Source organism: Mesorhizobium mediterraneum (assembly GCF_002284565.1).
Lineage (GTDB): Bacteria > Pseudomonadota > Alphaproteobacteria > Rhizobiales > Rhizobiaceae > Mesorhizobium > Mesorhizobium mediterraneum.
The window spans coordinates 283,961-339,115 of record NZ_NPKI01000015.1; the positions used below are offsets into that span (position 1 = coordinate 283,961).

Consider the following 55,155-nt stretch of genomic DNA (forward strand, 5'->3'; position numbering starts at 1 on the left):
GAGACGCTCTCGTCGATCTCCCCGCACTACGGCGCATTCCAGCATCTCTTGGAGCTGATGGAGGCGCGCAAGATCGACCGCTCGGTCGTCAACGCTTACGATGCGATCTTCCAACGGGCGATTGCAGCTGGCCACTTACATGATGATTTTGCCGCGTTATCGCAGTTTCTGGGAAAGTCCAGATAGGAGACCTCTCCGACCTGGATTGCGAGAAGGCCCTTTCTGACTGGCTGAGCGGATTTTCATTATGCAGCTTTCGGCCTTACTGAGGCGGATCATGCTTTACCGTCAGCCAGCGGGCCGTTTAACGATGAGCTGCGTTCGGGCTTTGTTGTCCAAGCATGGGCCGAGTCAGGCCAGTGATCTGCATTAGGGGAATAGGATGCCTTTGACGCTTCTCATCGATTCGTATTGTGCTGCCTGGTCTGATGAGAACGCCCAGCAGCGGCGGGCGTTGCTGTCATCGGTCTGGAGCGATGGCGCAACATACACCGACCCTACAGTCCATGCGACTGGCGCGGAAGAACTGCTCGCGCACATCGCAGGAGTTCTGGCCAAGCATCCCGGTGCCCGCATCTTACGGACAAGTGACGTGGATGTTCATCATGGGATCGCACGCTTCGCGTGGAAGTTTGTGATGCCTGATGGATCGTCCTTCCCCGAGGGTTTGGACATAGCCTTCCTCGACTCCAGCCAGAAGCGAATAACGCGTATCGTCGGCTTTTTCGGGCCGTTGATAAGGTCTTCAGTGTCATAGGCCACGCACCAAATTATTCAGCCAGATCCGGTCGCAAGATCGTCGCTTCAGTTGGGGATATTCCGACAAGCTCTCGCCATCAAGCAGATCGACCAGCGCGTGCCAGCCCGTGCGCCACCAGCCGATCGATGATTTCGGAATAGCTGACGCCGCTTGCCGCCATCGCCTTGGAATACATGCTGATATCGGTGAAACCGGGAATGGTGTTGAGCTCGTTGATGAGGACGCGCATGTCAGGCGTCACGAAGAAATCAACGCGGGCCATGCCGTCGCAGCCGACCGCACGGAAGGCCTTTGCTGCCATCGCGCGGATCTTGCCCTCAATCTCCTGCGGCAGTTCAGCCGGGACTTTCAGCGCGGCGCCGTGCTCGTCGATATATTTGGCGTCGTAGCTGTAGAAACCGTGGCTCTGTGCTGGCATGATTTCGCCAGGACGGGAAACGAAGAGGCCGCCTTGCGTATCCTCCAGCACGCTGCACTCGATCTCGCGGCCTCGAATAAATTCTTCGGCCAGCAGCTTGCGGTCGTGACCAAAACCTTCTGTCAGCGCTGCCTCATAGTCTTTTTCAGCCGAAACCTTACTGACGCCGACAGAGGAGCCCTGCCGGGCCGGTTTGATGAAAAGCGGAAGACCAAGCACGCTCTCCAGTTCCGCAAAGGCCGGTGCGGCGCCGTGGTGGATTGTGACGGAACGCGCGGTGGGCAAGCCCGCCTCGTTCAGCAGCCGCTTGGCAATGTCCTTGTCGAGGGCGGCGGCCGAACCGAGTATGCCGCAGCCGGCGAGCGGCACACGCGCCACCTCCGCGAGCCCCTGCACCGAGCCGTCCTCGCCATGGAGGCCGTGCAGGGCGGGAAACAGGATGTCGATGGCAGGCAGTTCGTGAGGCGTGCCATTCGTCGGGATCGCCAACACCCGTCCTTGTCCACCCGGCACCAGACAGACTTCTGTACCGGTCGAAGGTTTCGCCAGCGTGCCATCCTCGAAGCTGCTCAGCAGCCATTGTCCTTCGCGGGTGACGAAGACGGGAACGGCATCGTACTTCGCGGGTTCCAGCGCACGCATGATATTGGTTGCCGACAGCACCGAAACGTCATGCTCGGCGGAGCGTCCGCCAAAGAGCACGGCAATGCGCAGTCTTTTCGAGGTGTCGGCCATGAGCGTCTCCAAAATGGTCTAGGGATGCCGGCAGTGGGCACGTTGGGTCTCGGCGCGCAGCCCGAACGGTTCCCGACGAAGGTCATGAAGTTATGTAGATGATCGGCTCGTATACTCGTATACGAGTCGAGAGGTGGCCATTCAAGTCCGTGTCTGAGGTGCTTGGGTTCGGTCTCCTCCCCAGTGCTCCTCTCATTGAAGGAAGCGCAGCATGAGACCTGAATGAGGAGAGAATACGCTGCCCTCTGCCCTGCTTCGCAAGCAACTGGGGTTGCCTTGATCATAAACCTGTGCTTATCATAAACCGTGATTTATGATTATGCAGGTATGGTCGCGCTGGCCGACCCCACGCGCAGAAAGGTATTCGAGCTTGTGGCCGAAGAGCCGCGTTCGGTAGCGAACCTCGCTCGAACCGTGCCGGTGTCTCAGCCCGCGATCTCTCATCATCTGAAGGTGCTGAGGGAGGCGCGGCTGGTCCGCGCCGAGCCTCGCGGCGCCAGCAACATCTACCATGTCGACCCTCATGGTCTTGGCGAGATGCGAGCCTGGCTCGACCAGATGTGGGGGAACGCGCTCGACGCCTTCCGAAACGAGATCAACAAAGCCAAGGAGCGAAATAATGACGGCGATCATTAAACCAGCGCCTGTGCGCAAGTCGGTCACCGTGGACGTGCCGGTTGCCACGGCGTTTGAAGTGTTCACGAGCGGGTTCGGACGTTGGTGGCCGGCGTCCCACTCGATAGGCAAGTCCGCGCTCAGGAGCGCGACTATCGAGCCAAAGGCAGGAGGCCGCTGGTTTGAGACCGGCGAGGATGGGACGGAATGCGACTGGGGCGAAGTGCTGGCGTGGGAACCGCCAAACCGCATCGTCCTGGCATGGCGGATTCGCGCCGACTGGCAATATGATCCGTCGCTGCTGACCGAAGTCGAGATCAACTTCTCCGAGGCCGGCGAGAACGCGACTCGCGTCGAGCTCGAGCATCGTCGGCTTGAGAACATGGGCGCGGCCGGCGAAGCGGTGCGTGAGATCTTCGAATCCGATCGCGGCTGGAGCGGTATCCTGAAAAACTATGTCCAGTTGATCGAGAAGCGGTAGGCCGCCAACCGATCGGCCAACACACTTACCCTTGAGTGCGTGAAAGGTGCGCTTCAATTCGCAATCCAAGTACTATAGTTAAGGACCAGGAGGGCGGCTTGCCGCTTGCTGAGACAACGACGGCGAAAGCATATTTTGCCGCAGTGTATGACGAGCCGTGCCGGTGAGATGAGACGAAACGGTCGAAGACAGGCTAGCATAAGGCCCGGCACTCTGCTCAGCATGGGTGCTGGTCTGCGGCTGCTCGCTTCATTGCTCTTCTTGATCTGGACCATTCCCGCGGCAACAGCCGAGCACGTCGCACAGGATCTTGCCAAGGGGCAAATGAGGCTCGGCGCGACCGAGCCCGTCACACACCCGACTTTCCTTGTCCGCGACATTGCACGCCGTGTTGCTGCTGAGACTTCCCGTTTCAAGACGGGAACGCCTGTCACTGCGGGAAACGGCAAGCCCTTTTGCATCATCCCGGATTTGCGCCTGCCGCTCGAAACAGCGTCAGCCGCACCGTTTGGTATAGGGTCCGAAGACCGGCCGAAACTGTCGCCGAACCGCGCCTTCGATGCGCGCGCGCCTCCGCTTCTCACGGCATGATCTTGGCCGCGCGACCGCGGCCCTCGGCTCCCAAAACTTTCACATCGCGTTCCCGGGCTCTCGTCGAGTTGCTCGCCGATCGGAACGCCAAAGCACTTGTCGGAGGCGGTTTCCGCCCGATATGGGCTGAACGGATAAGAATATGCTGCATTTTTCGCGCTGGAAGACCATTCTCATCTGGCTGACGGTCCTGGCCGGTGTCCTGTACGCAGCGCCCAATTTGGTTCCCGCCTCCACTCTGGCATCGCTGCCCAATTGGCTGCCAAAGCAGCAGCTGACGCTGGGGCTCGACCTGCAGGGCGGCTCGCACATCCTGCTCCAGATCGATCGGCAGGACCTCGCCAACGAACGCCTCGAAGCGGCCCGCGACGAGGTTCGCACATCGCTGCGCGATGCCCAGATCGGTTATACCGGACTTACCGGCACCGCCAATTCGATCCAGGTCCGCATTCGCGACCAAGGTCAGGTCGAAGCTGCGAAGAGCGCGCTCGAAAGATTGACGCAGCCGATCTCGACCGGACTTTTCATGAGCGGCTCCGTGACCGAGATGGAGATGGCCGAGCCGGAACCGGGGCTGCTGCGTTTTACGCTGACCGAAGCCGGGATCGACTACCGGATCGCCGCGGCGCTGACCCAATCGATCGAGGTGGTGGGCCGGCGCGTGAACGAGCTCGGCACGACCGAGCCGATCATCCAGCGCCAGGGTTCGGACCGTATCATGGTCCAGGTGCCGGGCCTGCAGGATCCGCAGCGGCTGAAGGATATTCTCGGACAGACCGCGAAGCTGACCTTTCAGATGGTCGACCAGTCGATTCCGGTCGAGGAGGCTATCTCCGGCCGCCCGCCGGCGGGCTCGACGGTGTTGTATTCGACGGACGAACCGCGGGTTCCGCATCTGATCGAGAATCGGATCATCGTCTCCGGCGAAAACCTCGTCGATGCGCAGGCAACCTTCGACCAGCGCACCAACGAGCCGGTGGTCTCGTTTCGCTTCGACAGCCGCGGCGCCGGCCGCTTCGGTCAGGCTACTCAGACCAATGTCGGGCGCCTGTTCGCGATCATCCTCGACAACGAGGTGATCTCCGCGCCGCAGATCCGCGAACCAATCCTGGGCGGCACCGGGCAGATATCCGGCAGTTTCACGGTGGAGAGCGCGAACGACCTTGCGGTCCTGCTGCGCGCCGGCGCACTGCCTGCCGACCTCACCATCGTCGAGGAACGCACCGTCGGCCCGAGCCTCGGCAGCGATTCGATCGACGCCGGCCAGTTCGCGTCAATCGTCGCCGGGTTCCTCGTCGTCGGCTTCATGCTGTTCGCCTATGGGCGACTGGGGCTGATCGCGAATATCGCGCTCCTGGCCAACGTCGCATTGATCATCGCCGTCCTGTCGGTTCTCGGCGCGACGCTGACGCTGCCCGGCATCGCCGGCATCGTGCTGACGATGGGGATGGCGGTCGATTCCAACGTCATCATCTTCGAGCGCGTCCGCGAAGAGAGCCGCCAAGGGCGCTCGATCGTGCAGTCGATGGATTCCGGGTTCAAACAGGCGCTGGCGACAGTCGTCGACGCCAATGTGACGACGCTGATTGCCGCCGTCATCCTGTTCTTTCTCGGCTCAGGGCCGATCAAGGGATTTGCCGTCACCCTCGCCATCGGCATCGTCACCACCGTGTTCACGGCGTTCACGCTGACGCGCTGGCTGGTCGCGTTCTGGCTTCGCCGGCAACGCCCGAAAACCATGCCCAGCGGTGTCATGCGACTGGTGCCCGACGACACGCGCGTGCCGTTCATGGCGTTCCGAAAGTACGCCTTCACGCTGTCCCTGCTATTGTCGATCGCTTCGGCCGCGGCGTTCTTCACTGTCGGCATGAACTACGGCATCGACTTCCGCGGCGGTTCGAGCATCGAGGTGCAGGCGAAGGGTCAGCAGGCCGACATCGGCAACATCCGCGAGCGCCTGACAGGTCTCGAACTGGGCGAGGTGCAGGTGCAGGAGTTCGGGTCGACCCGGGATGTGCTGATACGCATCGGCACCCAGGGGGGCGGCGACGTTGCCGAACAGTCCGCCGTCCAGAAAGTGAGAAGCGCGCTCGAATCTGACTACGAGTTCCGCCGCATCGAGGTCGTCGGCCCGACTGTGTCCTCGGAACTAGCCTTCAACGGCACGATGGGCGTGCTCGCCTCGCTGCTGGCGATGCTCGTCTACATCTGGGTCAGGTTCGAGTGGCAGTTCGGGCTCGGCGCCATCATTTCGACCTTCCACGACGTGATCCTGATGATCGGCTTCTACGTCGTCGCGGGCATAGAGTTCAATTTGACCTCGATAGCCGCGATCCTGACTATCGTCGGCTATTCGATCAACGATACCGTTGTTGTCTATGACCGGGTCCGCGAGAACCTGCGCCGCTATAAAAAGATGCCGATCGCCGAGCTGCTCGACCTGTCAATGAACCAGACTCTGGCGCGAACGGTCCTCACCGGCGTGACGACGCTGTTCGCGCTGGCGGCGCTTTCGATCTGGGGCGGCGAGGTCATCCAGTCCTTCACGGTCGCGATGATCTTCGGCATCCTCGCCGGGACCTATTCCTCCATCTTCGTCGCCGGGCCGCTGCTGATCCTGTTCAGGCTCCGGCCGGGCGCCCTCAGTCCAGAGGAACCCACAGGGGCGAAAGAGCCGCCGGCGCGACCGGCTTTATGACGCAACGATGGGTGGTGCCGTCTCTTTGGGTCCTATCGTCTAGCGGATGGCGGATCGGACCGTGACGGCTCGAAGCTGATCCACGACGGCGTCGATTTCGGTGCTGGTCGTGGCTCGACCAAGACTGAAGCGAACGGCGCCCATGCCGATCTTCTCGGGCACGCCCATGGCCGTGAGCACTGGGGAGAGCTCGACCCGGCCGGCATGACAGGCCGAACCGGTCGATGCCGCGACGCCGTCGAGATGCGAAAGCACCTCGGCGCCGATCATGCCTACGAATGAAACGTTGAGCGTGTTGGGAAGGCGATGCTGAGGGTGCCCGTTGAGCACGATACGGTCGCCGAAACTCTCCTGCAGCGCGTCCCAAAAACGATCCCGCAGCACGCGGACGCGCGCCATCGGCTCCAGATCGCTGGCGAGCGCACAGGCCGTACCGAGGCCAACCGCGAGCAAGGCGCTTTCAGTGCCGGCGCGCCGGCCATGTTCATGCCCGGCGCCATGGATCAGCGGCTCGAGCCTGACCCCGCCTCGGACATAGAGCGCCCCGACACCCTTTGGTGCATAGAGTTTGTGGCCGGCGATGGTCAGCAAATCGACGCCAAGCGTGTCGACCTTGCTTGCAATCTTGCCGACCGACTGCGCTGCGTCGGTGTGAAACCGGACCCCACGTTCCCGCGCAACAGCACCGATCTCCTCGATCGGCTGGATCGTGCCAACCTCATTGTTGGCGTGCATGACGCTGATCAGGATGGTGCGCGACGTGATGGCACGACGCACGTCGTCGGGATCGACCCGGCCCGTGCTGTCGACCGGCACATAGGTCACTGCCGCGCCGAGCTGCTCGAGGAAACGGCAAGGCGCGAGAATGGCCGGGTGCTCGACCGTAGTGGTGACGATGTGCTCGCCCTTGTGGCGCAGGGCGAAGAACGTGCCCTTGATCGCCAGGTTGTTGGCCTCACTGCCGCCGCTTGTGAACACGATCTCGTCGGGTGCGCAGTCGAGTAGTGCCGCAACCTGGCCGCGGGCCTTCTCCAGCGCAGCCTTCGCCGGCATGCTCGCCCAATGGCCGCTCGACGGATTGCCGAAAGCCTCATCCAAATATGGCTGCATGGCAGCCGTGACGGCCGGATCGATCGGCGTGCTCGCGTTGTAGTCGAGGTAGATCGACGTCATGTTCGGGAGCCTCCTTCGCGGCTTGTCGCCCGGCGATCAGCTGCGCGCGGCTACTGCCGCATGAATGCCTGCACTTCTTCGGGTGTCACTTTGCCGTCTTTGTTTGCGTCCACCTTGTCGAAGATTCGCTTATGGATGGCGGTGATCTCTTCGAAGGAAAGCGCGCTGTCGCCGTCCGTGTCGGCAACGGCGAACATGATCTTCATCATGTGCCCGCGCATGCGCATCATCGGCATTGCGCCCATCATGCCGGGCTGCTTCATCTCGCACATCATGCCCTGACCCATGCCTTGGCCCATCATGCCTTGACCCATCATTCCGGGAGGCATCATCCCGGGTTGAGCGGGCTGTGCCCCTTGGTCTTGTCCCGCCATATCTCCAGGCTCGGTGGACGGCGCCGCCTGTGCGACCGTCGTATCGGGATGGTGCGGATCGGCTGCGGTCGTTTGCGCGGCGGTTATAGCCGTCATGCCGGCGGCGACAATTGCGGCGAGCGCGGCCACGCGCGTCAATGAAATCAACGTCATAGCATCCTCCTTCCTCTCATGGGCTCGGCAGTTTTGACCCACTGGCGGCTCTGCGGCCGGAAATGCTTTGGGCTCTTTCCGTACTGCCGGCAAGCTGCCGGTCGCGGTCAAATTCCAATATAGGCCCAACGGGCAGCGCGGCGAGCTTGCGCCGGATCAATTGCTTGGGCAGCGATCTGCCGCCGCTGTCATGTTGCCCTCCTCGCGGACGGATGAGCCTCGGTTTCGCTCATCACAACAGCCACGACTACCCCTGAGAGAAACGTCAGCGCGGCGATCGATGTGATCGCCCATGACAGCCCGAAGCTGTCGGCGATGAGGCCGGCGGAGAGCGCGCCGATCGCGTAGCCGAGATCCCGCCAGAAGCGGTAGACGCTGAGTGAGCGGGCGCGCCAGGTCGGATGCGAGGCGTCGGAGACGGCTGCGATCAGGCTTGGGTAGACCATCGCCGTGCCGAGGCCGAGCAGAAGGCTGCCGACGATCCACCACTCGAACTGGCGCGTCGCCGCGGTGAGAAACAGACCCGCGGCCTGTACCCACATGCCGGCGACGATCAGGCCCTTGCGCCCCCAGCGATCGCTCAAGGGGCCTGTGGCGATCTGCAGGACACCCCATGTCGCGGGATAGACCGCCTTGAGGATGCCGATGCGTTCGACGCCGAGACCGAAGGAAGCGAAGAACAACGGGAAAATGCCCCAGCTCATGCCGTCGTTGAGATTGTTGACGAGGCCGGCCTGCGAGGCGGCGAACAGGTTGCGATCCCCGAACGAGGTGAGCGCGAAAACCTGCCGAAAGCTGATGGGCGCGGGCTGCGCGTGGGACGAAGCCTCCAGCCGAACGTGGTCCCGCGTGTCGCGCACGAGCAGGATCGACAGTGCGGCACCGACGACCGCATAACCGATGCCGAGATAGATCGGCACTGGCCGAAGTCCGTATTGTGAGGCGAGATAGCCGGTCAGGAACGCCGTCACCCCGACGGCAAGATAGCCGGCGAACTCGTTGAGACCAACGGCCAGGCCGCGCGACTTCGGCCCCACGAGATCGACTTTCATGATCACGGTCATCGACCAGGCGAGCCCCTGGTTGATGCCGAGCAATGCGTTGGCCGCAATCACCCATTCCCAGGTCGGCGCCCAGATGATCATGAACGGCACCGGCAGGCCGACCAGCCATCCCAAGACGAGCACGCGCTTGCGGCCCCACGCGTCGGCAAGCTGCCCCGAGACCAGATTGGCGAGCGCCTTGACGATGCCGAAGCTGACGATGAAGGAGACGATGAGCGTTGTCGACGTGACGTGGAACTCTTCCGACCCGATCAGCGGCACCACCGTTCGTTCTATCCCGACCATACCGCCGACAAAGGCGTTGATCACGACGAGCAGCGCGAATTGCGGCCAGTTCTCTCTGAGGCCTAGCCTGACGGGTGAACCCGCCTTGCCTGGCACCGATGCCGCTTCGTCCATGGGTCAGGCTGCCGCCGCAGCCAAGGCGGAATTGGCGGCCCGGAGCGCCGCGGCCTCGGGCGGAGCCGGGGGAATCTCGGCGAGCATGAAGCGGATGAACGCGGCTTCGTCCTCGATTCGCAAGGCCTCGTTGTGGCGTTTCTCGAAACCGATGGTCGACCAGGGCTTGCCGCTCAGGCGCCGGCCGCAGACCGAGCCAGCATAGGCGCCGGGGAGCACCTCGACATGATCTGGGAGAGCCTTGAGCCGACCGGCGCTGCGAAAGAGATCCTTTGCGCCTTGCTCGGCGCTGACGGCGAGTTCGGTGCGACCGAGATCGCCGACCATCAGCGTGTGGCCGGTCAGCACGAACCATGGCTCGTCGGCACGCGTGCGGTCGCTGACGAGAATGCAGATATGCTCCGGGGTGTGACCGGGCGTGTGCAGGACGGTTGCGGCGACGTTGCCGAGCGAGAGGGCCTCTCCGTCGCGCATTCCTTTGAACGGGAACGCGACATACGCCTCCGCCCCGAGCACGTATGCGGCGCCCGCCGCTTCGGCGAGCGCGCGGCCGACGGAGAGATGGTCGGCATGAACATGCGTGTCGACGACGAAGTGGATGCGCATGCCGGCGTCTTCGGCGGCGCGCAGGTAAAACTCGATGTCGCCGGCCGGATCGACGACGGCCGCGGCTGCCTTGCCGCCGCAGCCGAACAGGTATGAGACGCCGACTGGATCGGTATGAAGGAATTGGCGAAGGATCATGGTCTTGCGCGCCTCGCGACGACGGGCTAGAGACATTCAATCATTCCGCTGAATGTTCCACTGAGGAGAAGCCGTGTCAAGCACCGGACCGAAACAGGCGATCTACGCGAGCCTTGCCGAAGTGGCTCAGGCGCTCGGCCATCCGCATCGGCTCGAGCTTCTGGAGCACCTCGCGCAAGGGGTGCGCAGCGTCGAGGACCTCTCCGCGCGAGCCCATCTGAGCTTCGCCAACACGTCGCGCCACCTGCAGATCCTGCGGCGGGCGCGCCTCGTCGAGACGGAGCGCCGCGGCAAGCACATGCTCTATAGCCTCGCCGGCGACGCCGAGGTGGTGGCGCTGATCAAGGCGCTCGGCCGCGTCGGCGAGCGAAATGTTGCCGAAATCGGCCGCGTCATGGCCGACTATTTCCGGGCTCGCGATGCGATGGAGCCGGTGTCACGAGACGAACTCGTCTCAAGGCTGCATGACGGCATGGTCACGGTTCTCGACGTGCGGCCAGAGGATGAGTTCGCGGCCGGACATCTTCCAGGCGCCCTCAACATCCCGCTGGCCGAGTTGGAGCGTCGCTTAGGCGAGCTAGAGGCAGATCGGGAAGTGATCGCCTATTGCCGCGGCCCCTATTGCGTTCTCTCGTTCGAAGCGGTCGCCGCCTTGCGAGAGCAGGGCTATCTCGCGCGTCGGCTCGAAGACGGCTATCCCGAATGGAAGACCGCCGGCCTGCCGGTCGAAACGGCCGCCTGAAACAGAACACGCGGGCGCTCACGCAGGTGATGAGGGCAGGCAGATCAGTGCTGCGGATCCATTCGACGACCTTTCTTTTCATGGCCCGTGCCTTGCGCGACATGGGCGATGGCTTCGTGGCCGTTCTGCTGCCGGTCTATCTCCTCGCATTAGGCTTCACTCCCCTTCAGGTCGGCGTGATCGCAACGGCGTCACTACTTGGTTCCGCGCTCTTAACCATCGTTGTCGGGTTCCTCGGCGTCCGTTACGATCACCGCCAACTCCTGTTTGCCGCCGCCAGCCTGATGGTCGCCACGGGCGTGGCCTTTGCTTTGGTCCATGACTACGCGCTGCTGTTGGTGGTCGCGTTCGCAGGCACCATCAACCCCTCGGCCGGCAGCGTCAGCGTATTCGTGCCATTGGAGCATGCGGTGCTGACAAGCGAAGTCACCGATGCCGCGCGGACCAGGATGTTCGCGCGTTACAGCCTTGTGGGTGCGCTGGCAGGCGCGGTTGGCGCGCTTGTTTCGGCGACACCTGATCTTCTGGCTCCGGCCGGCCTCGACCAACTCGCCGGCATCAAGGCGATGTTCGTGCTCTATGCGTTTCTGGGTCTTCTCGGCGGCCTCCTTTACGCGCAGATTCCGCAGCGCCGTCCGGCGACGGACTCCAGCAGCGGGTCCGCGCTCGGCCCCTCGCGCAAGATTGTGTTCAAGCTCGCGGCGCTTTTCAGCCTCGATGCGTTTGCCGGAGGCTTTGTAGTCCAGTCGCTGCTTGCCCTCTGGCTTTTCGAAAAATTCGATCTGTCGCTTTCGGAAGCGGGATTTTTCTTCTTCTGGTCCGGCGTGCTTTCGGCGTTCTCTTTCCCCGTTTCAGCTTGGCTGTCCCGGCGCATCGGACTGATCAACACGATGGTGTTCACCCACATTCCGTCGAGCATCGCCCTGATGCTGGCGGCGTTGGCGCCCACGCTGCCTCTGGCACTCGTCCTGCTGCTGATCCGCGCAGCACTTTCGCAGATGGACGTGCCGACGCGATCATCTTACGTGATGGCCGTCGTCACGGAGGCGGAACGGGCGGCGGCCGCGAGCTTCACATCGGTGCCGCGGAGTCTGGCCGCCGCAGTCAGCCCCGCGCTGGCCGGCGCGCTGTTCGCGTCCTCGTTCCGGGCTTGGCCCCTCCTCATTTGCGGTGCCCTGAAGATCACCTACGATCTGTTGCTGCTGATGCAGTTCCGGCATCTCAAGCCCCCGGAGGAACGGTGATGCAGCGTTGTCGGTTCGGAGCGTTTTACCACGACGGATCAATCACGCAGAAAGAACGTTGGAAGGTTGTCGATCACTTTCGGCTGGCTGCTCTTACTTTCATCGTCATTGCTCGTCCGATTCACCGAGGTGTGATCCACCTAGAATATTCCACGCTCTCGGCGATTTCGATTGGACCCAGGTGCAACTCGTCCCACTAAATTGTATAATGAGTATCGACTTTTCGGTTTGAGCCATAAATGCGGCGTGGAAGACTTGATATGCTTCTGGCCTTTCTGGCCGTCGCACGGGAGGGCAGCTTCACGCGGGCCGCCGCGCAGCTAGGAATTTCGCAGTCCACGCTGAGCCACACGGTCCGTGCACTCGAAGAGCAACTGGGTATTCGGCTGCTGACCCGCACGACCCGCAGCGTTTCACCTACAGAGGCCGGCGCGCGGCTGCTGCGCAACATCGGCCCGCGCTTCGAGGAGATCGACGTCGAGGTCGAGGCGTTGAGCGAATTGAGGGAAAAGCCTGCCGGCACCATTCGCCTCACCGCCAGCGATCACGCATTTAATTCTGTTATCTGGCCGAGGTTGGCGAAGCTCCTTCCCGACTATCCCGACGTCACAGTTGAGGTGTTCCTCGACAACGCACTGACAGACATAGCAGCTGAACGGTTCGACGCAGGCGTGCGAATGGGAGAGAGCGTCGCAAAAGACATGATCGCTGTGCGCGTCGGGCCGGACATCCGCTTCGCCGTCGTTGGGGCGAAGTCATATTTCGCCAAGCGGCCGCCGCCAATGACACCGCAGGAGCTAACTGGTCACATTTGCATCAACCAGCGCTTTTCCTCCAACGGCGGGCTGTGGGTCTGGGATTTCGAGCGAGACGGTCGCGAGCTGAAGGTGCGGGTGGACGGCCAGATCATCCTGAACGGCACCGTCGAGATCCTCGAAGCCGCGTTGGAGGGTTTCGGCCTCGCCTATATGCCGGAGGACGTGGCGCAGGCCCACCTTGACAGCGGTCGCCTTGTACGGGTGCTCGATGAGTGGTCCCCGCCTTGGCCGGGATATCACCTCTACTATCCCAGCCGCCGCCAAACGTCTCCCGCTTTCGCTCTGCTTGTCAATGTGCTCCGCTATTCGGGCTGAGGCCGCCCACGAAACGGGCAGCGTGGCTCCCGCCGGCGCAAGTCCACTTTGGCTTGGCGCCCGCGCGAAGCCGGCCTAGACGGCTTTGCGTGGCAGGAGCGGCCGGGAAAATCCGAAGCCCGCCAAAGCCGCTACGATGGGCGGCGTTCCCGGCGATAGCTCCAGTTTTACGCAGCTGTTATGCTCGCGGCGCACCAGCATACAGATGTTCACAATCCGATCTGTCCACTGGGGGCGTGCCTGCTCGCTATGTCGCTGCTGGAGGGTGGCAAAATGAACCAATGGTTTTCTTCACTGCCGGCGTTGGCTAAGTGGACGATTGGCGTCATAGGTAGTGTCCTGATTGGAATGGTTGTTACTTCTGTTGTTGCCGAAGTCGCCTCGGCAAGGCCTGCTTCCTCAGTCAAGCACAAGTAATCCATTCGGAAGATTACCATGGTCAAAAAATATTCCAAGTAGTTACCTACACAAAGAATTATGGCCGTGGATCCGTTAAGGATGTCAATGTTCGTTATGTCTATACTGTCGAAGAAGGTGGCGAACTAGGCGCGCGATTCGCAGATTTAATTTCTGAAAACCCGCCGGACAGCTCCTCCAGCAGATGCCGGGAGCAAAAAAGAGAGAATTGGAATGGGAGAAATGAGCTGACTGTGGAGTTCGTCGGGTGCGATTTTGAGCCTACTGAAGCCATGGACACATTTACGGGACCGTACATCCAAAAGGCTCGAAAGATCGTAACCACCGTGGAAAATGAGAGCGGGGCTCGTTGGGCGGAGACCATGCGGCTCAGCGACCGCGACTATCTAAAGGCACCATTCGATCAGAGTCTACGGGGACAAGAAGAGTTCAATGGCACAACATCAGGATATCTGTTTTGGTTGAAATGGGCGTTAGCACCCATGATCTGTCTTACGAAAAGTTAAGGGAGATTGAGCGCCAGCGTCGTGCATGCCCTAAGTTCCTAACGCCGAACTACTGCTGAGGAGTTAGCAGCGCACGCGTTGATTGATGGCGTCGGATAGGGTTGCCTTAGCATCGCCTGCCGCTGGGCAGCTTTCGGCTCAATGACATGGGTCTGGCGTGCTCTTCGACATGCCGGGAATAGCGGAGCAGGCCGCGCCGAAGCGCCACAGGGGCTCGCCCGCACGAAAACGTCTCTCATAGGTTGGAGGGCTTTCGCTGGCTACAAGCGCGTCCGGCGTGCTGCAGCGTAGATTTGGCGCGCCCGAAGAGATTCGAACTCCTGACCCCCAGATTCGTAGTCTGGTGCTCTATCCAGCTGAGCTACGGGCGCGCAACAGGCCATGCTTTGCATAGCCCGCGATCCGATCCTTAACGACCGGCCGCGATGTGACGTGTTCCCTAGCGACTGAATTTCCGAAAAGCAAGCCGATCCGGCAAAAGTTTTGCTGTTCGTGCTGGCCGGCTCTTTGTTCTGCGCAATTCCGGACGGAAAACCGCTACACGCTTTTCCTGGAATTGCTCTGAGTTCTGCGCAATTCCGGACGGAAAACCGCCACACACTTTTCCTGGAATTGCCCTGAGTTCTGCGCAATTCCGGACGGAAAACCGTCACACACTTTTCCTGGAATTGCTCTGGATCAGGCCGGGCGGCGCAGGCCGTTGCGGGCCTGGTCGAGCCGGACCGGCTCGTCCGGGATGGTGACCGCGAATGTGGTGCGGCCGCCTCTGCTTTCGACAAGCTCCACCGTGCCGCCGTGAGCGCGGATCAATTCATAGGCGATCGCCAGGCCAAGGCCGGTGCCGCCGCTGCGGGCCGAGCCGCGGAACGCCGCGAACAGGTTCTCGCGCGCCTTCGGCGGCAGGCCGGGGCCGGTGTCGGTGACGGTGATACGGCTGACGCTGCCGACGCGCTCGGCCGACACCGCCAACCGGCGCACCACCGCGCTTTCCGCGTCCGCCGCCATTGCCTGCACGGCGTTGCGGCAAAGATTGGTGAGCACGCGAAAGAGCTGATCGGAATCGGCATCCACCTCGAAAGCCAGATCGACGGCGTTGACGAATTCGATGCCGCCTTCGGTGTCGAGCAGGCCGTGGACGTCGTCGACCAGCTGGCGCAGCCTGAGCCTGCGGCGCGAAGGCGGCGGCTCCTGGGTGCGGCCATAAGAAAGCACACCTTCCGAATAGGATACGGCACGATCGAGCGCGCGCAGCAGTTTCGGCGCGAAGGCCTGCACGGTCGGGTCCTTGACCTGACGCAAGCGGTCCGACATCAGCTGCGCCGACGCCAGGATGTTGCGCATGTCGTGATTGATCTTCGACACGGCGAGGCCGAGATCGGCGAGATGCTTCTGCTCGGAGAGCATCTTCTGGAGCCGCTCCTGCATCTGCGAGAGCTCGCGCTCTGCAACGCCGATCTCGTCGGCGCGGGCGGCAGGGTGGATGATCCGCCCGGGATCGTCGGGCGCCTCGGAGAAGGCCAGCATCGAACGCGTCATCGTCCGGATCGGACCGATCATGATCAGGTCGATGGCGGCATAGACCAGCATGGCGGTGAACAGCGAGATCAGCAGCGAGACGAAGGCGACGTTGCGCGAATAGATGAGCATGGCATTGCGCAGGCTGTAGTCGGGCATGATCAGCTCGAATTCCTTGTCGCTGTCGCCGACCGGCCCGAAAACGCGCAGCATCCGCTCGCCACCGAAAAACAGCGTGTCCAAAGCACTGGTCATGCCCTCGACCAGGCCGACATTGGCGATGTCGATATGCTCGTCGACATGCGGCGGCATTTCAGCCACGACGAGAAGGCGCGAGACGCCGCCGTCGCGCACGGCGATCGCCTTGGCGCCGATCGCCGTCAGCACGTCGTTCTGCGCGGCGCGCGACAGCGAGGCTGGCTCTCCCTGCACCAGCACGATCGAGACTGCCGCGGCGGTGCTCAGCCTTTCCTTCAGCCAACTCATTCGGTAGCTGGCGATCCAGGGTAGAAAGATAAGGACCTCGGCCAGAAGCACGAAGACGATCGTGAGCAGCAGGAGCTTTGTCGACAATCCACGCGACAAGGGCACGGTACGGGGCACCGTCCGAGCGGCGGCCGTCGCCCGGTCGGTCCCTTCGTCCGCGGATGGGAAATCACTCATGCTGCTTTTTCTTCACGATCACTTGATCAGCCAAGATTAGGCCATTGCGGCTTTTTTGCCAATTTCATCCTTCGTCCCAATACGGGATGAGACCGCCCAGAGTTTGGCCATCACCTCAGCCATCGGCCCTGACGGCGTCGGAAGGCGGCGGATTGACTTCCAAAACCCTTCTTTCTATAAGCCCGCTCACGCTCGGGCCATTCGTCCCGGCGCGGTTTCGATCGCGCCAAAACCGACCCGGCAAAGCTCCTGTTACAGAGTGACAGAATCAAGAAGGGCCGCACCCCGCGGTATTAAAACAAATGAAGCGTACCTACCAACCGTCCAAACTCGTCCGCAAACGTCGGCACGGTTTTCGTGCCCGCATGGCCACCAAGGGTGGTCGTGGCGTCGTCGCAGCCCGCCGCAACCGCGGTCGCAAGCGGCTCAGCGCCTGAACGGAAGACGAGATCGTTGCCCGCAACCGGCAAGCCAGTGGGAGCACATCCCAAGCGGCTTCTGAAACGCGCGGAATTCCTGGCTGTCCGGCGTGGCGAGAAGCGCCGCGGGCGGCTTTTTCTCGTCGAGGTTCTGGACCGCAGCGACGCAGAGGCGCCTCGCGTCGGCTACACGGTCACCAAGAAGGTCGGCAACGCAGTCGTGCGCAACCGCATCCGGCGGCGGCTGAGGGAAGCCGTGCGCACCCATGCCGCGGGTGACATGGCGCCTGGCAATGACTATGTCATCGTCGGGCGCGAAGACGTGCTTACCACTCCGTTCGGCCAATTGAAGGCCGAACTCTCCCGCAGATTGCGCGGAACACGATAGGCCAAGGCTTTCGATGGAAAACAACCGGAACTTCTTCATCACCATCGCGCTGTCGGTGCTGATCCTGTCGCTTTGGCAGTATTTTTACGTGCTGCCGCAGAGCGAGGCACAGCGCGAGAAGGCCCGCATCGAAGAACAGCGGGTAGCGGAGCAGAAGAAGGCGGCCCAAGCCACCAGTCCGGGCGGTAGCGAAACGCCGGTGCCGCCGCAAGGCGCCATTCCCAATGCAGCGGGCCCCAACGCACCGGGAACCGACGGCACGACGCCTGCCGGCCGCGAGCAGGCGCTGGCGTCGACCCAGCGCGTCAAGATCGACACGCCGAGCCTGGAGGGCTCGATCAATCTCACCGGCGCCCGTCTCGACGACCTCAGGCTCAAGCACTACACGACGACGGTCGACAAGAACTCGCCCGAGATCGAGTTGCTCAATCCGGCGGCGCTGCCTACCGGCTACTATGCCGAGATCGGCTTTGTCGGCAGCGACAAGACCGGCGCGGTGCCGGGGCCGGAAACGGTGTGGACCGTCGACGGCAATGCGACACTGACCCCGGCGACACCGGTCGCGCTGACCTTCACCAACGACAAGGGCCTGACCTTCAAGCGCACCTTCTCCGTCGACAGCGACTACATGTTCACTGTTTCGGACACGGTGCAGAATTCGAGTTCGACCGCCGTTACCCTGTCGAATTACGGCCGTGTCACCCGCTTCGACAAACCTGCCGTTGCCAGCATCTATGTGCTGCATGAGGGGTTGATCGGCGTCACCGGCACGGAAGGCCTGCAGGAACACAAATACGCGGCCGTCGAGGAGGACAAGCAGTTCACGCCCGGCAAGTCGACCGATGGCTGGCTGGGCATCACCGACAAATACTGGGCGGTGACGCTGGTGCCGACCGAGAAGCAGCCGTTCCAGCCGCGCTACGCCTATTTCGAGGACGGCCGCCCCCGCTACCAGGCCGACTTCCTCACCGACCCGATCAATGTTGATGCCGGCCAATCGGCGACGGTAGAGACCGAGATCTTCGCCGGCGCCAAGGAAGTCGCCAAGGTCAACGCCTATGCGCAAGATCGCCATATCAGGCTGTTCGACCGTTTGATCGACTGGGGATGGTTCATCTGGATCACCAAGCCGATGTTCTACCTGATCGACACGATGTACAAATTCTTCGGCAATTTCGGTCTGGCCATCCTCGCCACCACCGTCGTCGTCAAGGCCGTCTTCTACCCGCTTGCCAACAAATCCTACGCGTCGATGGCGAACATGAAGAAGGTGCAGCCAAAGATGCTTGAGATCCGCGAGAAATACGCGGACGACAAGATGAAGCAGCAACAGGCGATGATGGAGCTCTACAAGACCGAGAAGATCAATCCGCTCGCCGGCTGTTGGCCGGTGGCGCTGCAGATCCCGGTCTTCTTCGCGCTCTACAAGGTGCTCTACATCACCATCGAGATGCGGCACGCACCGTTCTTCGGCTGGATCCAGGATCTGGCGGCGCCCGACCCGACCTCGATCTTCAACCTGTTCGGCCTCATCCCGATCACCTTGCCGCATATGTTGATGGTCGGCGTTTGGCCGCTGATCATGGGCGTGACCATGTTCCTGCAGATGCGCATGAACCCGACGCCGCCGGACCCGACGCAGGCCATGATCTTCACCTGGATGCCTGTCATCTTCACCTTCATGATGGCGGGCTTCCCGGCCGGCCTGGTCATCTACTGGGCCTGGAACAATTTGCTTTCGATCATCCAGCAAGGCGTGATCATGAAGCGGCAGGGCGCCAAGATCGAATTGTGGGACAATCTGGTCGCGCTTTTCCGGAAGAAACCGTCGCCGGCGGAGTAGCCGGCGCCCCCCTTTTTTGCGAATCAAGGAAAGCCCCGGTTCCGGGGCTTTTTCGCACAAGCCGAGCCGCTGCCGAACGCGAAACCAGTCGGCCGGGCGGTAGACGCCGCCGCGACACATCCCTATAAGTCGCTCTCGTTTCAGGAGCGCTCCCTCGATGAACAGGTAAGGATGATCCGCTGCGCACGCGGTTGGTGCTGCCGGGCGGATCGCGCTATTTTGACCTTGCCCGTTTATCTCGCCGATGGAGCCAGACCATGATCGGACCCAACCCCAACATCAAGCACCCGATCCCGATGCATACCCGCGTCGGATTCCTGAAGGGACTGGTCACGGCGCCGAACATCGAGATCGGCGACTTCACTTATTATGACGATCCGGACGGGCCCGACAAATTCGCCGAGCGATGCGTGCTGCATCATTATCCGTTCATCGGCGACCGGCTGATCATCGGCAAGTTCTGCGCCATCGCCGAGGGCGCCCGCTTCATCATGAACGGCGCCAACCATGCCATGTCCGGCTTTTCGACCTATCCGTTCAACATCTTCGGTCATGGCTGGGAAGAGGGTTTCGACCCGGCGACCTGGTCGAAGGAATTGCGCGGCGACACAGTGCTCGGCAATGATGTATGGATCGGCATGGAAGCGGTGATCCTGCCCGGCGTGACGATCGGCCATGGCGCCATCGTCGCGGCAAAATCGGTGGTGACGCATGACGTGCCACCCTATGCGATCGTCGCCGGCAATGCGGCCAAGGTGGTGAAGATGCGCTTCGACGACAGGACCATCTGGCGGCTTTTGGCGGCGGCGTGGTGGGACTGGCCGGTGGAAAAGATCAGCCGCAACCTCAATGCCATTCGTGGCGCCGATATTTCTCTTCTGGAGGCAGCGGTTTGAACGCGTTGAACAAGACCGTGATCGGCATCGAACTGTTCACGCGGCCGTGGATCTTCATCCGCGGCGTGCCGGCAATGAAATTCCTGCCGCCGGAAGGGCCGCCGGAGATCGCCTTTGCCGGCCGCTCGAATGTCGGCAAATCGTCGCTGATCAACGCGCTGGTCAACCAGAAGGGGCTGGCGCGGACATCCAACACGCCGGGGCGGACGCAGGAACTCAACTATTTCGTTCCGGGTGGATTTTCCGGCGAAGGCGCCGATCTGCCGCCGATGGCGCTGGTCGACATGCCGGGCTACGGCTACGCCACCGCGCCCAAGGAAAAAGTCGACGACTGGACGAAACTCGTATTCGACTATCTCAAGGGCCGCGTCACGCTGAAGCGCGTCTACGTGCTGATCGACGCCCGTCACGGCATTAAGGCCAAGGACGATGAAGTGCTGTCGCTGCTCGACAAGGCGGCGGTGTCCTACCAGATCGTGCTGACCAAGACCGACAAGATCAAAGCGGCCGGCGTGCCGCGATTGATCGAAGAGACACTTGCGAAGATCAAGAAGCGGCCGGCCGCGTTTCCGTTCGTTCTCGCCACGTCGTCGGAAAAGAGCGAGGGCCTCGAGGAATTGCGCGCGGCGATCGTGCTGGCAGCCAATGGCGGCTAGGACTTTGCCTCTAGCGCAATCGTCTGGGTGCGTTCTTCCGTGGCAAGCCTTTCGGTGCCGTAAGCCTTCAGGAACATGCCGACGCCCGACTTGACGATGTGGTCGATTTCTTCCTGGCTCGGGGCTTTGGTGCGGTAGGCGAATATGCACTGGCGGAAAAGGCCAGCAAGGCACAGCTCAGTGAACTGATAGGCGGCAAGATCGACATCGTCGATCCGCAGCAGGCCGCGCTCGATGGCGGCATTGAGAAAAGCAACGACCTTGTCGTGGCCGCGTTTCGGGCCGCGTTCATAAAAACGCGCGCCAAGTTCGGGAATCCTGTCGGATGCGCCGATTACCGTGCGCTGCGCCTGGACGACCTTGGCCGAGGTGATCTTGAGGGACAGCACCTTGCCGAATTTCACTAGCGTCTCGCGAAGGTCGTCGGCGCGATCGAGCAGATCGTACATGTTCTTGAAGATCGTGCCGCGTTCTTCTTCGATCAGCGCTTCGAACAGCTCTTCCTTGTTGGCGAAATAGACATAGATCGTGCCCTTGGAAACGCCGGCCTCGCGGGTGATGTCGTTCATCGACGCCGCTTCAAAACCCTTGTCGATGAAGACACGGCGCGCGCCTTCGATGATCTGGCTGCGCTTGACCGGGTCTTGCCCTGCCGCCGGACGGCCGCGACGCAGGCCATCCAGCAGATCGCACTGGTCCTTGTCGGCTTCGGTCATAACGTCACACCTCGAAAAATATTCGAACCGATCGGTTCGATCACTCTTGATATGGGCCTCTCTCCGCGCTAAGTCAATGTTCACATCGAACCGAACGGTTCAGTCTGACTGATTTTCCAGAGAGAATGCCCAGTCTCCAGAGACCCAGAGAGATTCCATGTCCTCGAACGCGACCCCCACCGCCGAAGTCCGTCCTTTCCCCAACGCCAAGATTGCGCCAGCGACCGAAGCGCCGACCGCACCGACCGAGCCCGCAATAAGTCCTCCGGCCGAGACGCCGGCCAAAAAGAAACGTTCGGCACGCTCCTTTCTGTTGCCCATCATCGCGCTTGGATTGCTGGGCGCAGGCGCCTGGTATGGCTACGACTACTGGACCGACGGGCGTTTCATGATCTCAACCGACGATGCCTATGTCCAGGCCGACATGGCATTCATCTCGCCGAAAATTTCCGGCTATGTCGATCAGGTCAAGGTGACCGAGAACCAGCAGGTCAAGGCCGGCGACCCGCTGCTGGTCGTCGACAATGGTGACTACAAAATAGCGGTCGCCCAAGCCGAGGCGCAGATCGCCACCCTGAGCAAGACGCTCGACCGCATCGACGCCCAGACCGAGGCGGCGCGCGCATCGCTCGAGCAGGCGCGGGCGCAGAAGACCGCCGACCAGGCCGCCGCCGACAATGCGGCGCGAGCTCAAGTGCGCGCCGCCCAATTGCTCAAGACACGTGTCGGCACCCAAGCTCAACTCGACGATGCCCAGACCGCGGTCGAGCAGGCCAACGCCGCCCTTGTCGGCGCCGACGCCCAGATCGCGGCGGCTGAGGCCAATATCGGTGTGCTTCAGGCGCAGCGCGCGGAGACGGCAAGCACGCTGGCGTCGCTGCAGCTTGCCCGCGACAAGGCCGCGCGGGACCTGTCCTTCACCGTGCTGCGCGCGCCCTATGACGGTGTAGTCGGCAACCGCTCGGTCGAGCAAGGCGACCTGATCAGCCCCGGACAGAAGCTCGCCGTCATCGTGCCGATGGACAAGCTCTATATCGTCGCCAACTTCAAGGAGACGCAGCTTGCCCGGCTGGTGCCTGGCGAAAAGGTCAGGATTTCGGTCGACGCTATCGACGGTCATGACTTTGAAGGCACGGTCTCGTCGCTGGCACCGGCCTCCGGTGCGGTGTTCTCGCTGCTGCCGCCGGAAAACGCCACCGGCAATTTCACCAAGGTCGTGCAGCGTGTCCCGGTTCGCATCGACGTGCCGGCGGATGTGCTGAAGACAGGCAAGCTGCGCGCCGGCCTAAGTGTCGTCGTCGCCGTCGACAGCCGCACAGCGCCGGCCGCGTCGAACTGAGCGGCCGCTTGGGAGCAATGCCATGGCAACCGCAACCGTGACGGCAGGATCGCCGCCGGCGAGGCCGGCTACGCCTGACACCATTTCCACACGGCGCGTCATCGCTTTCCTGGCCATGGTGTTCGGGATGTTCATGGCGATCCTCGACATCCAGATCGTCTCGGCCTCGCTGGCCGAAATCCAGGCGGGCTTGAGCGCCAGCTCCGACGAAATCCCGTGGGTGCAGACCGCCTATCTGATCGCCGAGGTGGTCATGATCCCGCTGTCCGGCTTCCTCAGCCGGATGCTGTCGACGCGGGTGCTGTTCACGATCTCGGCGGCAGGCTTCACTGCGGCAAGCGCTCTTGCCGCGACCGCAACCAATATCGACCAGATGATCGTCTACCGCGCCGTGCAGGGCTTCATCGGCGGCGGCATGATCCCGAGCGTCTTCGCAGCCGCCTTCACCATCTTTCCGCCGTCGCGCCGCGCCATGGTGTCGCCAATGATCGGTCTGGTGGCGACGCTGGCACCGACCATCGGCCCGACTGTCGGCGGCTATATAAGCCATGCCATGTCCTGGCACTGGCTGTTCCTGATCAATGTCGTGCCCGGCATCCTGGTCACCGCCGCGGCATGGTCGCTGATCGACTTCGACAAGCCCAATCTCAAGCTGTTCAGCAAGTTCGACTGGTGGGGCCTTGCCGGCATGGCGGCCTTCCTGGGCTGCATGGAATATGTGCTGGAGGAAGGTCCGAACAACGACTGGCTGCAGGATCAGGCGGTGTTCATCTGCGCCACCATCATGACCGTCGGCGCGGTGCTGTTCTTCTGGCGCGCTTTCACAGCGGAGGAGCCGATTGTCGACCTGAAGGCCTTCACCAACGTCAACTTCGCCTTCGGCTCGCTGTTCTCCTTCGTCGTCGGCATCGGCCTCTACGGCCTGACCTATCTTTATCCGGTGTTCCTCGGGCGCATCCGCGGCTACGATTCCCTGATGATCGGCGAGGCGCTGTTCGTCAGCGGCCTGGCCATGTTCTTCACCGCCCCGATTTCCGGCATCCTGTCGAACAAGATGGACCCGCGTCTGATGATGATGGTCGGCTTCTTCGGCTTCGCCACGGGGACCTGGTGGATGACGCATCTCACCGCCGACTGGGATTTTTATGAGCTGCTGATCCCGCAGATCCTGCGCGGCTGCTCGATGATGCTGTGCATGGTGCCGATCAACAACATCGCGCTCGGAACCTTGCCGCCCGAGCGGTTGAAGAACGCGTCGGGCCTGTTCAACCTGACCCGCAATCTCGGTGGCGCCGTCGGCCTGGCCGTCATCAACACCGTGCTGATCGACCGCAACGCCTTCCACTACGCAAGGCTCTCAGAGCACGTGCAATGGGGCAGTGCCGCAGCACAGGAAAAGCTGCAGAACATGACGCTCAACTTCGAGCAGACTGCCGGACTTGACGCCTCCAAGGCGGCGATCTCCAAACTATCAGGCATGGTCCAGCAGCAGGCGTCGCTGCTGTCTTTCATGGACGTGTTCTTCATGCTGACCGTGTTGTTCGCCACGCTGGGGCTCTTCACCCTGTTCATCCGCAAACCTGCCGCGGCCGGTGGCGGTGGTGGCGGACACTGAGGAGCGCCGGGACCCCCCGCCCGGCATCCTCGCGCATGACCCCGAAAAGCAATTTCGGGGTCATGCGCAAAATCTTCAAAGGCAGTAGGCTCGTCGCGCGTGATGGGAACCACGCGCCGCGCTTTAAGTCTTTGATCTATGCATGTCGTTCCTCCAAAACCGCTGCACACTTTTGGGCGACATGCATTAGCTGGTTTCGGCTAAAGTTCCGGGATGAACATCCTGATTCTCGGCGCGACCGGTTTCATCGGTTCCGCCGTTGCAAGGAAACTCGCGGACGAAGGCCATCAGGTCACGGGGCTTGGGCGTGATATCGCGCGTGCCTCGTTGAAGATGCCGTGTGTTCGCTGGCTGAAGGCCGATCTCGCCGGCCTGACGCAGAGCGTCAGCTGGCAGCACGTGCTGGATGAGCAGCAGGTTGTCGTCAATTGCGCCGGCGCGCTTCAGGATGGGCTCTCGGACGATCTGAGTGCCACCCAGGAACGGGCGATGCTCGCCCTCTATGAGGCGGCGCGCGACCAGAGGCTGCTGATCATTCAGATATCGGCGGAAACGGAAACCGCTGACCGCGACATTCCTTTTCTCAGCACCAAAAGGCGAGCGGACACGGCTCTCGCCGCAAGTGGCGTACGCCATGTCATCCTGCGTCCGGCGCTTGTGCTCGGCCGCAACGCGCATGGCGGATCCGCATTGCTGAGGGCTCTCGCAGCCTTTCCCATGGTCATTCCGCTGGTTTACGCTGAAAGCTTCGTTACGACGGTCGCACTCGACGATGTCGCCAGCGCCGTCAGCGCGGCCATCCAGGGAACGCTGCCAGCCGGATCCGATGTCGCTCTCGGCAGCGATGAAAGGCTCACGCTCAGAGAACTCGTCCTATTGCATCGCAGCTGGCTCGGCCTTCCTGCCGCGCCGGTGATTTCCATGCCGTCGGCGGTCGCTCGGCCGGTGACATGGTTCGCCGACATGGCCGGCAAGCTTGGTTGGCGTTCGCCGCTCCGCTCTACCGCCATGGCAGTCATGTCAGGTGGCATTGAAAACCGGCGACCACAGGACCACCGCCCGCGCCTGTCGTCGACGGCCGAGACGCTCGCCGCCGTCCCTTCGGGCGTCCAGGATCTCTGGTTCGCCCGCCTCTATCTGCTGAAGTCGCCAATCATTATCATCCTGGCGTTTTTCTGGCTGACTTCCGGCCTCGCGCCGTTCCTCACATTCGAGGCGGCGCAAAGCCATCTCGCCTTTCTGCCCGATCGTCTTGCAGGCATCATGGTGGTCGCGACATGTCTCGCCGACATCATGCTCGGGCTTGCGGTTCTTTTCCGACCCTGGGCAAGACGCGCGCTGATCGGCATGCTTTTCCTGACGTTTGTCTATCTGCTTGCCGCAACATTCATCGAACCTGCGCTTTGGCTCGATCCGCTCGGTCCCCTCGTCAAGGTGGTGCCGTCGATGCTGCTGACGCTCGCAGCCCTCGCCATTCTGGATGAGCGCTGACGGCGGTCGCGCTCGAATTCAAGCGGTCAGGCCGTGGCTGGCTTGAAGGTCAGGGCGACACCGTTGATGCAATGGCGCAAGCCGGTCGGCGGCGGACCATCGTCGAAGACATGACCGAGATGGCCGCCGCAGCGGCGGCAGTGGACCTCGGTGCGGGTCATGCCCAGGGATCTGTCCACGGTCTTGCCGACGGCATTGGGAATCTCCTGCCAGAAGCTTGGCCAGCCGGTGCCGGAATCGAACTTCGTCTCGGAGGAATAGAGCGGCAGGTCGCAGCCGGCGCAGGCGAAGATACCCTTGCGGTGCTCGTTGAGCAGCGGGCTGGTGCCCGGATATTCGGTACCTTCCTTGCGCAGCACATTGAAAGCCGCGTCAGACAGCACGGCGCGCCACTCGGCCTCGGTCTTGGTGACCTCGAAGGTTTCGGCCGCCCCCGCATCCTGCGGTCCGCCCATGCGCAACAGCGCTACGGCACCTGCAGCCACCCCAATGGCAGCCGCACCGCTCAAAAGAAGATCGCGACGGTTCATGATCATTTCTCCTGTTATCCGTCTGCCAAATTCGACCGTCATACGGAAATCAAAAGCCGGTGACGGCTAGCTCCTGAAAACGGATACTCCGCACCAGGCCCCACGCTTGGAGGGGCGGGGACGGTGCGGAGTGTACGCTTGTCGATTGCGCGGGTCACGCAAGCGGAACCCGCGCTATCGGCATGGAGCCTCGCCCATATCTTCGCTGGCGGCAGGCCCTTCGTTACATCTTCGGCAGAAGAACCTTGTCGATGACGTGGATGACGCCGTTCGACTGCTCGACATCGGCGATCGTCACATTGGCGACATTGCCGTTCTCGTCGGTCACCGTGACCTTGCCGCCATCGGCCTTGAGCGTCAGCTCGCAGCCACCGGCCGTCTTGGCCTTGTGCGCACCGCCATCGTCCATGACCATCTTGGTGACGTCGGCGGCCAGCGCCTTGGCAGCGATGACGTGGCAGGTCAGAATCTTGACCAGCTTGTCCTTGTTTTCGGGCTTGAGCAGTGTGTCCACCGTGCCGGCCGGAAGTGCTGCAAAGGCCTCGTTGGTTGGCGCGAACACGGTGAAGGGACCGGCACTCTGCAGCGTCTCGACGAGACCACCGGCCTTGACGGCCGCGACCAGTGTCGTGTGATCTTTCGAATTGACGGCGTTCTCGACGATGTTCTTGGTTGCATACATGGCGGCGCCGCCGACCATCGGATTCTGGGCATAGGCGGCGGTGGCGAGCGCGGAGACGGCGACCGTTCCGGCAAGCAAAAGGGTGGCGAATTTACGCATTATGTCAATCTCCTCAGTTTATCTTTCCCTCTTTGGGGGCGCAAGGAGATACGGGAGATAAATGTGTGAGTTTCGTCGTTCAGAAAAAATTCTATTTTTTATAATTGCGATTCAGAGCCGGGACCCGGCTAGACTGTATGCTCCCGATCTCTCTCCACCATAGGAGATAGATTAAAAATCTTCTCGTAAGAGCGAGAAGACAGGTGCGATCAGATGCTCTTCAAATCGCCCGCAGCGACCACGGGGCCGGTCGGCTGACCGGTCGGCGAACCGCCGGCCGGCTCGAGGCTGACCGCAAGCACGGCGCCCCGCGCAAGCTTTTCCTGAACGGCCGGCGAGATGGTCATATGCGCGGTCTGACCGGCCGGGATGACGCCTATCGAGACCGGCGCATTCTTGCCCTCGATCATCCACAGCTCGAAATCCTTGCCGGCGGCACGCTCGCCCGAGACATGCGACAGGCCGACCTCGCGATGGGCAGCGTCATAGACGGCAAGATATCTGACGTCGCTGCCGTCAGCGGCCAGCGAGGCGACAAGCCGCGGCTGTTCGACCGGCGGGTTGAGGTAAGGCACGGCGATGGTGATCGCCAGCGCCGCGACGGAAGCTGCGGCAAGACCGCGCCAGAAGGCAAGGCTCGACCAGAGACCGGCGCGAGGCTCTGCTACGAACAGCTGGCGATCTATCGCCTCCTTGACCCTGATCGGAGGCTCTGTCTCCGGATAGGCGCCTGCCATCGGCGAAAGATGCGCCTCCCAGGCATCGACGAGGCGCGCGAAAGCGGCGTCCGCGTCGATGCGGCGTGACGCAATCTCGCGCTCGTCCGCGGCCAGCACGCCAAGAACATATTCGGCAGCGAACAGGTCGTCGCCCCCAGGTTCCGGTCCGTTATCCTCTTCCAGCGTCATCTTTCCAGACACTCTCTGAGCTTCAACAGGCTGCGCCGCAGCCAGGTCCGCATCGTGTTCAGCGGCACGTCATGGCGTGCCGCCAGTTCGGCATAGCTTTCGCCGTCCAGATAGGCGCCCCGGACGGCCGCCGCCCGGTCCTTTTCCAATTCGTCGAGACAACGATAGATGCGCTCGGATTCACCGCCCGCAACAGCCGCAGCCTCTGGTCCCGGCGCCGGATCGGCCACCTCGAGCGCAGCATCGATATAGGCGGCAGGCTCTCGCCGCGCCCTGATGCGATCGATCGCATGATTGCGCGCAATGGCCACCAGCCAGGAAATCGGGCTTAGATCCGAGACGGCGAAACGATCCGCCTTCGTCCATATCTTGACGAAGACCTCCTGCAGCGCCTCTTCTGCCTCTCCCCGGTCCTTCAATACACGAAGGCAGACGCCGAAAAGTTTCGCGCTGGTCTGCCGGTAGAGCAGATCGAACGCAGCCCGGTCCTTCATCGAAGTCCGAACGATCAGGTTGCTGATGTCCCGCGGCGTCATCGGCTGCCAAATTAGGCAATTGCAATGTATTTGCAACGGCGGAAGCGTTCTTGTGCACCGGGAGCGTCGTGGACTTCGATTGCCAAGAAAATCCGCAACCGCTAGCCTTCTCATAGCGGGGAGAGCGGCAATGTCGGTTGAACAGGTCTTGTGGGAGCACGACGCAACCGGGCTTGCCAGCCTGGTGCGCAAGGGCGAGATCACACCGCAGGAGCTCGTCGATGCGGCGATTGCGCGGGCCGAGGCCACCCGCCCGGACATCAACGCCATCGCCGAGCCGCTTTACGAGGCGGCGCGGACGCGGACGAAAACCATCGACCGCAAGCTGCCGCTGGCCGGCGTGCCTTTTGCGCTGAAGGATCTCGGCATCGCCATGAAAGGCGTGCCGACGCATGGCGGCAGCCGCATTCCGGCTTTCGTTGCCGATTTCGACTCGGTGATGACTGAACGCCATCTGGCCGCTGGCCTTGTCCCGATCGCCACCAGCACCTCGCCCGAACATGGGCTGAGGCTGATGACCGAATCCGCCGCTTTCGGCATCACCCGCAATCCGTGGAACACGGCGCATACCAGCGGCGGCTCGTCTGGAGGGGCGGCGGCGCTAGTCGCGGCCGGCGTCGTTCCGGTGGCGCATGCTTCGGATGGCGGCGGCTCGATCCGCGTTCCCGCCGCCTGCACCGGGCTGGTCGGGCTGAAAACCTCGCGCGGCCGCGTGCCGCTGTCACCGCTCGTCACCGAAAGCTGGTACGGCCTGGTCGTCGACCACGCGCTTGCCCGCTCGGTCCGGGATTCGGCCTTGCTGCTCGACCTGACTCACGGACCCGATCCGATGGCGCCCTATGCGGCGCCGCCGCCGAAAGGAACTTTCGCTGCCGCAGCAGCGCGTGACCCCGGCAAGCTGAAACTTGCCGTCTACCGGAAATCGCCGCTCGGCCTGCCGATATCGGTCGAGACGCTGACGGCGCTGGACACGGCCGTGGCGTTGGCGCGCGAAGGCGGCCATACGATCGAGGAGATCGACCTGCCCTATATCGATCGTGATTTCATGGCCGATTTCTGCAAGATTGTCGCCGCGGCGGTGGCCGGTACGATGCGCGCTGAAGCGTTGCGTGTCGGACGCTCCGTCTCAGGCGACGTCGAGCGCGCCACGCGTCTGATGAGCCGCTTCGGCGAGATCGTCTCGGCCGGCGAGACCTATGCCGGCCTGCAGCGGCTGCATGCCGTATCGCGCCGCCTGATCACCGAGACCGCGCAATACGATGCCGTGCTGATGCCTGTTATTGCCCATCCGCCACTCGCCTGCGGCGCCATGGACCCGAAAGGCGCAGATGCGTTCATAGAGGACGTGCTCGACAGGCTGCGCCTCGCCCGGCTGCTGATATTCAAGCCGCTGTTTGGGCAGTTGATGGACAAGAGCCTGTGGTTCACCCACTGGCCGGCGATCCAGAACGTCAGCGGTCAGCCGTCGATCACGCTGCCTGTCCATGTCACCGATGCCGGCCTGCCGGTCGGCATCCAGGCCGCCGGCCGGCCCGGCGACGAAGAGACGCTTCTGTCCCTCGCCGCGCAAATGGAAAAGATTTCGGGATGGCAGGCGCGGCGGGCGCCGCTGCGAATGCCAGCATAGAAGCGGGCCGATTTCATCATTGTTAGCGCAAAGGTGTTTCGCATGCTCCATGCGTCTGGTTTAGGGAACCTGTCCTGCACCGGTCGTGTATGACGCGTTCATGGGGTCGGCTATCAGAGAGTTTAGAGGTTAACGATCAGAGGGATCTGCATGGCGATCTTACCCGCTGCGGGCGTCACCTATAGTCAAGAACGCAAGGGCGTGGCGGCCTTGCAGAGCTATGCTGCCGCACAAAACCAGATTTGGCGCGAGACAGATACAGGCGATGTCGGCATCGACGGACAGCTCGAGTACGTGAACGATAATGGTTACGCCACGGGGAAACTGATCGCTGTCCAGGTCAAATCAGGGCCATCGTTCTTCACTCATGCCACGGAGAACGGATGGAAATTCTACCCCGAAAAAAAGCACCTGCTTTATTGGGAACAGTTTCCGCTTCCCGTTATTCTGGTACTCCATGATCCCGTTGCAGGATGCAGCTATTGGGTCGATGTGCGTCAGGCGCTCCGCATTCCGAGGCGGGAGGAAAATGCCTTTATTGAGGTCCCCAAAACGAACCTTCTCCAGGAAACTGCACCCCTGACGCTGTTTGAGACCGCCGGTGTTCAGGAGGGCATTTTCGTTGAAGATCTCGGTGAACTGCTCATGCTTCTGGTGCGGACCCGTTGCGACAACGCCAGTTTCGTTTTGTCGTATTTTGACTTGTTTGTGCATGGCCTGACAAACATTGCGCGTTCACTCTACTACGGAATGGACGTGGTAGACAACGCAGTGACCTATAACCTCGATCGTATTGATTCTGAATTTGGTGTTGGACTGGGCAGTGTAGAACAGGATTTTCTCTTCGGGTTTGTCAAATTTCTGCTTGTGCAGGGTTTGGCAGACATCGACTACTCTGATTGCCTGATCGACTGGGTCGATCGAGAGATGCAACCACACTTCGTCGCGCCGTTGACAAAGCGCGGCCGGAACCTAGTCAGGCTCATTCATGAACGTGAAGCTGAACTGGTTGCCGCGAACCGAATTTCCAACGAAGGCGCCTTGCGGGTTGCTCAGGAAGGCTTCTTCCAGATGGTGCCCGAATCATACGTCCGGCGTCTCCCGAGAATTTGGGATTTTCAGGTTTCAATTGATCGAGACAATTCGTCTCGCCCCAAAGCACCGGCAACACCTTCGGAAAAGAAGTCTTGGATTAGGCAGCTTATTGATATGATGTCATAGGCCTTTTCGGCCGAGCCACCGAAGACATCGTGCCTGATGTTGGCATCGCACTCATTAGTCATCAAAAATTCCGTGTCCGACGGGACGTTAGTCGACAAAGTCAAAATCCTGCGGCTGTCCGTCCCAGGTTTGGAACAAATGCTCGCCATCCCAATAACCAACGCTGCCATCATAGAGCTTACGTTTTGCGCGCCACACCATATCGCCCTGGAGGCGCGAAATTGTCGTTCCGTCGAAAAGCGGTACCTCAGTGCCACGCTGTCCGTAACCGTCGTCGGTAAGCGTCCGACGCGGTAACGCCATCAAGAGCGCCGCGTGTTTTGTTTCCTTTATTACCAAGGCAAAGTTGTTCAGAACCATGTTGTATCCGTAGCTTGCCTGTAGGACCCTCGGGTCTTTTCCCCCGCCGGCTACCTCAGCAATGACGCGGCCAACGGATTCCGGTGAGACTAGCGACGACTTGTCTGCAATAATGCCAGCACTCGCTCGCGCGCACCATTCCACGACATCCGCTCTTTCAGCGAGCTTCAAGAGATCAGAAGTTCGGCTGGCAAATCTACGCGCGACAGGCGCATAACTTGAGGTGGTGACAAATAAGGCTCTGTCAGCACCTTCAACCTCAGCAATCCCGTAGAGGGCCGCGACTTGGGTCAGGTCAATCTTGTTACCGATAGCATGCCGTTTGGCCTGAACGAGCGTGAGGACGTCTCCAATCGGATCGCGCTGCCACAGCCTAAGATCGACGCCGTTGTCCCCGCGTCCCGGCCCAAGCTCGGCCTCAAATCCTTGATTCTGAAAGATTCGAAAAAGCAGCGTCTCGAAATCTTGCCAATGAAGCCGATTGAGATCGTCAGGGCGACGAGAGAAATGATCGAACAATTCCTGGTAGACATCTCCCGTATCCTCTTTGATGAGGCTGCAGACCCATTGCCAATGAAAATATGCGGCGAAGGCTGAGGAGCGTGCGGCATCCTCGGCGTAAATCGCCATCGTGACGCCGTCTCTATTCTCATAAAAGTAACCAAGATCTTTGAGCAGATCATGGAACTCGGGCTCTTGCCCCTCGGCATCTTCGCCACTGAGCAGCGAATAGAGACCGCCTTCACAGATTAGCAAGGTAACGACAGGCGGGTCCTGCGGCTCGCCATCGACATGCTCAAGATAGGATTTAAAGCAGCAGTCGAACCAAACGTCACGACGCTCCGCCCATGTCTGTATGGCCGATTGGACGCGCCTTATCTCTGCATCAAGCGCATTGTCGGACCATTCTGGGACAGTCATAGTTAGACAGTCGCCTTTTGCAGCAGGATTGTATCCCGAGAATTGGTTTGTTTAGTGCTCAGTATCACGCCCTCGCAATCACAGGTTGACATCCGCAGAAGTTCGTTTGTAACGCCCTTGGGCGCTCAAGTGGAAGAAGTATATTTAATGCTACCGTGAGGACACTTTCGACCAATCCGCCGCTGAAGATTAGCCGCGTGCCAGCGTATTCGCGATGTCATTTCATCATTGCTCAGTCGATCTGCTTGGGTAGAGTTCACGCGGCGATGGACAGCACGCCGTTGATCCTAGCAGAGGATCGTGACGGGGAAAGTCGGCCGTGCGAGCATCTCAACCAACGTCAGGATGCTGGGCACGATTTCATCATTGTGACAGCAAAGCCGTTTGCGGCCTGCGCCAATTCCCGCTAAGACGCCGCCGATCATTTCAAGCTGGGAACAATGCCGATGACGGACGTCGCCGCCACCGCCGAAATGCAGGCCGCGCTGCTTTCGAGGGCGCTGCCTTACATGCAGCGCTACGAGAACAAGACGGTGGTGGTGAAATATGGCGGCCATGCCATGGGCGATATTGCGCTCGGCAAGGCCTTCGCCCGCGACATCGCGCTGCTCAAACAATCCGGCGTCAATCCGATCGTCGTCCATGGCGGCGGGCCGCAGATCGGCGCCATGCTGAGCAAGATGGGCATCGAATCGAAGTTCGAGGGCGGATTGCGTGTCACCGACCAGAAGACGGTCGAGATCGTCGAGATGGTGCTGGCCGGCTCGATCAACAAGGAGATCGTCGCGCTGATCAATGCCGAGGGCGAGTGGGCGATCGGCCTGTGCGGCAAGGACGGCAACATGGTTTTCGCCGAAAAGGCGCGCAAGACCATGATCGACCCGGACTCCAACATCGAGCGCGTGCTTGATCTCGGCTTCGTCGGCGAGCCGGTCGAGGTCGACCGCACATTGCTCGACCTTCTGGCACGATCCGAAATGATCCCGGTGCTGGCGCCGGTGGCGCCGGGCCGCGACGGCCACACGTACAACATCAACGCCGACACCTTTGCCGGCGCGATTGCCGGCGCCTGCCAGGCGACACGCCTGTTGTTCCTCACCGACGTGCCCGGCGTGCTCGACAAGAACAAGAAGCTGATCGACGAGCTGACCGTGACCGAGGCAAAGGCCTTGATCAAGGACGGCACGGTGTCGGGCGGCATGATCCCCAAGGTCGAGACCTGCATCGAGGCGATCGAGCGCGGCGTCGAAGGCGTCGTCATCCTCAACGGCAAGACGCCGCATTCGGTGCTGCTCGAGCTGTTCACCGAGCACGGCGCCGGCACGCTGATCGTGCCATAAGCGGCGGCCTTGGTCGCGCCGCCAGTCGATTAGCTGGGCTGAGGAAGGCGCGCGATGACTTTTATTCAAAATCGAAGCCAGCCAGCCAGTTCACGCCCACCGCGGTCCAGTTCGGGTAGGGCGGTTCTCCGATCGCCTTCAGCCGAACGGCGTTGATCGCCTCCCACTGTGTGGCCGGGTCGGTGTGGAATGTGGTGACGTCAACGATATCGTCGAAGGTGCAGCCGGCGGCCTTCAACACTGCCGCGAGATTGTCGAAGGCAAGCTGGACCTGCTTTGCAAAGACCGGCTCGGGCGACCCGTCCTCGCGGCTGCCGACTTGGCCTGAGACGAACAGAAAGTCGCCCGAGCGGATCGCCGCCGAATAGCGGTTGATCTCGTAGAGGGCCTGCCGACCGGCAGGGAAGATCGCATCGCGTTTGGTCATTGTTTCACTCCATCTAGACAAGGCAGGCCAGACCTCCCGACGATCGCGATGTGGCTTCGCCGAGAAGGGCGAGAGCCGCTCGCAAGGCTGCAGGGTTTTGGATCGCTGCGCTCCGGTTTCCGGGCGGTTGTGACATACCCCCGTCTCCCCGAAGTGGGTACATACGCTCCGTATGTCAATACGCATACGTTGCGTATGTTTTTAGGAGATTGCCCAGAGCTGATCAGGCGCTCGGCGAAATCGCGATCCCGGGCGGTGTCAGCTTGCGCGCCGGGTGCCCGAACACCATCGATTCCTCTTCCTCGTCCTGCGGCGCGCCCCAGAATTCGGCCAGTGTCGGACCGTCCTTCAGGCGGCGGTCGCGGGCGAGAAAGCCCCAGACCTCGCGGAACCAGACGCGGCGGCCCATCTGCGTGTACCAGCGCATCGAATGGCGCTGTTCCGGGTCCTTGTGGAACAGGATGCGCGCCAATGCCTTCGGCCGCGACTGCACCGCCAGTTCGATCAGCTTGACGCTGAAGAACAGCATCCAAGGCTTCAGTCGGGTCATCTGCAGCACTTGATGCTTGTAGTCCCACAGGCGGGCGTCCAGCTGGATCACCTTGCGGTCCCTGGCCATCCTGAAGAACGGCGTCCAGCGGTGCGGGGTGACATAGAGCGCCTGGATCTGGTCCGGATCATAGGCGATGAGCTGGCGGAAGCCGCGCCAGAGATCGCGAAAGCGCTCATCCTCGAAACCGGCGACCCAGGTCGCCATCGACAGTATGCCATTGAGGCGCAGCAACCGGATCGCCTCGCGGTCGGACGAGGTGCTGCCTCCCTTGCGGATCAACGCAAGCGTCTTCTCATCGGTGTTTTCCATGCCCAGCAGCCAACGGATGACGCCTGCCTTGCGGTAGAGATGCAGGCTGTCGGCATCACGAACAATGTCATCTGCGCGGGTTGAGCCGACGATCAGGACCGGCACGTTCTCGGCGATCATCGCATCGAGAAAGGCGCGCCAGGCTTTTTTGGACGAGGTCGGATTCTCGTCGGCAAGGTTGATCAGCTCGACGCCATGCTCGCGGTGCAGCCAAGCGATCTCTTGCGCGAACTTCACCGGGTCGCGATGCCGCCATCGCGTCCAGAAACCGCGCTGGCCGCAATAATTGCACAGATGCGGGCAGCCTCGAGAAAACTGCATGACCACCGCGCGCTTGCCGCCCCAATAACTGTAACGACTGATATCGATCAGGTACCAGCCGATGCGGTATTCATCGAGGTCGGCGATCGTGCTTGCCGGCTTGGTGGCAAAGGGACGGCGCAAATCGTCGCGAAAGGCGATGCCCGCCACGCCAGACAGCGGCCGGCGCCTTTCCAGCGCCTCAACCAACGCGACGATGGTCGCCTCGCCTTCGCCGCGCACGATGAAGTCGAAGACGTCCGTTTCGGCAAGTATGTCGCGCCAGTGATAGGTGGGGAACACGCCGCCATAGATCACCATCGTCGCCGGGTCGATGTGCTTGACCATTCGTGCGATCTCCAGGGCTGTCGGATGCGCCGATGTCGAACCGGAATGGCCGATCAAAATGCAATCGGGATGACCGCTCAAGGCGTCTTGCACGGCTGCGGCAAGCAGCATCGGCCCGAACTCGGCATCGACGAGCCGCACCTCATGGCCAGCGTCGATCAGCGGGCCGCCCAATGCGAGCAGGCCGAGCGGCGGCAAATGGTCGTCGGGCACGCGGCTGCCGATGGCGGTATGCGGCGGATTGATCAGGACGATTTTCATGAAGGACCTTTTGCAATGGCGGTCCGGTCATCCTGGTCGTCGATCTGGGCCTGCAGCTGGCCCGGTTCAGCAGTTTCCGTGCAGCTTTTCCGCAGAAATGCATTTGCCGAGATACAGGCTCATCGCCTGAGGTGCCCGAGCGGCACGTGGCCCGGCCCCTTGATGTTCTGCAGCACAAGCTGCGTGTGGACGTCGCGCACGCCGTCGAGCCGCATCAGCCGGTGCATGACGAAGGCGTTGAGCTCGTCGACCGACGGCACCATCACATGCAGCAGGAAATCGTAGTCGCCGGTCATCGTCCAGCACGACGACACCTCGTCCATGCGCTGCACGGCAGCGATAAAGGTTTCGGGCGAACCGTCGCTGTGGGTTACGAGGCGCACCTGAATGAACACCTCGACCAGCAGGCCGACGGCGCGGCGGCTGAGCACAGCAGCAAAGCCCTTGATGATGCCGGCGCTCTGAAGAGCCTCGAAGCGGCGCGCGCATGGCGTCGTCGACAGGCCGATCTCCTGGGCCAGTTCGGACACAGGCTTGCGTCCGTCACGTTGCAAGATATCGAGCATCTTGATCTCAAAATCGTCAAATTGAGGCACTTTCACTCTCCTACAGCTTTGCTGTGGTGGCTTTTACCTCAAATCGCGTATTCGAGCCATCATCAAAGCGGATTTGCCTCACCGGATCCGGCTAGATTTTTACGATGTTAGTCGTGATTTCCAGGGAGAACAGCCATGACGATCAACGTTGCCGACTACGCCCGCGAATGCGCGGCGCAAGGCCTTCGCGGCGACTATTCGGTCTGCCGTTCCGATTTCACCGTCGAGCAGAGCTACAACTACACCGCCGACGAGCAGGCGGTGTGGCGCACACTGTGCGACCGCCAGACGAAGCTGACCAAAAAGCTGGCACACCGGTCCTATCTCGACGGCGTCGCCACGCTGGGCCTGCTAGACAAGATTCCGGATTTCGATGTGGTCAGCGAAAAACTGCGCAAGCTTACCGGTTGGGAAATCGTCGCCGTGCCGGGCCTCATTCCCGCACCAGCCTTCTTCGTCCACCTCGCCAGCCGGCGCTTCCCGGTGACCAACTGGCTGCGGACGAAACAAGAGCTCGACTACATCGTCGAGCCGGACATGTTCCACGACTTCTTCGGCCACGTGCCTGCACTGACGCAGCCGGTCTTTGCCGATTTCATGCAGATGTATGGGGAGAAAGCGGAGGACCTGATCGCGCTTGGCGGCGACGAGATGATCAGCCGCCTTTACTGGTACACCGTCGAATACGGGCTGATACAGGAAGCCGGCCAACCGCTGAAGGCTTTCGGCGCCGGGCTGATGTCGTCCTTTGCGGAACTTCAATTCGCGATTGAAAGCAAGGACGCGCACCATGTCCCCTTCGATCTGGAAACGGTGATGCGCACCAGCTACGAGATCGACAAGTTCCAACGCGCCTATTTCGTGCTGCCATCCTTCGACGTTTTGCGCGATGGATTCCAGGATGTCGCCGAGATGGCAGCGATTGTCGGACGCCACAAGGGCAAACCGGCGCTCGACCCGGCGAAACTTTAAACGCTGGGCAGGCTCGGACGCTCGCAGCCGACCGGCGCGGGCGTTGTTGGCGGTGGACTGCGATGACGATCCCTCGGCCGGCCGGCTGAGCCGGCTTCTATACGCCGATGACTTTGCTGAGGTGATCGCCCAGCCGGCAGGCCAATGCGACGATCGTCGTCGTCGGGTTGCATTCGCCGGACGTGCAGAACACCGAAGAGCCGCCGACATAGAGATTGTCCATGCCATGCACCTTTGAGTTGGCGTCGACCACGCTCTTGATCACATCCGTGCCCATACGGGTGCCGCCCATATGGTGGTGGCCGGCCAGTTCCTCATTCGTCGGATAGTCCCCGCCATTGGTGAGCCAGTCGGCGATGCGCACCCGGCCGAGATCCTTCTGGACGAGCGTCGTCCCAAACAGCCTCAAGCCCTCGAGAAGCGTGCGGCGCTCCAGCTCCGACTTTTTCCAGTGCAGCTCGATGCGCGGCACGCCGGCATGGTCGACATCGGCTTTCGACAACTGAATCCGGTTCGAGGCCAGCGGCGCCTGTTCCCAGGTGACATAGAGCTGGGCGGCGCAGCGCAGGTCCTGGCTGAGCTGATAGGACACCCATTCGGCCATCTCGGGCGCCGTGCAGGCGAGGTCGGCGATGACGCGTTTGACCCCGGGGTACGGCGTCTCGATCAGCCTGATCCCGAAATTCATGATCTCAAGGCGCTCCATGGCGGCAAGCGTCGGCGAGAAGAAGGCCTCGTTGGTGGCGTCGACCTCGAACGCGCTATAGTCGGCGAGGATGGCATTGCCGCCCTCGAAGGTCGGATGCTCCATCCAGTAGCGGCCGAGCGCCGTCGCTTTCGGCACCACGCCGCCATTCGAGCGCTGGTTCGACCACAGCAGCAGCCGCGAGTTTTCCAAGCCGCCGGTGCAGACGATGAAATAGTCGGCGGTGAAGGAACCGGCATCCTGGCCGTTCGACCACAATTTGGCGCCGGTCACTCGTTTGCCATCGCCGGCAAGCTCGGTGGCATAGGTGTTGAGCACCACGGCGACGTTCCTGCTCTTGTCGAGCTCTTCGGCGAATTTTTCGCCGAAGCGCACGGCCGGGCTTTTGATCAGTTGCACCCAGCGAATGTCGTCCGAGATCGGCACATCCGGCCGGAAATCGGGAAGTTCGAGGATATCGTGGACTTCAGGCAGGTAGGGCTCGATGTCGGCACGGCTGATAGGCCAGCCGGTATCCGGCGCCCAGGCCTTGGGCTCGAAATCTTGGCTGTCGAGCACGCGGCACCAGCCGGCCCAGTGATTGGAGCTGCCGCCCATGAAGCGCAGCCGGGTGATGTCGAGATCGAAATAGGGATCGCCGACCGTGGCGCCGCGGTAGAAATCCTGCGAATCATCGCTGAACTCACGGGAGCCGGCCTCCAGCACCACAACCGGAATGCCGGCCGCGCCAAGCTTCCTGGCGATCGTGGTGCCGGCTGGCCCAGAGCCGAGAATGCATACCTTGGCGGTGAAATTCACCGCGGGAAATGCCTCGTAGCTGTCGAAGATCACGCCAGATCGCTCCTTTTGAGGATCCAACCATTGATCTCGACGATTGCGTCCGGATCGGCATCGGGCAGCTTGCGGAACAGCGACAGGGCCGGCAACGCGATCAGCGCCTGCATGATCGTGCGGCGCGACATTTTCTTTGTGAAGAAACTCATGACACGTCTCTCGATGGGGCCTTTATCCACGCATGGCGTTCCCAGAACGTCACATGCTCGCCAAGAGAAGCCAATTCCGTGCCAAACCTAGCCGCACACTTGCTTAAGCCGTGTAAACGGCCCGGCGGGACCGCTCAAGCCGCTTCGGAAATGTCCGTGTCCAGGATGGTCAGATTGCGGCCGCGGTGCTTGGCCTGGTAAAGGCGCCGGTCGGCGGCACGCATCAGATCCGATACGGCGGCGCCCTCGCCGCAGGTGACGCCACCGATGCTGACGGTGAGGGGTATGATCCGCTCATCAACGGGACGGAAGCGGATCAGCTCGACTTCACGGCGAATGCGCTCGGCGACGCGTTTGGCTTCCTGCTCGGTGGCGCCGATCAGGAACGCGCCGAATTCCTCGCCGCCGATGCGGCCGATCACGTCTCCGCTGCGCACGCCGCGCTCGATCGCGCTTGCAATGAGGAGCAGCGCGTCGTCGCCGGTCAGATGGCCGTAGCTGTCGTTGATGATCTTGAAGTGGTCGGCATCGATGATCAGCAACGCACCGCGATCGGATTTCCGCCGGGAGGCGTCGAGCGCCGCAAAGAAGCTCTCGCGGTTGAGCATGCCGGTCATGTCGTCGCGGCTCGCCTTTTCCGACAGGCGCCGATGCGCGGCGGCGAGTTGGGCATGAGCGCGGGCGAGATCGCGATGGGCGCCTTTCAGCCTCTCGCCCTGCCAGAATGTATAAGCGCTGGCAATCCAGGCAAGCGCGAGCGGGCAGACCGTGCACGTCAGCCACATCGTGCGGTTGAACGGAAAGCCCATTGCCGGGACGACGATCAGCGTCAACAAAAGCGAGACCGCGAGGGAGGCGAAAGCGACGGCGGCAGACTTCAGAAATATGCGGCTCATCGCTGGCTCCCCCTCGACCGTCTGTGTGCCAGCAAGCCCTGAATGCCACCTTTCTGCGATGCCTAAAATTTGAATCATGGCGTCATTTTCGCCACCCGCAACCCGCATAAGTTGTGGATAAAGCCTCTGCCAAAAGCAATGTTTCGTGCCATAAGGATTGCATGACCACACTCCCGGATCCCGCCCGCTTTGCCCATGTCACCGACTGGGTGTTCGACCTCGACAACACGCTCTATCCGCACCATTCGAACCTGTTCTCGCAGATCGACGTGAAGATGACCGCCTATGTCGGAGAGCTGCTGACGCTGCCGCGCGACGATGCCCGCAAGCTGCAGAAGGAACTCTATCGGGAATACGGCACGACGCTGAACGGCCTGATGGCGCGCCACGGCATCGATCCCGACGACTTTCTCGAGAAGGTCCACGACATCGACTATTCCTGGCTGGTTCCCGATCCCGTTCTCGGCACCGCCATCCGCCAGCTTCCCGGCCGCAAGTTCATCTTCACCAATGGCGACCGCAGGCATGCCGAACGCACCGCGCGCCAACTCGGCATCCTCGACCATTTCGACGACATCTTCGATATCGTCGCCGCCGGACTGAACCCCAAGCCGGCGCGCCGGACCTACGAGAAGTTTGCGGAACTCCACGCCGTCACCGGCCACAATGCGGTGATGTTCGAGGACTTGGCCCGCAACCTGTCCGTGCCGAAATCGCTGGGCATGACCACGGTGCTGGTCGTGCCGCGCAACTTCGAGCCGACCTTCTCGGAAATCTGGGAACGTGACCCGGCCAACGAGGACGACGTGGATTTCGTCACCGACGATCTTGCCGAATTCCTTACTGCGATCGTCGAAGTCCCAGCCTAGAGCACTTCATCGTTTCACGGAAACGCCGAACCGCTCTAATTATTTGTTTGTACGCAATTCCGAACGGAAAACCGCTCCGCACTTTTCCTGGAATTGCTCTAGTGCATGTCGCCCAAAAGCATGCCCTCGGGCTTGACCCGTGGGTGCGCAGCGGGGTCTCAGAGCTTGTAGAAACGGCTGATAATCCCCCAGGCCTCGTCGGCGGTGTCGACGAAATCGATGATGTCCTGGTCGCCGGGGGTGATCGTGCCTTGCTCGGCGAGGAAATCGAGGTCGATCGCCCTTTTCCAGAAAGCCTTGCCGAACAGGATCACCGGCACGCGCTCCATGCGGCCGGTCTGGATCAGGGTCAGCGTCTCGAAGAATTCGTCCATCGTGCCGAAGCCGCCCGGAAACACCGCGACAGCCTTGGCGCGCATGACGAAATGCATCTTGCGGACCGCGAAATAGTGGAAGTTGAAACAGAGCTCCGGCGTCACATAGGCATTCGGCGCCTGCTCGTGCGGCAACACGATGTTGAGGCCGATCGACGGTGCGCCGACATCGTCGGCGCCGCGGTTGCCGGCTTCCATGACGCCGGGTCCGCCGCCGGTCACCACGACGAATTCGCGATAATACGAGGTGGCCGACTGCTGCGAGCAGAGGCGGGCGAATTTTCGCGCTTCCTCATAATATTTGCTGTTTTTCTCAAGGTTCTTCTTCTGCGTCTCGTTCTTGGCCGCCCAGGCTTCTCCGCCCGGCTCGGGGATGCGCGCGCCACCGAATAGGATGACGGTCGAGCGGATGCCGCGCTCGGCCAGGATCATCTCCGGCTTCAACAGTTCGAGCTGTAGCCTGACCGCGCGCAGTTCGCGCCGTGTCATGAAGTCGGGATCGTTCCAGGCCAACCGGTAGGTTTCGGCGCGCGTCTGCGGCGTATCCGGCACGCTTTTCGAACGCTCCAGATCCTCGTCCGAATGCGGCAGCGGCGTCCACCCCGCCTTTTCCATAGGAGTCATGTTACCTACCGTCCAATTATTCACTTGCGCCGTCCCGTGGCGCAGCCGCGATTGACCCTCACCAAGCCTTCACATAGGGTCCGGCGACTTTCAAAACAGGTTAAGGCGCGGCCCCTTAACAGCTTGGTAATGGAGCGAATTCATGTCGAAGCCCGATCTGGCGAGTCTCGAAAAGATCATCGAAGAAGCCTTCGAGGAACGCGACACGATTTCGACGGCAACCCGTGGCGCGACGCGCGACGCCATCCAGTCGGCGCTCGACCTGCTCGACCGGGGTGTCGCCCGCGTTGCCGAGCGCCAGGCCGACGGCAAATGGCATGTCAACCAGTGGCTGAAGAAAGCGGTGCTGCTGTCCTTCCGGCTCAACCCGATGGAGATCATCAAGGGCGGCCCCGGCCAGGCCGTGTGGTGGGACAAGGTGCCGTCGAAATTCGACGGCTGGAGCGCCATCGATTTCGAGAAGGCAGGTTTTCGCGCCGTGCCGTCATCGATCGTGCGGCGCTCCGCCTATGTCGCGCCAGGTGCCGTGCTGATGCCGTCCTTCGTCAATGTCGGCGCCTATGTCGACAGCGGCACCATGGTCGACACCTGGGCCTCGGTCGGCTCCTGCGCCCAGATCGGCAAGAACGTGCATCTGTCGGGCGGCGTCGGCATCGGCGGCGTGCTGGAGCCGATGCAGGCCGGTCCCACCATCATCGAGGACAATTGCTTTATCGGCGCACGCTCCGAAGTGGTCGAAGGCTGCATCGTGCGCGAGGGCTCGGTGCTCGGCATGGGCGTCTTCATCGGCCAGTCGACCAAGATCGTCGACCGCGCCACCGGTGAGGTCTTCTACGGCGAAGTGCCGGCCAATTCCGTTGTCGTCGCCGGCTCGCTGCCCGGCAAGCCGTTGCCCAGCGGTGAGCCCGCTCCGAGCCTCTACTGCGCCGTCATCGTCAAGCGGGTCGATGCCAGGACCCGGTCCAAAACCTCGATCAATGAACTGCTTCGCGATTGATCCTTCGCAAAAAAACGGACGCACCCGATTGCTCGACAGACCTCGATTTTTCTGGCTTTTCTTCAGCCTTTCCGGGCGAGTGAACCCCAGCGCCTACGTTCTGGCCGGTCTTTTGCCGCTCCTCGTTCAGCTTTTTCTGCTCTACCAGTTCTCGCGAACGCCGCTCGGCACTGCCGCAAGCCAGTACTGGGCGCTCGCCTGGTGGATCGCTGTGGTCGTCTCGACATGGTCGACCTTTGCGCTAACGGCGAAGCGGTTCCATGATTTCGGCAAGCCTACCTACTACGCATTGATCTCTCTCGTCATCGGCGCCATTCTCCTTATCATTCTGGCCTTTTTCAAAAGTGATCCCGGACCCAACCGCTACGGCAAACATACCAATGCACCGGCCGAATCCTGAACGTCGATCGGGTCTCTCGCCATGCGCTACCGCACGCTTGATTCGAAACTGATCATCGAAACCGCCGAGCAACTGGAAAAACGCGTCGCCGACCGTTTTCCCGATGCAGGCTTGCGTGGCGTCGCCATTGAACTTGTGTCGCTGTCGCGTGATCTGGCCAAGGCGGCGAAGGCGCTGGAAGCGCCGATCTGGTGGCTGCGCGGCGTCATCATCGCCGCCATTGCCGCTGGCGCGCTGATGTTCCTGTTCGTCGGCACCATCCTGCCGCTCGGCCGTGTCTCGGCAAACCACGATGCCATCCAGTCGGTGCAGGGCATAGAATCCTCGATCAACGTGATCATCCTGACGGCGCTGGGCTTCCTGGCCTTGATCCGAACCGAGGAGCGTATCAAGCGCAAGCAGGTGTTTCGCAAGCTTCACGGCTTGCGATCGCTGATCCACGTCATCGACATGCATCAGCTGACCAAGGATCCGGCAGTGCTTTCAGCCGATTTCAAGCCGGCATCGCATTCACCGGCACGCATAACCGACCGTGCCGATCTCGCCCGCTATCTCGACTATTGCTCCGAAATGCTGTCGATCACCGGCAAAATCGCCGCGCTGTTCGCCCAGTCGGTCAACGACAATGTCGTCGTCGATGGCGTCAACGACATCGAGACTCTCGCCTCCAACCTGTCGCGGAAGATCTGGCAAAAGATCACGCTGATCGAAGGCCGGCACTGATCGCGGTGTCAGGCCGGGCGATCCATGATTTTCCTGCTCTGCCTTGCGAACCAGTGCCGTGACACGCTTTATCAGCGGCGCCGGCGTGCCCTCTCTGTCAGCCAGGCGCAGGATCGCACCTTGCAGCTCGTCGATCTCGGTCGGCCGGCCGCGCTGCAGATCGTCCCACATCGACGAGCGTGCCTCGGGATCGATCGCAAGCATGCGCCGCGCCAGCTCGGTGGCCCGCAACCCGTCCTTCCGCAAGGCCTCTTCGATGCGCGGCCGCGCCAGCAGAATCACCCGTCGCCCGGCGAGCGCGAGACAGCCGCCGGCATAGCAGCCGATGCTGCCGGCGCCGGCAATGACGATCCTCCTGTCCTCGTTGGCCATCTGATGGTGCTGCCTTGGCCTGCGACTATACGACATGAAAACCATAATGTCGGCGGGATGGCTGGCCCTTATGTCTGGCCGTGACAGGCCTTACGCTTTCGACTATCGCTTTTGCCCATGACGTTGCCTTCCGATCCCGCCAGAAATCTAGCCGCCCTTATCCGCTGTGCCTCGGTGACGCCCGCTGAAGGCGGAGCACTGAGCACGCTCGAAACAATGCTGAAGCCGCTCGGCTTTTCCGTCGAGCGCCCGGTGTTTTCGGAAGGCGGCACGCCCGATATCGAAAATCTCTATGCGCGGTGCTCCGGCAACGGTCCGCATCTGATGTTCGCTGGGCATACCGACGTGGTGCCGGTCGGCGACGAAGCTTCATGGACTCATCCGCCTTTCGCCGCCGAGATTGCCAAGGGCGAGATGTTCGGCCGCGGCGCCGTCGACATGAAGGGCGGCATCGCCTGTTTCATCGCCGCGGTGGCGCGCCATATCGAGTCGAAGGGCGGCTTGAAAGGCTCGGTCTCGCTGCTGATCACCGGCGATGAAGAAGGGCCGGCCATCAACGGCACGACAAAGCTGCTCGAATGGGCGGCCGCCAAGGGCGAGAAATGGGATGCGTCCGTCGTCGGCGAGCCGACCAATCCCGACGCGCTGGGCGACATGATCAAGATCGGCCGGCGCGGTTCGCTGTCCGGCAGCATCATCGTCAATGGCCGGCAGGGCCACGCCGCCTATCCGCAGCTTGCCGACAACCCGGTGCGCGGCCTGATGACGCTGGTCGACGCCTTGCTGCACCCCGTCTTCGACGAGGGCACAAAGGATTTCCAGCCGACCAATCTGGAAGTGACCTCGATCGACGTCGGCAATCCGGCCACCAATGTCATTCCGGCGAAGGCGACCGCCACCTTCAACATCCGCTTCAACGACACATGGACCGCCGAGACCATCCAGGCGGAAATCCACAACCGTCTCGACAAGGCGGCGAAGCGCAAGAAATACCGGACCGGCAAGACGACGCCGGTCGATTACGAGCTCGTCTGGCGCGATCGGCCGAGCCACGTCTTCCTCACTCGCGACGACCGGCTGATCGAGGCGCTCAGCGGCTCGGTCAAGGCGGTGATCGGCAGGAAGCCGGCGCTTTCCACCTCCGGCGGCACCTCCGACGCCCGCTTCATCAAGGACTATTGTCCGGTGGTCGAGTTCGGGCTGGTCGGCAAGACCATGCACATGGTCGATGAACGCGTCGCGCTTGCCGACCTCGAGACGCTGACGCAAATTTATCAGCGCTTCATCGAAGACTGGTTCGAGCGAGGCATGTCGTAACCATGCTTTCGTCGGACGAAACCTATGCTTCCCTGACCGGCGCCTGGCGACTGATGCTCGGCAAGGCCGACGGGCTGCGCCTGCTCGACCTTTCGGCCGACGGTTTCTGGAATTCCTTCTTCGCCATCATCGTCGCGGCACCGGCGCTGATCGTCGGTTGGGTCGGCCTTGCCAACGAGATCGGCGATCCGGATGCATTCGCGGGGCGCTTCAGCATGCTGATCCGTCTGGCGACGGTCGACATTGGCGCCTGGGTACTGCCGCTTGTCGGCCTTGCCTTTATCGCGCCGCGTGCCGGCATTGGCGGGCGCTTCGTCCACTATGTCGTCGCCAGCAACTGGGCGTCGGCGATCATCGCCTGGATGATGCTGCCGTCGGCGTTGATCAGGCTTTTCCTGCCTTCCACCAACGAGTTCGCCCTACTGGCGTCGCTGCTTTTGTTTGCGCTGTCGATGGTCCTGACCTGGCGGATGACAAACATCGCCATCGGCAGGGGCGCAGCTGTCGGCACCGCCGTCTTCGCCGGCATGTTCGTGGCGTCGCTGGTCGTTCTGTTCGGCCTGCAGGCGCTGCTCGGCATCGGTGCGCCCGCTTAATCGACTTTCGGATAATCCACACCGACGAGAAAAAGTCCGTCGGGCGGCGCAACCTGGCCGCAGGCTGCACGGTCGCGCGCATCGAGCGCCGCCTTCAGGTCGGCAATTGTCCAGCCGCCTTCGCCGACGCGCTTCAGCGAGCCGACCATCGAGCGCACCTGATTGTGCAGGAACGAGCGCGCCGAGACTCGCACTTCGATCACGTCAGCCAGCCGACTGACATCCAGCCGATCAAGCGTCCGGATCGGGCTGTCGGCCTGGCATTGGGTCGAGCGGAACGTAGTGAAATCATGCCGCCCCAGCAGCACTTTTGCCGCCTCGTGCATGGCCTCGGCGTCGAGCCGCTTCGGCACCCACCAGATCTTGCCCTTGTCGAGCGCCGCCGGCGCGCGCCGGTTGACGATGCGGTAGAGATAGTGGCGGCCGATCGCCGAGAAACGCGCGTCGAAGCTATCAGGCACGACAGCCGCCTTGAGGACGGCGATGCGCGCCTTGGCCGCTTGCAGATGGGCATTGACCGCATCGCGCACCTTGTCATCAGGCCACGCCTTGACGAGATCGACATGCGCTACCTGGCCGGTCGCATGGACGCCGGCATCGGTGCGGCCTGCGCCGCGCAGCGAGACCTGCTCGCCGCAGAATTTCTCGATCGCCTGCTCGATCGCCTGCTGCACCGAAGGCTGGTCTGCCTGGCGCTGCCAGCCGGCATAGAGGCTGCCGTCATATTCGATGTCCAGGCGAAAACGCGGCATTCCTAAAGCAGGATGAGGTTAGGCGGCGAGCGCGGAGCCGAAGGCCGAAGCGTAGACCAGCTTGCCGGTCTCAGGCGCCTCGCCCCAGGCCAGCGCCTGCAGCGCGTCGCCCTGATATTCGCTCTCGAATTTTTCGGCGCGTGCGTGGCTGTAGCCGAAGCGGCCATAATAGGCGGGATCGCCAAGCACCACCGCCAGCACCTCGCCGGCGTCCTTGAGGCGGATATGCGCCTCGCGGACCAGCGCGCCGCCGATGCCGGTGCCATGGAATGACGGCTCGACGGCCAAAGGCGCCAGCGCCACCGCCGGGAAGCTCTTGCCGCCATTTTGCACGAAAAGCCTGGAAAACAGGATGTGGCCGACCACCTGCCCATCTTCGTCCGCCACCAGCTCGACGACGGCATCGCCGCCGGTGACCAGCGCGTCGACCAGTCCGGCCTCCGCCTGCTGGCCGAATGCGTGTTCCTCGACGAGGCGGATCGCCTCGCGGTCCCGCGGCGTCGCCGCGCGTATCGACATCATGCTCATGAGAATTTCGTTCCTTTTTCGAGCTTGGCCCCGCGCAGAAACTCTTGCGCGGCAATGGGCCTTCCGCCCGCACGTTGAACTTCGACCAGCCTGATGGCGCCTGACCCGCAGGCGACCGTCAGGCGGTCATCGAGAATTCCTCCCGACTCGCCGGCGCCTTGCGAAAGCGTCGAGCGAAGCAGTTTCAGCCGTTCCAGGCGGCCGCCGATTTCGGTCTCGCACCATGCGCCGGGAAAGGGCGACAGGCCGCGAATATGATCGTGGACTTCGCCAGCAGGCCGCGTCCAGTCCACGCGCGTCTCCGCTTTATCGATCTTTTTGGCGTAGGTCACCCCCACCGTCGCCTGCGTGGTAAATGTCAGGGCATCCCGTTCCAGCCGTGCCAGCGCTTCCGCCATCAGCGCGGCACCAATGAGCATCAACCGATCGTGCAGGTCGCCGGCCGTCATATCGGGGCCGATGGCGCATTTTTCAATCATCGCCACCGGACCGGTGTCCAGACCTTCCTCCATCCGCATCACCATCATGCCTGTCTCGGTATCGCCGGCCATGACGGCGCGTTGAACAGGTGCAGCGCCGCGCCAGCGTGGCAGCAACGACGCATGACCATTGAGGCAGCCGAGCCGCGGCGCCTCGAGAATGGGTTTGGGCAACAGCAATCCATAGGCGACGACCACGGCGACATCGGCCCGCAAGGCGCGGAACGCCTGCTGCTCGGCTTCGCTCTTCAGCGACACCGGCGTTCGCACCTCGATGCCCAGCCGCTCTGCCTCGCGCTGCACCGGCGACGGTGTCAGTTCCAGCCCGCGGCGACCGGCGGCGCGCGGCGGCTGGGTGTAGACGGCCACTATCTCATGCCCGGCTTCCGCGATCGCCCGCAGCGTCGGCACCGAGAATTCGGGCGTGCCCATGAAAACGACGCGCAGGGGCATTTTTGAGCCCTATCCCACCAACTTGCCGGGCGCCTTGCTGCCCGGCGCTTTATCCCTGGCGAGCTTCTTGAACTTCTTCACCACCATGTCGCGCTTCAGCTTCGAGATGTGGTCGATGAACAGAACGCCGTTGAGATGATCTATCTCATGCTGCAGGCAGGTCGCCATCAGCCCTTCGGCCTCGATCTCCTGCAGCTTGCCGTCGCGATCGAGATATTTCACACGCACGGCGGCGGGGCGCTCGACCTCGGCATAGTAATCCGGGATCGACAGGCAACCCTCCTCGTAGACCGAGCGCTGATCGGCGCTGTCGAGAACCTCGGGGTTGATGAAGACATGCGGCGCCGGCGTCTCGTCTTCCTTGGCGAGGTCGATCACCAGCATGCGCAACGGTTCGCCGACCTGGATCGCCGCCAGGCCGATGCCCGGCGCATCGTACATGGTCTCCAGCATGTCGTCGGCGAGTTTGCGCAAGGCGCCGTCGACGCGCTCGATCGGTTTCGAAACCTGGCGCAGAACGGGATCGGGAAGGATGATGAGAGGCTTGATCGACATGGCGTCTCACCTAAGACGTCGCACGGAAAGCGTCAACCGGGGCAATTGAAGCGCCGTTCACGTTTTGATCTGTGCCGTCAGGGAGAATCATCTATGCTGTCCATATGAACGACCTGACATCAATCCTGTCCGAACCAATCGCCCGGCTCGGCGCCACCACGATCACGCTCGGCCACGCATCGGCATTCGGCGCGATCCTGTTTCTGGGCCTGTTCGTGGCGCTGGTCGTCGCGCTGTGGCGGTCGGCCAAGGCGCGTGCAGTGGCGGCTGCGGAAGCCGCCGACCACGCCCGCGACGCCGAGGCGCGGATGGCCGGCATCCTGCAAAGCCAGGCCGAGATGCAGGGCCGCATGGGCGCCATCGCCGAAGTGTTCGGGGCGCGGCAGGCCGAACTCACACAGTCGATCGGCCAACGCCTCGACGCGATGACCGGCCGCCTCGGCCAGACCATGACCGAGCAGACGAAATCGACGCATGAGAGCCTTGCCAAGCTGCAGGAACGGCTGGCGGTCATCGATATCGCGCAGGGCAACATCCAGTCGCTGGCCGGCCAGGTCGTTCAGCTTCAGGCGATCCTCTCCAACAAGCAGACGCGCGGCGCCTTCGGCCAGTCGCGCATGGAGGCGATCGTCGCCGACGGCCTGCCGCACGGCGCCTACGAATTCCAGGCGACCTTGTCGAACGGCAGCCGGCCCGACTGCCTGGTGAAGATGCCGAACGGCGCGCCGGCTCTTGCCATAGACGCCAAGTTTCCGCTGGAAGCCTGGAACGCCATCCGTGCCGCCGAAGGTGTCGATTTGCAGAAGGTCGCCGCACAAGCGTTTCGACGCGACATCGAGGTGCATGTCCGCGATATATCAGAAAAATACCTGATCCAGGGCGAGACGCAGGACACCGCTTTCATGTTCGTGCCGTCGGAATCGGTGTTTGCCGAGATCCACGAGAATTTCGAGGGGATTGTCCACAAGGCGCACCGCGCCCGCATCGTCATCGTCTCGCCGTCGCTGCTGATGTTGTCGATCCAGGTCATCCAGGCGATCCTCAAGGACGCCCGCATGCGCGAGCAGGCGCATCTGATTCAGGGCGAGGTGATCCGGCTGATGGAGGATGTCTCGCGCCTCGACGAGCGGGTGCGCAAGCTGCAGAGCCATTTCGGCCAGTCGGCCAAGGATATCGACGACATCCTCGTCTCGACGTCGAAGGTGACCAAGCGCGGCCAGAAGATCGAGGCGCTGGAGTTCGGCGCGCAGCCGACGGAGGGCGACGCCGGATCGGCCGAGACCACACACGGCGCGAAGGTCGAAGCGGGTGCGCGCGTCGCCGACTCCAAGACTGGTCAGCTGAGACTTAGGGTCGTCGAAGGCGACGACTGAGAGGCTACTGCTCCTCGACGATCGTCGTGCCTTCGAAGTCCGGCAGCCAGTGCAGCGCCGAGCGATGCCACAACTGCCGTCTCGGCACCAGTTCATCGCGCTGACGCGCCGTGCCTACCCTGATGCCGTAGACTTTCGGTCCGTCACCGACCGACGTGGCATAGAGATGCGAACCGCACTCGCCGCAAAAAGCCTGGGCGCGCCTGGCGCCGCTCGACCCGGTCTTGATGTAGATCTTCGGCGTGCCCCTGGTGATCCGGTAATGATCCTCCGACGCCGGCACGGTCACCCGAAACGCCGTTCCAGTCAGTTGCTGGCAATCGATGCAGTGGCAGATATTGGTCTTTTCCGGATCGACTTCGGCCTCGTACGTGATAGCGCCGCAATGGCACCCGCCGTCGATTTTCATCTTCATTCCTCCCAAAATCCGTTCGGCAATGCTTGAGCGACGTGCGCCCGTTTGGACACATAGTATGGTGTAATGCTTTGAACCTACACATCATGCTTTCCGAAATCGACTCCGACATTCGAGTCGATGCGGCAGCGCGGCAGGCGAACCTTGCAACGGCAGGCCTCTAGTCCGGCGCTTGTCCCGACGCGGCCTGTATGGCCTTGAGCCGGCGGGCTCAGGTTCCGCTGGTCTGCGGCTTGACGAACAGTCGCGTGACCTCGGGCATCTCGGTCTTCAGCCGTGCCTCGATGTGTTCGACGCAGGTCTCGATCTCGGGCGCCGACAAATGGTCCTCGTTGGCAACCGGCTCGGGCGCCATCGGTCGGACTTTGAGCATTCCTTCTCCAAGCGTGAGAACAGTCCGCAGTTGGCCGGGCGCGCCAGTATGCGAAATCCGCTGTGAAGGTGGGGCTTAGCCACAACCGCTCAAGGTCGGTCCGTCGTTGCAGGGCTGGCGTGTTTTCATCGAGCCAAGACTGACGCTAGGTACCGTGCCGGGAATGAGATATAGTTCAGATACTAGTGACTGCCGGGCGCTGGCACAATGGCTGGACTGGGTGAACAGATTGCGCGTCAGCAGCGCACCATGGGACCGCTCCTGGTGGCGGCAGTGGTCATCGGCCTTATAGGCCTGCCCGTCGCAGCCTGGCTCGACCTCCGAGACCTATCGGAACGGATGCTGCGCACGCAAGCCAGCGAAATCAGCCGGATCATCGACGAAATGCGCGGATTTTACGGCAGCGACGTCGTGGGGCGCGTGCTGCAAGCAGACGACGCCGTGACCGCGACGCACAACTACCGGGACGTGCCAGGCGCGATCCCTATTCCAGCAACCCTCTCGATCGAACTCGGCAAGCGCATCAGCGCTCACGACGGGTCCGTCAAATATCGGTTCGTCTCCGATCTACCTTTTAAAGGTCGCGACCCCCACCAGCTCGATCTATTCGAGCGGAATGCAATCTTTGCTTTGCGTGCCAACCCGAGGGAGCCGATCATCGAAGTCTCGGGTTCGCTGTTTGACCGGCACGTCCGCGCCGCGGCCCCCGTTGTAATGGGACAAGTCTGCGTGACCTGCCATAACTCACACCCGGACAGCCCCAAGACGGACTGGAAGGTAGGGGATGTCCGAGGGATCCAGGAGATATCAGTCAATCAGCCTATCGCTGCGAACGTCCTCGCCTTCAAGTATCTGCTCCTATATTTCGGCTTCGCGGCGGCGGCGGGCCTGACGTTCATTCTCCTGCAGCGTCGGCAGTCCGCCTTGGTTCAGGGCATCAACAAGGAGCTTTCCGAGGCAAACGACTTCCTGGCCGCGATTTCATTGAAGATCGCCAAATACCTCTCGCCTCAAATTTACAAAAGCATCTTCAGCGGCCAGAAGGACGTCACCATCGCGACCGAGCGCAAGAAGCTCACGATCTTTTTCTCCGACGTCAAGGATTTCACCGCGATCGTGGAACGGCTCCAGCCCGAGGACCTGACGGTTCTCCTCAACGAGTACTTCACCGAGATGTCGAGGATCGCGCTCAAACACGGCGCCACCGTCGACAAGTTCATCGGCGACGCGCTTCTTGTGTTCTTCGGAGACCCGGAGACGCAAGGCATCGAGGAAGACGCGAGAGCCTGCTTGCGCATGGCTGTCGACATGCAGCGTCGGCTGGAGCAGTTGAACAGGGTGTGGCGTGACCGCGGAGTTGAACGGCCCTTCCGAGCTCGCATGGGCATCAACACGGGCTATTGCAATGTTGGGAACTTCGGTTCCGATGATCGGATGGACTACACGATCATCGGAGCCGAAGCGAACTTGGCGGCCCGTCTGCAGTCGATTGCCGAGCCCGGCGGCATCTGCCTCAGCTATGAGACTTACGCGCTCGTTCGCGACCTTGTCCGGGCGCGTCCGTTAGCACCGATTGCCATGAAGGGGATCAGCCGGGAGGTTGTCCCCTACGAAGTCGAGGGCCTCCTGGGTGAACTGGCCCAGCGCCCTCAGGTCATCAGCGAGCACGCGACTGGCCTCGACTTGTTCCTCGATGTTGAGGCAATCGACGAGAACGGGGTCGACCGGGCGAAGAAACGACTTTCGGAGGCGCTCCTGGCCTTAACCATCCGAAGCAAGCCCGCCGCTTTTTAGGTTCTCTAGAAACTGTCCCACTGTCAGGGCACCTCTATGCCCAGCATCATCTCGCCGAGTGCTGCTCCTCCAAACTCAAGCAGTTCCGCTGGGTCGCAACCCGCTCGAGAAAACCGCCCGCAATTACCGCCGTTGTCACTCTCGCGGCTATTGTCTTGTGGTTGCGGTAACTGTCCACACGGCCTAATCGACGATCTCGTTCGTCCAGACCTTGAAACCGGCCAGCGTGCCCGGCCCGAAAATATGAGTCAGCGGCACATCGGCTGCGTCGCGGCCGGAGGCGATCAGGATGCGGCCTATGCGCGGCGCATTGTTGCGCGGATCGAAGGCATGCCAGCGGCCGCCGAGATAGACCTCCATCCAGGCAGCGAAATCCATGTCCGACCACGGTTTCGGCAGGCCGATGTCGCTGATGTAGCCGGTGCAATAGCGGGTCGGGATGTTCAGGGCGCGGCAGAAGGCGACGGCGAGATGGGCAAAATCGCGGCAGACGCCGCTTTGCTCACGATATGCCTCGGCTGCCGTGCGCGTCGGCCGCGCATTGCCGTAATTGAAGATGATGTGGTTGTGGACGAAGTCGCAGACCGCCTGAACCCGTGGAATGCCGAGCGGTGTGTGGCCGAACAGCCGCCATGCCTCGCTCGCCAGCACGTCGCTCTCGCAATAGCGGCTGGGCAGCAGGAACAGCAATGTTTCCGACGGCAGGTCGCGCACCTCGTGCTGCCACGCCACCAGCTCGCCCAACTCGAAGGTTCCCGGGTCGCGGATCACGGCGTCCGTGCCGAAGGTGAAGCGACCGGGCGGGGCGACAAGACGGTTGCACCAATTGCCGAAACTGTCGCGGTAGCTCTCGATCGGCACCGGTGGGTTCGAGGTCAGGAAATCCGGCCGTTCGAGATCGGACGCCCGGGAATAGTGGACGTTGAGCATCGCGATCAGCGGCGCTTCCTGCGGAAAGTCGAAGCTCATCTCGCAGCCGATGTGGATTCGCATTGTCGTCCTGACCGGCCTGCCGGATCAACACCCGGCGAAGGCACGGGCTGTTGCTGCAGTGCAAAAAGACCATCGCACGGACCAACGCGGTTTACGAGCGAATTAGAAACCGCTTGACGGCCGCCGGCCGGCACAGGCGCCAGATTATGCCTCTTGCGGTCGGGCGTTTCTCTTGGTTCATTTCGCTTGCCACAATCGGAGGACGAATCATGGCTAAAGGTGCGATGAAGGCGGGCAAAGAAGCCCGCAAGCCGAAGAAGGACGCGAAGAAACCCGCCGCTGCCCCGACCCTGAAGGCGCCGCCTGTCAAGGCGACCAAACTCAAGGACAGGTAAGTCTCGGCGTTTCGGCGCATGGCCATGACCGGCGGCATTTCAGGACCAATCGACAGTCAGCGATTGGTCCTGAAATGCCGCCGGCGCTACTGTTGATTGGGCACCCGAAATTTCTATATCAATGCAGCGAAGACGACTTCGCGCTTTCCGAAAAGACCGGGACGACCCGCAATTCAATGGAGCGTTCCGATGTCGTGGATTCTTCTCTTCTTCGCTGGCCTGTTCGAGATCGGCTGGGCGATCGGCCTCAAATACACCGATGGGTTTTCGAAACCGCTGCCGACGGTCCTGACGGTTGTCTCGATGGTCGTCAGTCTCGCCTTGCTCGGACTGGCGCTGAAGACGCTGCCGGTCGGCACAGCCTATGCGGTGTGGACCGGCATCGGCACAGTCGGCACGGCGCTGCTTGGCATCTGGCTGCTCGGCGAGCCTGCGACGGCGATCAGGCTGGCCTGCATCGCGCTCATCGT

Annotated in this window: 54 protein-coding genes, 1 tRNA gene and 4 pseudogenes (2 of these 59 only partly in view); 31 read left to right on the forward strand and 28 right to left on the reverse strand. The window is 61.9% G+C overall.

Features of this window, described 5'->3' with window-relative positions:
* Both CIT25_RS10730 and CIT25_RS10735 read left to right on the forward strand, forming a co-directional pair.
* On the forward strand, positions 1-186 hold the 3' portion of the coding sequence (locus CIT25_RS10730) for an NAD(P)-dependent oxidoreductase (protein WP_245329820.1). Its footprint begins 741 nt before the window's first position; 186 of the gene's 927 nt are visible here — the last part of the coding sequence; its start codon lies beyond the left edge, outside the window; the stop codon is at positions 184-186.
* Between the two features lie 196 nt (positions 187-382).
* Entirely contained in the window at positions 383-757 is a 375-nt protein-coding gene (locus CIT25_RS10735; protein WP_095484517.1) for a hypothetical protein, read from the forward strand.
* A gap of 79 nt (positions 758-836) precedes the next feature.
* Here the strand turns inward: CIT25_RS10735 and CIT25_RS10740 are convergent, their stop codons facing one another.
* Positions 837-1,913, reverse strand: coding sequence for a D-alanine--D-alanine ligase family protein (locus CIT25_RS10740; RefSeq protein WP_095484518.1), 1,077 nt, complete (start codon positions 1,911-1,913; stop codon positions 837-839).
* A gap of 327 nt (positions 1,914-2,240) precedes the next feature.
* Here CIT25_RS10740 and CIT25_RS10745 point away from each other — a divergent pair, with 327 nt between their 5' ends.
* The 3 genes from CIT25_RS10745 to secDF all read left to right on the forward strand — a co-directional run bounded on the left by CIT25_RS10745 (position 2,241) and on the right by secDF (position 6,298).
* On the forward strand, positions 2,241-2,549 hold the full coding sequence (locus CIT25_RS10745) for an ArsR/SmtB family transcription factor (protein WP_245329821.1): 309 nt from the start codon (positions 2,241-2,243) through the stop codon (positions 2,547-2,549).
* On the forward strand, positions 2,533-3,009 hold the full coding sequence (locus tag CIT25_RS10750; protein WP_095484520.1) for an SRPBCC family protein: 477 nt from the start codon (positions 2,533-2,535) through the stop codon (positions 3,007-3,009). The genes CIT25_RS10745 and CIT25_RS10750 overlap by 17 nt, the downstream gene beginning before the upstream one ends.
* A 733-nt stretch (positions 3,010-3,742) precedes the next feature.
* On the forward strand, positions 3,743-6,298 hold the full coding sequence (gene secDF / locus CIT25_RS10760) for a protein translocase subunit SecDF (RefSeq protein ID WP_095484522.1): 2,556 nt from the start codon (positions 3,743-3,745) through the stop codon (positions 6,296-6,298).
* A 39-nt stretch (positions 6,299-6,337) separates the two neighbouring features.
* Here the strand turns inward: secDF and CIT25_RS10765 are convergent, their stop codons facing one another.
* The 4 genes from CIT25_RS10765 to CIT25_RS10780 all read right to left on the reverse strand — a co-directional run bounded on the left by CIT25_RS10765 (position 6,338) and on the right by CIT25_RS10780 (position 10,241).
* A complete protein-coding gene (locus CIT25_RS10765) occupies positions 6,338-7,471 on the reverse strand; it encodes a cysteine desulfurase family protein (RefSeq protein ID WP_095484523.1) in 1,134 nt (377 codons plus the stop codon).
* Positions 7,472-7,521: 50 nt separating this feature from the next.
* The gene (locus CIT25_RS10770) at positions 7,522-7,998 is read right to left on the reverse strand and encodes an EF-hand domain-containing protein (protein ID WP_095485067.1); all 477 of its coding nucleotides are present in this window, start codon (positions 7,996-7,998) and stop codon (positions 7,522-7,524) included.
* Between the two features lie 188 nt (positions 7,999-8,186).
* Entirely contained in the window at positions 8,187-9,461 is a 1,275-nt protein-coding gene (locus tag CIT25_RS10775) for an MFS transporter (protein ID WP_095484524.1), read from the reverse strand.
* 3 nt (positions 9,462-9,464) lie between these two features.
* Complete coding sequence (locus tag CIT25_RS10780; RefSeq protein ID WP_245329822.1) at positions 9,465-10,241, reverse strand: MBL fold metallo-hydrolase; 777 nt, start codon at positions 10,239-10,241, stop codon at positions 9,465-9,467.
* A gap of 37 nt (positions 10,242-10,278) precedes the next feature.
* Between CIT25_RS10780 and CIT25_RS10785 the strand changes: the two genes are divergently transcribed.
* From CIT25_RS10785 to CIT25_RS10795, 3 genes are all read left to right on the forward strand, one after another.
* Complete coding sequence (locus CIT25_RS10785; RefSeq protein ID WP_095484525.1) at positions 10,279-10,947, forward strand: ArsR/SmtB family transcription factor; 669 nt, start codon at positions 10,279-10,281, stop codon at positions 10,945-10,947.
* Between the two features lie 29 nt (positions 10,948-10,976).
* Positions 10,977-12,191 carry an MFS transporter gene (locus CIT25_RS10790; protein WP_167391054.1) on the forward strand — a complete coding sequence of 405 codons (1,215 nt, stop codon included), beginning with the start codon at positions 10,977-10,979 and terminating at the stop codon, positions 12,189-12,191.
* A gap of 239 nt (positions 12,192-12,430) precedes the next feature.
* Entirely contained in the window at positions 12,431-13,324 is an 894-nt protein-coding gene (locus CIT25_RS10795; RefSeq protein ID WP_095484526.1) for a LysR family transcriptional regulator, read from the forward strand.
* Between the two features lie 1,217 nt (positions 13,325-14,541).
* On the opposite strand, the gene CIT25_RS10810 is transcribed toward CIT25_RS10795, so the two are convergent.
* A tRNA-Arg gene (locus CIT25_RS10810) sits at positions 14,542-14,618 on the reverse strand.
* Positions 14,619-14,925: 307 nt separating this feature from the next.
* The gene (locus CIT25_RS10815) at positions 14,926-16,425 is read right to left on the reverse strand and encodes a sensor histidine kinase (protein WP_095484529.1); all 1,500 of its coding nucleotides are present in this window, start codon (positions 16,423-16,425) and stop codon (positions 14,926-14,928) included.
* Between the two features lie 302 nt (positions 16,426-16,727).
* On the opposite strand from CIT25_RS10815, the gene rpmH reads away from it, so the two are divergent.
* The 5 genes from rpmH to yihA all read left to right on the forward strand — a co-directional run bounded on the left by rpmH (position 16,728) and on the right by yihA (position 20,627).
* Positions 16,728-16,862: a 50S ribosomal protein L34 gene (gene rpmH, locus CIT25_RS10825; RefSeq protein ID WP_008833937.1), complete on the forward strand. Its 135-nt coding sequence runs from the start codon at positions 16,728-16,730 to the stop codon at positions 16,860-16,862.
* A 16-nt stretch (positions 16,863-16,878) separates the two neighbouring features.
* Positions 16,879-17,232: a ribonuclease P protein component gene (gene rnpA, locus CIT25_RS10830; RefSeq protein WP_095484530.1), complete on the forward strand. Its 354-nt coding sequence runs from the start codon at positions 16,879-16,881 to the stop codon at positions 17,230-17,232.
* Between the two features lie 13 nt (positions 17,233-17,245).
* Entirely contained in the window at positions 17,246-19,075 is a 1,830-nt protein-coding gene (gene yidC / locus CIT25_RS10835; RefSeq protein ID WP_095484531.1) for a membrane protein insertase YidC, read from the forward strand.
* Positions 19,076-19,332: 257 nt separating this feature from the next.
* A complete protein-coding gene (locus CIT25_RS10840; protein ID WP_095484532.1) occupies positions 19,333-19,971 on the forward strand; it encodes a CatB-related O-acetyltransferase in 639 nt (212 codons plus the stop codon).
* Positions 19,968-20,627, forward strand: coding sequence for a ribosome biogenesis GTP-binding protein YihA/YsxC (yihA, locus tag CIT25_RS10845; RefSeq protein WP_095484533.1), 660 nt, complete (start codon positions 19,968-19,970; stop codon positions 20,625-20,627). The genes CIT25_RS10840 and yihA overlap by 4 nt, the downstream gene beginning before the upstream one ends.
* Here the strand turns inward: yihA and CIT25_RS10850 are convergent.
* Positions 20,624-21,343 (reverse strand): TetR/AcrR family transcriptional regulator, encoded by a 720-nt coding sequence (locus CIT25_RS10850; RefSeq protein WP_095484534.1) that lies wholly within the window; start codon positions 21,341-21,343, stop codon positions 20,624-20,626. The two genes, yihA and CIT25_RS10850, sit on opposite strands and share 4 nt — an antisense overlap.
* A 157-nt stretch (positions 21,344-21,500) precedes the next feature.
* On the opposite strand from CIT25_RS10850, the gene CIT25_RS10855 reads away from it, so the two are divergent.
* The 3 genes from CIT25_RS10855 to CIT25_RS10865 all read left to right on the forward strand — a co-directional run bounded on the left by CIT25_RS10855 (position 21,501) and on the right by CIT25_RS10865 (position 25,788).
* Positions 21,501-22,682, forward strand: coding sequence for an HlyD family secretion protein (locus CIT25_RS10855; RefSeq protein ID WP_095484535.1), 1,182 nt, complete (start codon positions 21,501-21,503; stop codon positions 22,680-22,682).
* A 22-nt stretch (positions 22,683-22,704) separates the two neighbouring features.
* Positions 22,705-24,297 (forward strand): DHA2 family efflux MFS transporter permease subunit, encoded by a 1,593-nt coding sequence (locus CIT25_RS10860; RefSeq protein ID WP_095484536.1) that lies wholly within the window; start codon positions 22,705-22,707, stop codon positions 24,295-24,297.
* 213 nt (positions 24,298-24,510) lie between these two features.
* Positions 24,511-25,788 (forward strand): SDR family oxidoreductase, encoded by a 1,278-nt coding sequence (locus tag CIT25_RS10865; RefSeq protein WP_095484537.1) that lies wholly within the window; start codon positions 24,511-24,513, stop codon positions 25,786-25,788.
* A gap of 26 nt (positions 25,789-25,814) precedes the next feature.
* Here CIT25_RS10865 and msrB read toward each other — a convergent pair whose 3' ends face one another.
* The 4 genes from msrB to CIT25_RS10885 all read right to left on the reverse strand — a co-directional run bounded on the left by msrB (position 25,815) and on the right by CIT25_RS10885 (position 28,543).
* Positions 25,815-26,318 (reverse strand): peptide-methionine (R)-S-oxide reductase MsrB, encoded by a 504-nt coding sequence (msrB, locus tag CIT25_RS10870; protein ID WP_095485070.1) that lies wholly within the window; start codon positions 26,316-26,318, stop codon positions 25,815-25,817.
* Between the two features lie 223 nt (positions 26,319-26,541).
* A complete protein-coding gene (locus CIT25_RS10875) occupies positions 26,542-27,099 on the reverse strand; it encodes a fasciclin domain-containing protein (RefSeq protein ID WP_095484538.1) in 558 nt (185 codons plus the stop codon).
* 209 nt (positions 27,100-27,308) lie between these two features.
* Positions 27,309-28,007: an anti-sigma factor gene (locus CIT25_RS10880; RefSeq protein WP_095484539.1), complete on the reverse strand. Its 699-nt coding sequence runs from the start codon at positions 28,005-28,007 to the stop codon at positions 27,309-27,311.
* Positions 28,004-28,543, reverse strand: a complete 540-nt coding sequence (locus tag CIT25_RS10885) for a sigma-70 family RNA polymerase sigma factor (RefSeq protein ID WP_095484540.1) — start codon at positions 28,541-28,543, stop codon at positions 28,004-28,006. Before CIT25_RS10885 ends, CIT25_RS10880 begins: the two co-directional genes overlap by 4 nt.
* A 130-nt stretch (positions 28,544-28,673) precedes the next feature.
* Here CIT25_RS10885 and CIT25_RS10890 point away from each other — a divergent pair, with 130 nt between their 5' ends.
* Together CIT25_RS10890 and CIT25_RS10895 are read left to right on the forward strand one after the other, a co-directional pair.
* Positions 28,674-30,170, forward strand: a complete 1,497-nt coding sequence (locus CIT25_RS10890) for an amidase (protein WP_095484541.1) — start codon at positions 28,674-28,676, stop codon at positions 30,168-30,170.
* Positions 30,171-30,320: 150 nt separating this feature from the next.
* Positions 30,321-31,391 carry a DUF4365 domain-containing protein gene (locus CIT25_RS10895; RefSeq protein ID WP_095484542.1) on the forward strand — a complete coding sequence of 357 codons (1,071 nt, stop codon included), beginning with the start codon at positions 30,321-30,323 and terminating at the stop codon, positions 31,389-31,391.
* Positions 31,392-31,478: 87 nt separating this feature from the next.
* Here CIT25_RS10895 and CIT25_RS10900 read toward each other — a convergent pair whose 3' ends face one another.
* Positions 31,479-32,672: a restriction endonuclease gene (locus CIT25_RS10900; RefSeq protein ID WP_095484543.1), complete on the reverse strand. Its 1,194-nt coding sequence runs from the start codon at positions 32,670-32,672 to the stop codon at positions 31,479-31,481.
* Positions 32,673-33,118: 446 nt separating this feature from the next.
* On the opposite strand from CIT25_RS10900, the gene argB reads away from it, so the two are divergent.
* The gene (gene argB / locus CIT25_RS10905) at positions 33,119-34,012 is read left to right on the forward strand and encodes an acetylglutamate kinase (RefSeq protein ID WP_095485071.1); all 894 of its coding nucleotides are present in this window, start codon (positions 33,119-33,121) and stop codon (positions 34,010-34,012) included.
* A gap of 29 nt (positions 34,013-34,041) precedes the next feature.
* Here argB and CIT25_RS10910 read toward each other — a convergent pair.
* The 3 genes and pseudogenes from CIT25_RS10910 to CIT25_RS10920 all read right to left on the reverse strand — a co-directional run bounded on the left by CIT25_RS10910 (position 34,042) and on the right by CIT25_RS10920 (position 36,806).
* Positions 34,042-34,439, reverse strand: a pseudogene (locus tag CIT25_RS10910) (RidA family protein).
* A 223-nt stretch (positions 34,440-34,662) separates the two neighbouring features.
* The gene (gene bchE / locus CIT25_RS10915; protein WP_095484545.1) at positions 34,663-36,210 is read right to left on the reverse strand and encodes a magnesium-protoporphyrin IX monomethyl ester anaerobic oxidative cyclase; all 1,548 of its coding nucleotides are present in this window, start codon (positions 36,208-36,210) and stop codon (positions 34,663-34,665) included.
* A 119-nt stretch (positions 36,211-36,329) separates the two neighbouring features.
* Positions 36,330-36,806 (reverse strand): Lrp/AsnC family transcriptional regulator, encoded by a 477-nt coding sequence (locus CIT25_RS10920; protein WP_095485072.1) that lies wholly within the window; start codon positions 36,804-36,806, stop codon positions 36,330-36,332.
* A gap of 135 nt (positions 36,807-36,941) precedes the next feature.
* On the opposite strand from CIT25_RS10920, the gene phhA reads away from it, so the two are divergent.
* The gene (phhA, locus tag CIT25_RS10925; protein WP_095484546.1) at positions 36,942-37,778 is read left to right on the forward strand and encodes a phenylalanine 4-monooxygenase; all 837 of its coding nucleotides are present in this window, start codon (positions 36,942-36,944) and stop codon (positions 37,776-37,778) included.
* Between the two features lie 97 nt (positions 37,779-37,875).
* Here phhA and CIT25_RS10930 read toward each other — a convergent pair whose 3' ends face one another.
* The 3 genes from CIT25_RS10930 to CIT25_RS10935 all read right to left on the reverse strand — a co-directional run bounded on the left by CIT25_RS10930 (position 37,876) and on the right by CIT25_RS10935 (position 40,363).
* Positions 37,876-39,315, reverse strand: a complete 1,440-nt coding sequence (locus CIT25_RS10930; RefSeq protein ID WP_095484547.1) for a GMC oxidoreductase — start codon at positions 39,313-39,315, stop codon at positions 37,876-37,878.
* On the reverse strand, positions 39,312-39,467 hold the full coding sequence (locus CIT25_RS35730) for a hypothetical protein (RefSeq protein ID WP_101954462.1): 156 nt from the start codon (positions 39,465-39,467) through the stop codon (positions 39,312-39,314). Before CIT25_RS35730 ends, CIT25_RS10930 begins: the two co-directional genes overlap by 4 nt.
* A gap of 134 nt (positions 39,468-39,601) precedes the next feature.
* Complete coding sequence (locus tag CIT25_RS10935) at positions 39,602-40,363, reverse strand: GGDEF domain-containing protein (protein WP_095485073.1); 762 nt, start codon at positions 40,361-40,363, stop codon at positions 39,602-39,604.
* A 161-nt stretch (positions 40,364-40,524) separates the two neighbouring features.
* On the opposite strand from CIT25_RS10935, the gene CIT25_RS10940 reads away from it, so the two are divergent.
* Entirely contained in the window at positions 40,525-41,232 is a 708-nt protein-coding gene (locus CIT25_RS10940) for a pyrimidine 5'-nucleotidase (protein WP_095484548.1), read from the forward strand.
* A 158-nt stretch (positions 41,233-41,390) separates the two neighbouring features.
* Here the strand turns inward: CIT25_RS10940 and CIT25_RS10945 are convergent, their stop codons facing one another.
* Positions 41,391-42,230: an LOG family protein gene (locus CIT25_RS10945; RefSeq protein WP_095484549.1), complete on the reverse strand. Its 840-nt coding sequence runs from the start codon at positions 42,228-42,230 to the stop codon at positions 41,391-41,393.
* A 142-nt stretch (positions 42,231-42,372) separates the two neighbouring features.
* Between CIT25_RS10945 and dapD the strand changes: the two genes are divergently transcribed.
* From dapD to CIT25_RS10960, 3 genes are read left to right on the forward strand one after another with little or no spacing between them, the layout of a single operon-like run.
* A complete protein-coding gene (gene dapD / locus CIT25_RS10950) occupies positions 42,373-43,227 on the forward strand; it encodes a 2,3,4,5-tetrahydropyridine-2,6-dicarboxylate N-succinyltransferase (protein WP_095484550.1) in 855 nt (284 codons plus the stop codon).
* A gap of 28 nt (positions 43,228-43,255) precedes the next feature.
* Complete coding sequence (locus CIT25_RS10955; RefSeq protein WP_158302538.1) at positions 43,256-43,627, forward strand: DUF805 domain-containing protein; 372 nt, start codon at positions 43,256-43,258, stop codon at positions 43,625-43,627.
* A 21-nt stretch (positions 43,628-43,648) separates the two neighbouring features.
* Entirely contained in the window at positions 43,649-44,350 is a 702-nt protein-coding gene (locus CIT25_RS10960) for a hypothetical protein (RefSeq protein WP_095484552.1), read from the forward strand.
* Here CIT25_RS10960 and CIT25_RS38450 read toward each other — a convergent pair.
* A pseudogene (locus tag CIT25_RS38450) lies at positions 44,345-44,647 on the reverse strand (ketopantoate reductase C-terminal domain-containing protein); the annotation flags it as partial. The gene CIT25_RS10960 and the pseudogene CIT25_RS38450 overlap by 6 nt on opposite strands.
* A gap of 192 nt (positions 44,648-44,839) precedes the next feature.
* On the opposite strand from CIT25_RS38450, the gene dapE reads away from it, so the two are divergent.
* Both dapE and CIT25_RS10975 read left to right on the forward strand, forming a co-directional pair.
* Positions 44,840-46,039 (forward strand): succinyl-diaminopimelate desuccinylase, encoded by a 1,200-nt coding sequence (dapE, locus tag CIT25_RS10970; RefSeq protein WP_095484553.1) that lies wholly within the window; start codon positions 44,840-44,842, stop codon positions 46,037-46,039.
* Between the two features lie 2 nt (positions 46,040-46,041).
* Positions 46,042-46,635, forward strand: a complete 594-nt coding sequence (locus CIT25_RS10975; RefSeq protein WP_095484554.1) for a transporter — start codon at positions 46,042-46,044, stop codon at positions 46,633-46,635.
* On the opposite strand, the gene truA is transcribed toward CIT25_RS10975, so the two are convergent.
* The 4 genes from truA to def are packed head-to-tail and all read right to left on the reverse strand — an operon-like array spanning position 46,632 to position 49,402.
* A complete protein-coding gene (gene truA, locus CIT25_RS10980) occupies positions 46,632-47,387 on the reverse strand; it encodes a tRNA pseudouridine(38-40) synthase TruA (protein ID WP_095484555.1) in 756 nt (251 codons plus the stop codon). The two genes, CIT25_RS10975 and truA, sit on opposite strands and share 4 nt — an antisense overlap.
* 18 nt (positions 47,388-47,405) lie before the next feature.
* A complete protein-coding gene (locus CIT25_RS10985) occupies positions 47,406-47,915 on the reverse strand; it encodes a GNAT family N-acetyltransferase (protein WP_095484556.1) in 510 nt (169 codons plus the stop codon).
* Positions 47,912-48,847, reverse strand: coding sequence for a methionyl-tRNA formyltransferase (fmt, locus tag CIT25_RS10990; protein WP_095484557.1), 936 nt, complete (start codon positions 48,845-48,847; stop codon positions 47,912-47,914). Before fmt ends, CIT25_RS10985 begins: the two co-directional genes overlap by 4 nt.
* Before the next feature lie 9 nt (positions 48,848-48,856).
* Positions 48,857-49,402: a peptide deformylase gene (gene def, locus CIT25_RS10995; RefSeq protein WP_095484558.1), complete on the reverse strand. Its 546-nt coding sequence runs from the start codon at positions 49,400-49,402 to the stop codon at positions 48,857-48,859.
* Positions 49,403-49,506: 104 nt separating this feature from the next.
* Here def and CIT25_RS11000 point away from each other — a divergent pair, with 104 nt between their 5' ends.
* On the forward strand, positions 49,507-50,775 hold the full coding sequence (locus CIT25_RS11000; protein ID WP_095484559.1) for a DNA recombination protein RmuC: 1,269 nt from the start codon (positions 49,507-49,509) through the stop codon (positions 50,773-50,775).
* A gap of 4 nt (positions 50,776-50,779) precedes the next feature.
* On the opposite strand, the gene CIT25_RS11005 is transcribed toward CIT25_RS11000, so the two are convergent.
* The gene (locus tag CIT25_RS11005; RefSeq protein WP_095485074.1) at positions 50,780-51,184 is read right to left on the reverse strand and encodes a GFA family protein; all 405 of its coding nucleotides are present in this window, start codon (positions 51,182-51,184) and stop codon (positions 50,780-50,782) included.
* Between the two features lie 217 nt (positions 51,185-51,401).
* Positions 51,402-51,524 (reverse strand): annotated as a pseudogene (locus tag CIT25_RS11010) (cation diffusion facilitator family transporter); the annotation flags it as partial.
* A 246-nt stretch (positions 51,525-51,770) separates the two neighbouring features.
* Here CIT25_RS11010 and CIT25_RS11015 point away from each other — a divergent pair.
* Both CIT25_RS11015 and CIT25_RS36825 read left to right on the forward strand, forming a co-directional pair.
* Positions 51,771-53,357, forward strand: a complete 1,587-nt coding sequence (locus CIT25_RS11015) for an adenylate/guanylate cyclase domain-containing protein (RefSeq protein ID WP_095484560.1) — start codon at positions 51,771-51,773, stop codon at positions 53,355-53,357.
* 17 nt (positions 53,358-53,374) lie between these two features.
* Positions 53,375-53,527, forward strand: a pseudogene (locus CIT25_RS36825) (IS5/IS1182 family transposase); the annotation flags it as partial.
* A 13-nt stretch (positions 53,528-53,540) separates the two neighbouring features.
* On the opposite strand, the gene CIT25_RS11025 reads toward CIT25_RS36825, so the two are convergent.
* Positions 53,541-54,350, reverse strand: a complete 810-nt coding sequence (locus CIT25_RS11025) for a transglutaminase-like domain-containing protein (protein ID WP_095484561.1) — start codon at positions 54,348-54,350, stop codon at positions 53,541-53,543.
* Positions 54,351-54,559: 209 nt separating this feature from the next.
* Between CIT25_RS11025 and CIT25_RS38095 the strand changes: the two genes are divergently transcribed.
* On the forward strand, positions 54,560-54,685 hold the full coding sequence (locus tag CIT25_RS38095) for a hypothetical protein (protein WP_082982715.1): 126 nt from the start codon (positions 54,560-54,562) through the stop codon (positions 54,683-54,685).
* A gap of 189 nt (positions 54,686-54,874) precedes the next feature.
* On the forward strand, positions 54,875-55,155 hold the 5' portion of the coding sequence (gene sugE, locus CIT25_RS11035; RefSeq protein ID WP_095484562.1) for a quaternary ammonium compound efflux SMR transporter SugE. 34 nt of this gene lie beyond the right edge of the window; the window shows 281 of its 315 coding nt (coding positions 1-281); the start codon lies at positions 54,875-54,877; its stop codon lies off the right edge, out of view.

Excerpts from the sequence above, each read along its gene's own strand:
- dapE (WP_095484553.1), top strand. The coding sequence starts at position 44,840 with ATGACGTTGCCTTCCGATCCCGCCAGAAATCTAGCCGCCCTTATCCGC.
- phhA (WP_095484546.1), top strand. The coding sequence starts at position 36,942 with ATGACGATCAACGTTGCCGACTACGCCCGCGAATGCGCGGCGCAAGGC.
- CIT25_RS10740 (WP_095484518.1), bottom strand. The coding sequence starts at position 1,913 with ATGGCCGACACCTCGAAAAGACTGCGCATTGCCGTGCTCTTTGGCGGA.
- CIT25_RS10815 (WP_095484529.1), bottom strand. The coding sequence starts at position 16,425 with ATGAGTGATTTCCCATCCGCGGACGAAGGGACCGACCGGGCGACGGCC.
- CIT25_RS10750 (WP_095484520.1), top strand. The coding sequence starts at position 2,533 with ATGACGGCGATCATTAAACCAGCGCCTGTGCGCAAGTCGGTCACCGTG.
- truA (WP_095484555.1), bottom strand. The coding sequence starts at position 47,387 with ATGCCGCGTTTTCGCCTGGACATCGAATATGACGGCAGCCTCTATGCC.
- dapD (WP_095484550.1), top strand. The coding sequence starts at position 42,373 with ATGTCGAAGCCCGATCTGGCGAGTCTCGAAAAGATCATCGAAGAAGCC.
- CIT25_RS10880 (WP_095484539.1), bottom strand. The coding sequence starts at position 28,007 with ATGACGCTGGAAGAGGATAACGGACCGGAACCTGGGGGCGACGACCTG.
- CIT25_RS10975 (WP_095484554.1), top strand. The coding sequence starts at position 46,042 with ATGCTTTCGTCGGACGAAACCTATGCTTCCCTGACCGGCGCCTGGCGA.
- CIT25_RS10855 (WP_095484535.1), top strand. The coding sequence starts at position 21,501 with ATGTCCTCGAACGCGACCCCCACCGCCGAAGTCCGTCCTTTCCCCAAC.
- argB (WP_095485071.1), top strand. The coding sequence starts at position 33,119 with ATGACGGACGTCGCCGCCACCGCCGAAATGCAGGCCGCGCTGCTTTCG.
- CIT25_RS10890 (WP_095484541.1), top strand. The coding sequence starts at position 28,674 with ATGTCGGTTGAACAGGTCTTGTGGGAGCACGACGCAACCGGGCTTGCC.
- CIT25_RS35730 (WP_101954462.1), bottom strand. The coding sequence starts at position 39,467 with ATGAGTTTCTTCACAAAGAAAATGTCGCGCCGCACGATCATGCAGGCG.
- CIT25_RS10745 (WP_245329821.1), top strand. The coding sequence starts at position 2,241 with ATGGTCGCGCTGGCCGACCCCACGCGCAGAAAGGTATTCGAGCTTGTG.
- CIT25_RS11025 (WP_095484561.1), bottom strand. The coding sequence starts at position 54,350 with ATGCGAATCCACATCGGCTGCGAGATGAGCTTCGACTTTCCGCAGGAA.
- secDF (WP_095484522.1), top strand. The coding sequence starts at position 3,743 with ATGCTGCATTTTTCGCGCTGGAAGACCATTCTCATCTGGCTGACGGTC.
- CIT25_RS38095 (WP_082982715.1), top strand. The coding sequence starts at position 54,560 with ATGGCTAAAGGTGCGATGAAGGCGGGCAAAGAAGCCCGCAAGCCGAAG.
- CIT25_RS10780 (WP_245329822.1), bottom strand. The coding sequence starts at position 10,241 with ATGTCTCTAGCCCGTCGTCGCGAGGCGCGCAAGACCATGATCCTTCGC.
- CIT25_RS10860 (WP_095484536.1), top strand. The coding sequence starts at position 22,705 with ATGGCAACCGCAACCGTGACGGCAGGATCGCCGCCGGCGAGGCCGGCT.
- CIT25_RS10940 (WP_095484548.1), top strand. The coding sequence starts at position 40,525 with ATGACCACACTCCCGGATCCCGCCCGCTTTGCCCATGTCACCGACTGG.
- CIT25_RS10865 (WP_095484537.1), top strand. The coding sequence starts at position 24,511 with ATGAACATCCTGATTCTCGGCGCGACCGGTTTCATCGGTTCCGCCGTT.
- msrB (WP_095485070.1), bottom strand. The coding sequence starts at position 26,318 with ATGAACCGTCGCGATCTTCTTTTGAGCGGTGCGGCTGCCATTGGGGTG.
- bchE (WP_095484545.1), bottom strand. The coding sequence starts at position 36,210 with ATGAAAATCGTCCTGATCAATCCGCCGCATACCGCCATCGGCAGCCGC.
- CIT25_RS10885 (WP_095484540.1), bottom strand. The coding sequence starts at position 28,543 with ATGACGCCGCGGGACATCAGCAACCTGATCGTTCGGACTTCGATGAAG.
- CIT25_RS10795 (WP_095484526.1), top strand. The coding sequence starts at position 12,431 with ATGCGGCGTGGAAGACTTGATATGCTTCTGGCCTTTCTGGCCGTCGCA.
- CIT25_RS10840 (WP_095484532.1), top strand. The coding sequence starts at position 19,333 with ATGATCGGACCCAACCCCAACATCAAGCACCCGATCCCGATGCATACC.
- CIT25_RS10790 (WP_167391054.1), top strand. The coding sequence starts at position 10,977 with ATGAGGGCAGGCAGATCAGTGCTGCGGATCCATTCGACGACCTTTCTT.
- def (WP_095484558.1), bottom strand. The coding sequence starts at position 49,402 with ATGTCGATCAAGCCTCTCATCATCCTTCCCGATCCCGTTCTGCGCCAG.
- CIT25_RS10935 (WP_095485073.1), bottom strand. The coding sequence starts at position 40,363 with ATGAGCCGCATATTTCTGAAGTCTGCCGCCGTCGCTTTCGCCTCCCTC.
- CIT25_RS10960 (WP_095484552.1), top strand. The coding sequence starts at position 43,649 with ATGCGCTACCGCACGCTTGATTCGAAACTGATCATCGAAACCGCCGAG.
- fmt (WP_095484557.1), bottom strand. The coding sequence starts at position 48,847 with ATGCCCCTGCGCGTCGTTTTCATGGGCACGCCCGAATTCTCGGTGCCG.
- CIT25_RS10900 (WP_095484543.1), bottom strand. The coding sequence starts at position 32,672 with ATGACTGTCCCAGAATGGTCCGACAATGCGCTTGATGCAGAGATAAGG.
- CIT25_RS10895 (WP_095484542.1), top strand. The coding sequence starts at position 30,321 with ATGGCGATCTTACCCGCTGCGGGCGTCACCTATAGTCAAGAACGCAAG.
- yidC (WP_095484531.1), top strand. The coding sequence starts at position 17,246 with ATGGAAAACAACCGGAACTTCTTCATCACCATCGCGCTGTCGGTGCTG.
- CIT25_RS10850 (WP_095484534.1), bottom strand. The coding sequence starts at position 21,343 with ATGACCGAAGCCGACAAGGACCAGTGCGATCTGCTGGATGGCCTGCGT.
- CIT25_RS10945 (WP_095484549.1), bottom strand. The coding sequence starts at position 42,230 with ATGACTCCTATGGAAAAGGCGGGGTGGACGCCGCTGCCGCATTCGGAC.
- CIT25_RS11005 (WP_095485074.1), bottom strand. The coding sequence starts at position 51,184 with ATGAAAATCGACGGCGGGTGCCATTGCGGCGCTATCACGTACGAGGCC.
- CIT25_RS11015 (WP_095484560.1), top strand. The coding sequence starts at position 51,771 with ATGGCTGGACTGGGTGAACAGATTGCGCGTCAGCAGCGCACCATGGGA.
- rpmH (WP_008833937.1), top strand. The coding sequence starts at position 16,728 with ATGAAGCGTACCTACCAACCGTCCAAACTCGTCCGCAAACGTCGGCAC.
- CIT25_RS11000 (WP_095484559.1), top strand. The coding sequence starts at position 49,507 with ATGAACGACCTGACATCAATCCTGTCCGAACCAATCGCCCGGCTCGGC.
- CIT25_RS10735 (WP_095484517.1), top strand. The coding sequence starts at position 383 with ATGCCTTTGACGCTTCTCATCGATTCGTATTGTGCTGCCTGGTCTGAT.
- CIT25_RS10875 (WP_095484538.1), bottom strand. The coding sequence starts at position 27,099 with ATGCGTAAATTCGCCACCCTTTTGCTTGCCGGAACGGTCGCCGTCTCC.
- CIT25_RS10765 (WP_095484523.1), bottom strand. The coding sequence starts at position 7,471 with ATGACGTCGATCTACCTCGACTACAACGCGAGCACGCCGATCGATCCG.
- CIT25_RS10985 (WP_095484556.1), bottom strand. The coding sequence starts at position 47,915 with ATGAGCATGATGTCGATACGCGCGGCGACGCCGCGGGACCGCGAGGCG.
- CIT25_RS10775 (WP_095484524.1), bottom strand. The coding sequence starts at position 9,461 with ATGGACGAAGCGGCATCGGTGCCAGGCAAGGCGGGTTCACCCGTCAGG.
- CIT25_RS10770 (WP_095485067.1), bottom strand. The coding sequence starts at position 7,998 with ATGACGTTGATTTCATTGACGCGCGTGGCCGCGCTCGCCGCAATTGTC.